Annotated in this window: 60 protein-coding genes and 1 tRNA gene (2 of these 61 only partly in view); 45 read left to right on the forward strand and 16 right to left on the reverse strand. The window is 64.1% G+C overall.

The genetic code is table 11. The features are described 5' to 3' along the window. Both QYC26_RS15020 and QYC26_RS15025 read right to left on the reverse strand, forming a co-directional pair. Window positions 1–71, reverse strand: partial view of a hypothetical protein gene (locus QYC26_RS15020; protein WP_317513029.1) — the 5' portion only. The gene continues 262 nt to the left of window position 1, outside the view; the window shows 71 of its 333 coding nt (coding positions 1–71); the start codon lies at window positions 69–71; its stop codon lies off the left edge, out of view. Between the two features lie 149 nt (window positions 72–220). Next, a complete protein-coding gene (locus tag QYC26_RS15025; RefSeq protein ID WP_317513030.1) occupies window positions 221–661 on the reverse strand; it encodes a hypothetical protein in 441 nt (146 codons plus the stop codon). 295 nt (window positions 662–956) lie between these two features. Between QYC26_RS15025 and QYC26_RS15030 the strand changes: the two genes are divergently transcribed. The 8 genes from QYC26_RS15030 (at window position 957) to QYC26_RS15065 (ending at window position 5,501) form a co-directional block, all read left to right on the forward strand. After that, complete coding sequence (locus tag QYC26_RS15030) at window positions 957–2,108, forward strand: phage portal protein (protein ID WP_317513031.1); 1,152 nt, start codon at window positions 957–959, stop codon at window positions 2,106–2,108. Beyond that, a complete protein-coding gene (locus tag QYC26_RS15035; RefSeq protein ID WP_317513032.1) occupies window positions 2,105–2,413 on the forward strand; it encodes a DUF6127 family protein in 309 nt (102 codons plus the stop codon). Before QYC26_RS15030 ends, QYC26_RS15035 begins: the two co-directional genes overlap by 4 nt. Beyond that, a complete protein-coding gene (locus tag QYC26_RS15040; protein ID WP_317513033.1) occupies window positions 2,410–2,811 on the forward strand; it encodes an HK97 family phage prohead protease in 402 nt (133 codons plus the stop codon). Before QYC26_RS15035 ends, QYC26_RS15040 begins: the two co-directional genes overlap by 4 nt. Beyond that, window positions 2,808–3,974 carry a phage major capsid protein gene (locus QYC26_RS15045; protein ID WP_411197607.1) on the forward strand — a complete coding sequence of 389 codons (1,167 nt, stop codon included), beginning with the start codon at window positions 2,808–2,810 and terminating at the stop codon, window positions 3,972–3,974. Before QYC26_RS15040 ends, QYC26_RS15045 begins: the two co-directional genes overlap by 4 nt. Window positions 3,975–4,058: 84 nt before the next feature. Next, window positions 4,059–4,343 carry a hypothetical protein gene (locus QYC26_RS15050; protein ID WP_317513034.1) on the forward strand — a complete coding sequence of 95 codons (285 nt, stop codon included), beginning with the start codon at window positions 4,059–4,061 and terminating at the stop codon, window positions 4,341–4,343. Beyond that, window positions 4,340–4,885: a hypothetical protein gene (locus QYC26_RS15055; RefSeq protein ID WP_317513035.1), complete on the forward strand. Its 546-nt coding sequence runs from the start codon at window positions 4,340–4,342 to the stop codon at window positions 4,883–4,885. The genes QYC26_RS15050 and QYC26_RS15055 overlap by 4 nt, the downstream gene beginning before the upstream one ends. Before the next feature lie 11 nt (window positions 4,886–4,896). After that, window positions 4,897–5,106, forward strand: a complete 210-nt coding sequence (locus QYC26_RS15060; RefSeq protein WP_317513036.1) for a hypothetical protein — start codon at window positions 4,897–4,899, stop codon at window positions 5,104–5,106. After that, window positions 5,103–5,501, forward strand: a complete 399-nt coding sequence (locus tag QYC26_RS15065) for a DUF3168 domain-containing protein (RefSeq protein ID WP_317513037.1) — start codon at window positions 5,103–5,105, stop codon at window positions 5,499–5,501. The genes QYC26_RS15060 and QYC26_RS15065 overlap by 4 nt, the downstream gene beginning before the upstream one ends. An 18-nt stretch (window positions 5,502–5,519) precedes the next feature. On the opposite strand, the gene QYC26_RS15070 is transcribed toward QYC26_RS15065, so the two are convergent. After that, a complete protein-coding gene (locus QYC26_RS15070; protein WP_317513038.1) occupies window positions 5,520–5,849 on the reverse strand; it encodes a hypothetical protein in 330 nt (109 codons plus the stop codon). 43 nt (window positions 5,850–5,892) lie between these two features. Between QYC26_RS15070 and QYC26_RS15075 the strand changes: the two genes are divergently transcribed. From QYC26_RS15075 to QYC26_RS15115, 9 genes are all read left to right on the forward strand, one after another. Further along, window positions 5,893–6,300, forward strand: coding sequence for a phage major tail protein, TP901-1 family (locus QYC26_RS15075; RefSeq protein WP_317513039.1), 408 nt, complete (start codon window positions 5,893–5,895; stop codon window positions 6,298–6,300). Next, on the forward strand, window positions 6,297–6,605 hold the full coding sequence (locus QYC26_RS15080; RefSeq protein ID WP_317513040.1) for a gene transfer agent family protein: 309 nt from the start codon (window positions 6,297–6,299) through the stop codon (window positions 6,603–6,605). Before QYC26_RS15075 ends, QYC26_RS15080 begins: the two co-directional genes overlap by 4 nt. Next, window positions 6,602–6,808, forward strand: a complete 207-nt coding sequence (locus tag QYC26_RS15085; RefSeq protein WP_317513041.1) for a phage tail assembly chaperone — start codon at window positions 6,602–6,604, stop codon at window positions 6,806–6,808. The genes QYC26_RS15080 and QYC26_RS15085 overlap by 4 nt, the downstream gene beginning before the upstream one ends. Beyond that, window positions 6,801–7,373, forward strand: a complete 573-nt coding sequence (locus tag QYC26_RS15090; RefSeq protein WP_317513042.1) for a tail tape measure protein — start codon at window positions 6,801–6,803, stop codon at window positions 7,371–7,373. Before QYC26_RS15085 ends, QYC26_RS15090 begins: the two co-directional genes overlap by 8 nt. A gap of 3 nt (window positions 7,374–7,376) precedes the next feature. Further along, window positions 7,377–9,707 carry a DUF2460 domain-containing protein gene (locus tag QYC26_RS15095; RefSeq protein WP_317513043.1) on the forward strand — a complete coding sequence of 777 codons (2,331 nt, stop codon included), beginning with the start codon at window positions 7,377–7,379 and terminating at the stop codon, window positions 9,705–9,707. Next, complete coding sequence (locus QYC26_RS15100; RefSeq protein WP_317513044.1) at window positions 9,704–10,516, forward strand: DUF2163 domain-containing protein; 813 nt, start codon at window positions 9,704–9,706, stop codon at window positions 10,514–10,516. Before QYC26_RS15095 ends, QYC26_RS15100 begins: the two co-directional genes overlap by 4 nt. A gap of 371 nt (window positions 10,517–10,887) precedes the next feature. Beyond that, window positions 10,888–13,080 carry a phage tail protein gene (locus QYC26_RS15105; protein ID WP_317513045.1) on the forward strand — a complete coding sequence of 731 codons (2,193 nt, stop codon included), beginning with the start codon at window positions 10,888–10,890 and terminating at the stop codon, window positions 13,078–13,080. A gap of 13 nt (window positions 13,081–13,093) precedes the next feature. After that, window positions 13,094–13,597, forward strand: a complete 504-nt coding sequence (locus tag QYC26_RS15110; protein ID WP_317513046.1) for a DUF2793 domain-containing protein — start codon at window positions 13,094–13,096, stop codon at window positions 13,595–13,597. 173 nt (window positions 13,598–13,770) lie between these two features. Continuing rightward, window positions 13,771–14,847, forward strand: coding sequence for an OmpA family protein (locus QYC26_RS15115; protein WP_317513047.1), 1,077 nt, complete (start codon window positions 13,771–13,773; stop codon window positions 14,845–14,847). 309 nt (window positions 14,848–15,156) lie between these two features. Here QYC26_RS15115 and QYC26_RS15120 read toward each other — a convergent pair whose 3' ends face one another. Beyond that, complete coding sequence (locus tag QYC26_RS15120) at window positions 15,157–15,405, reverse strand: hypothetical protein (RefSeq protein ID WP_317513048.1); 249 nt, start codon at window positions 15,403–15,405, stop codon at window positions 15,157–15,159. A gap of 329 nt (window positions 15,406–15,734) precedes the next feature. Between QYC26_RS15120 and QYC26_RS15125 the strand changes: the two genes are divergently transcribed. Further along, window positions 15,735–16,499 (forward strand): metallophosphoesterase family protein, encoded by a 765-nt coding sequence (locus QYC26_RS15125; protein ID WP_317513049.1) that lies wholly within the window; start codon window positions 15,735–15,737, stop codon window positions 16,497–16,499. A gap of 48 nt (window positions 16,500–16,547) precedes the next feature. On the opposite strand, the gene QYC26_RS15130 is transcribed toward QYC26_RS15125, so the two are convergent. Continuing rightward, entirely contained in the window at window positions 16,548–17,549 is a 1,002-nt protein-coding gene (locus tag QYC26_RS15130; protein ID WP_317513050.1) for a GDP-mannose 4,6-dehydratase, read from the reverse strand. A 117-nt stretch (window positions 17,550–17,666) separates the two neighbouring features. Here QYC26_RS15130 and QYC26_RS15135 point away from each other — a divergent pair, with 117 nt between their 5' ends. Both QYC26_RS15135 and QYC26_RS15140 read left to right on the forward strand, forming a co-directional pair. After that, a complete protein-coding gene (locus QYC26_RS15135) occupies window positions 17,667–18,233 on the forward strand; it encodes a superoxide dismutase family protein (RefSeq protein WP_317513051.1) in 567 nt (188 codons plus the stop codon). 61 nt (window positions 18,234–18,294) lie between these two features. Further along, complete coding sequence (locus QYC26_RS15140; RefSeq protein ID WP_317513052.1) at window positions 18,295–18,768, forward strand: low molecular weight protein-tyrosine-phosphatase; 474 nt, start codon at window positions 18,295–18,297, stop codon at window positions 18,766–18,768. On the opposite strand, the gene thpR is transcribed toward QYC26_RS15140, so the two are convergent. Then, window positions 18,758–19,300 (reverse strand): RNA 2',3'-cyclic phosphodiesterase, encoded by a 543-nt coding sequence (gene thpR, locus QYC26_RS15145; RefSeq protein ID WP_317513053.1) that lies wholly within the window; start codon window positions 19,298–19,300, stop codon window positions 18,758–18,760. The genes QYC26_RS15140 and thpR overlap by 11 nt on opposite strands. A 120-nt stretch (window positions 19,301–19,420) precedes the next feature. Here thpR and QYC26_RS15150 point away from each other — a divergent pair, with 120 nt between their 5' ends. Next, window positions 19,421–20,149, forward strand: a complete 729-nt coding sequence (locus QYC26_RS15150; RefSeq protein WP_317513054.1) for a Bax inhibitor-1/YccA family protein — start codon at window positions 19,421–19,423, stop codon at window positions 20,147–20,149. 81 nt (window positions 20,150–20,230) lie between these two features. Here QYC26_RS15150 and QYC26_RS15155 read toward each other — a convergent pair whose 3' ends face one another. Further along, entirely contained in the window at window positions 20,231–20,869 is a 639-nt protein-coding gene (locus tag QYC26_RS15155) for a glutathione S-transferase family protein (RefSeq protein WP_317513055.1), read from the reverse strand. 42 nt (window positions 20,870–20,911) lie between these two features. Then, the gene (locus QYC26_RS15160; protein WP_317513056.1) at window positions 20,912–21,799 is read right to left on the reverse strand and encodes a dienelactone hydrolase family protein; all 888 of its coding nucleotides are present in this window, start codon (window positions 21,797–21,799) and stop codon (window positions 20,912–20,914) included. Window positions 21,800–22,162: 363 nt separating this feature from the next. On the opposite strand from QYC26_RS15160, the gene QYC26_RS15165 reads away from it, so the two are divergent. Further along, a complete protein-coding gene (locus QYC26_RS15165; protein WP_317513057.1) occupies window positions 22,163–24,937 on the forward strand; it encodes an EAL domain-containing protein in 2,775 nt (924 codons plus the stop codon). A 56-nt stretch (window positions 24,938–24,993) separates the two neighbouring features. Here QYC26_RS15165 and clpA read toward each other — a convergent pair whose 3' ends face one another. Both clpA and QYC26_RS15175 read right to left on the reverse strand, forming a co-directional pair. Further along, window positions 24,994–27,315: an ATP-dependent Clp protease ATP-binding subunit ClpA gene (gene clpA, locus QYC26_RS15170; RefSeq protein WP_317513058.1), complete on the reverse strand. Its 2,322-nt coding sequence runs from the start codon at window positions 27,313–27,315 to the stop codon at window positions 24,994–24,996. Window positions 27,316–27,449: 134 nt separating this feature from the next. After that, window positions 27,450–27,647 carry a DUF1192 domain-containing protein gene (locus tag QYC26_RS15175; RefSeq protein WP_317513059.1) on the reverse strand — a complete coding sequence of 66 codons (198 nt, stop codon included), beginning with the start codon at window positions 27,645–27,647 and terminating at the stop codon, window positions 27,450–27,452. A gap of 77 nt (window positions 27,648–27,724) precedes the next feature. Here QYC26_RS15175 and QYC26_RS15180 point away from each other — a divergent pair, with 77 nt between their 5' ends. Next, window positions 27,725–28,726, forward strand: coding sequence for an NAD(P)H-quinone oxidoreductase (locus QYC26_RS15180; protein ID WP_317513060.1), 1,002 nt, complete (start codon window positions 27,725–27,727; stop codon window positions 28,724–28,726). 37 nt (window positions 28,727–28,763) lie between these two features. On the opposite strand, the gene QYC26_RS15185 is transcribed toward QYC26_RS15180, so the two are convergent. Then, entirely contained in the window at window positions 28,764–29,390 is a 627-nt protein-coding gene (locus QYC26_RS15185) for a TetR/AcrR family transcriptional regulator (RefSeq protein ID WP_317513061.1), read from the reverse strand. 155 nt (window positions 29,391–29,545) lie between these two features. On the opposite strand from QYC26_RS15185, the gene QYC26_RS15190 reads away from it, so the two are divergent. The 7 genes from QYC26_RS15190 (at window position 29,546) to QYC26_RS15220 (ending at window position 38,277) form a co-directional block, all read left to right on the forward strand. Then, window positions 29,546–31,738: a TonB-dependent receptor gene (locus QYC26_RS15190; protein WP_317513062.1), complete on the forward strand. Its 2,193-nt coding sequence runs from the start codon at window positions 29,546–29,548 to the stop codon at window positions 31,736–31,738. Between the two features lie 17 nt (window positions 31,739–31,755). Continuing rightward, a complete protein-coding gene (locus QYC26_RS15195; protein WP_317513063.1) occupies window positions 31,756–32,793 on the forward strand; it encodes a metallophosphoesterase family protein in 1,038 nt (345 codons plus the stop codon). Between the two features lie 79 nt (window positions 32,794–32,872). Then, window positions 32,873–34,021 carry a tyrosine-protein phosphatase gene (locus tag QYC26_RS15200; protein WP_317513064.1) on the forward strand — a complete coding sequence of 383 codons (1,149 nt, stop codon included), beginning with the start codon at window positions 32,873–32,875 and terminating at the stop codon, window positions 34,019–34,021. Window positions 34,022–34,230: 209 nt separating this feature from the next. After that, entirely contained in the window at window positions 34,231–34,623 is a 393-nt protein-coding gene (locus QYC26_RS15205; RefSeq protein WP_317513065.1) for a hypothetical protein, read from the forward strand. Window positions 34,624–34,780: 157 nt separating this feature from the next. Next, entirely contained in the window at window positions 34,781–35,452 is a 672-nt protein-coding gene (locus QYC26_RS15210) for a DUF1013 domain-containing protein (protein WP_317515084.1), read from the forward strand. Further along, a complete protein-coding gene (locus tag QYC26_RS15215; RefSeq protein ID WP_317513066.1) occupies window positions 35,449–36,543 on the forward strand; it encodes an MBL fold metallo-hydrolase in 1,095 nt (364 codons plus the stop codon). Before QYC26_RS15210 ends, QYC26_RS15215 begins: the two co-directional genes overlap by 4 nt. Before the next feature lie 39 nt (window positions 36,544–36,582). Further along, window positions 36,583–38,277, forward strand: coding sequence for a long-chain fatty acid--CoA ligase (locus QYC26_RS15220; RefSeq protein ID WP_317513067.1), 1,695 nt, complete (start codon window positions 36,583–36,585; stop codon window positions 38,275–38,277). Window positions 38,278–38,294: 17 nt separating this feature from the next. On the opposite strand, the gene QYC26_RS15225 is transcribed toward QYC26_RS15220, so the two are convergent. Then, window positions 38,295–39,662: an NAD-dependent succinate-semialdehyde dehydrogenase gene (locus QYC26_RS15225; protein WP_317513068.1), complete on the reverse strand. Its 1,368-nt coding sequence runs from the start codon at window positions 39,660–39,662 to the stop codon at window positions 38,295–38,297. A 126-nt stretch (window positions 39,663–39,788) separates the two neighbouring features. On the opposite strand from QYC26_RS15225, the gene QYC26_RS15230 reads away from it, so the two are divergent. The 6 genes from QYC26_RS15230 (at window position 39,789) to QYC26_RS15255 (ending at window position 43,781) form a co-directional block, all read left to right on the forward strand. Further along, window positions 39,789–40,040 (forward strand): exodeoxyribonuclease VII small subunit, encoded by a 252-nt coding sequence (locus tag QYC26_RS15230; protein ID WP_317513069.1) that lies wholly within the window; start codon window positions 39,789–39,791, stop codon window positions 40,038–40,040. 15 nt (window positions 40,041–40,055) lie between these two features. After that, window positions 40,056–40,943: a polyprenyl synthetase family protein gene (locus tag QYC26_RS15235; protein WP_411197608.1), complete on the forward strand. Its 888-nt coding sequence runs from the start codon at window positions 40,056–40,058 to the stop codon at window positions 40,941–40,943. Then, window positions 40,944–41,450 carry a pantetheine-phosphate adenylyltransferase gene (gene coaD, locus QYC26_RS15240; protein WP_317513071.1) on the forward strand — a complete coding sequence of 169 codons (507 nt, stop codon included), beginning with the start codon at window positions 40,944–40,946 and terminating at the stop codon, window positions 41,448–41,450. 62 nt (window positions 41,451–41,512) lie between these two features. After that, window positions 41,513–42,223 (forward strand): peptidylprolyl isomerase, encoded by a 711-nt coding sequence (locus QYC26_RS15245; RefSeq protein WP_317513072.1) that lies wholly within the window; start codon window positions 41,513–41,515, stop codon window positions 42,221–42,223. Then, a complete protein-coding gene (gene queA, locus QYC26_RS15250; protein ID WP_317513073.1) occupies window positions 42,223–43,263 on the forward strand; it encodes a tRNA preQ1(34) S-adenosylmethionine ribosyltransferase-isomerase QueA in 1,041 nt (346 codons plus the stop codon). The genes QYC26_RS15245 and queA overlap by 1 nt, the downstream gene beginning before the upstream one ends. Beyond that, complete coding sequence (locus QYC26_RS15255; RefSeq protein ID WP_317513074.1) at window positions 43,260–43,781, forward strand: EF-hand domain-containing protein; 522 nt, start codon at window positions 43,260–43,262, stop codon at window positions 43,779–43,781. Before queA ends, QYC26_RS15255 begins: the two co-directional genes overlap by 4 nt. Before the next feature lie 3 nt (window positions 43,782–43,784). Here QYC26_RS15255 and QYC26_RS15260 read toward each other — a convergent pair whose 3' ends face one another. Then, window positions 43,785–44,465, reverse strand: coding sequence for a GNAT family N-acetyltransferase (locus QYC26_RS15260; RefSeq protein ID WP_317513075.1), 681 nt, complete (start codon window positions 44,463–44,465; stop codon window positions 43,785–43,787). 61 nt (window positions 44,466–44,526) lie between these two features. On the opposite strand from QYC26_RS15260, the gene QYC26_RS15265 reads away from it, so the two are divergent. The 3 genes from QYC26_RS15265 to QYC26_RS15275 are packed head-to-tail and all read left to right on the forward strand — an operon-like array spanning window position 44,527 to window position 46,450. Next, complete coding sequence (locus tag QYC26_RS15265; protein WP_317513076.1) at window positions 44,527–44,988, forward strand: MarR family winged helix-turn-helix transcriptional regulator; 462 nt, start codon at window positions 44,527–44,529, stop codon at window positions 44,986–44,988. An 11-nt stretch (window positions 44,989–44,999) separates the two neighbouring features. Then, window positions 45,000–46,130, forward strand: a complete 1,131-nt coding sequence (tgt, locus tag QYC26_RS15270; RefSeq protein WP_317513077.1) for a tRNA guanosine(34) transglycosylase Tgt — start codon at window positions 45,000–45,002, stop codon at window positions 46,128–46,130. Next, complete coding sequence (locus QYC26_RS15275; protein ID WP_317513078.1) at window positions 46,127–46,450, forward strand: GNAT family N-acetyltransferase; 324 nt, start codon at window positions 46,127–46,129, stop codon at window positions 46,448–46,450. The genes tgt and QYC26_RS15275 overlap by 4 nt, the downstream gene beginning before the upstream one ends. A 22-nt stretch (window positions 46,451–46,472) precedes the next feature. Here the strand turns inward: QYC26_RS15275 and QYC26_RS15280 are convergent, their stop codons facing one another. Both QYC26_RS15280 and QYC26_RS15285 read right to left on the reverse strand, forming a co-directional pair. Beyond that, window positions 46,473–47,837: a DEAD/DEAH box helicase gene (locus QYC26_RS15280; protein ID WP_317513079.1), complete on the reverse strand. Its 1,365-nt coding sequence runs from the start codon at window positions 47,835–47,837 to the stop codon at window positions 46,473–46,475. Between the two features lie 80 nt (window positions 47,838–47,917). Continuing rightward, complete coding sequence (locus tag QYC26_RS15285) at window positions 47,918–48,391, reverse strand: hypothetical protein (protein ID WP_317513080.1); 474 nt, start codon at window positions 48,389–48,391, stop codon at window positions 47,918–47,920. A 90-nt stretch (window positions 48,392–48,481) separates the two neighbouring features. Here QYC26_RS15285 and QYC26_RS15290 point away from each other — a divergent pair, with 90 nt between their 5' ends. From QYC26_RS15290 to QYC26_RS15300, 3 genes are all read left to right on the forward strand, one after another. Then, window positions 48,482–49,930 (forward strand): FAD-binding oxidoreductase, encoded by a 1,449-nt coding sequence (locus QYC26_RS15290; RefSeq protein ID WP_317513081.1) that lies wholly within the window; start codon window positions 48,482–48,484, stop codon window positions 49,928–49,930. Between the two features lie 63 nt (window positions 49,931–49,993). Further along, window positions 49,994–50,764, forward strand: coding sequence for a SapC family protein (locus tag QYC26_RS15295; protein ID WP_317513082.1), 771 nt, complete (start codon window positions 49,994–49,996; stop codon window positions 50,762–50,764). 12 nt (window positions 50,765–50,776) lie between these two features. Continuing rightward, window positions 50,777–51,343, forward strand: a complete 567-nt coding sequence (locus QYC26_RS15300; protein ID WP_317513083.1) for a cytochrome b — start codon at window positions 50,777–50,779, stop codon at window positions 51,341–51,343. 215 nt (window positions 51,344–51,558) lie between these two features. Here QYC26_RS15300 and QYC26_RS15305 read toward each other — a convergent pair whose 3' ends face one another. Further along, window positions 51,559–52,410, reverse strand: a complete 852-nt coding sequence (locus QYC26_RS15305) for an N-formylglutamate amidohydrolase (protein ID WP_317513084.1) — start codon at window positions 52,408–52,410, stop codon at window positions 51,559–51,561. A gap of 124 nt (window positions 52,411–52,534) precedes the next feature. Here QYC26_RS15305 and cpdR point away from each other — a divergent pair, with 124 nt between their 5' ends. The 3 genes from cpdR to QYC26_RS15320 form a co-directional block, all read left to right on the forward strand. Continuing rightward, the gene (gene cpdR / locus QYC26_RS15310; RefSeq protein WP_317513085.1) at window positions 52,535–52,912 is read left to right on the forward strand and encodes a cell cycle two-component system response regulator CpdR; all 378 of its coding nucleotides are present in this window, start codon (window positions 52,535–52,537) and stop codon (window positions 52,910–52,912) included. Between the two features lie 65 nt (window positions 52,913–52,977). Continuing rightward, window positions 52,978–53,052: transfer RNA gene (locus QYC26_RS15315), tRNA-Val, on the forward strand. Between the two features lie 256 nt (window positions 53,053–53,308). After that, window positions 53,309–54,223 carry the 5' portion of a mannose-1-phosphate guanylyltransferase/mannose-6-phosphate isomerase gene (locus QYC26_RS15320; protein WP_317513086.1) on the forward strand. The gene runs 519 nt beyond the window's last position, so 915 of the gene's 1,434 nt are visible here — the first part of the coding sequence; the start codon lies at window positions 53,309–53,311; its stop codon lies off the right edge, out of view.

The following is a 54,223-nucleotide window of genomic DNA, read 5'->3' on the forward strand; positions in this document are numbered from 1 at the left end:
GCAATCGGCAGCGCGGCCGGGGAAATGACAAGGGCGGCGAGCAGCATGGCGGCGCGCAGTGTTCTGGACATGGATGACCCCGATGAAAATGCTGTTTCTTATCGATCCGCCATGCGACCGGAGGGCGGAAAAGAACAAGCCGGCGCGCACGGCGGATAGACGAAGCGTCGCTTTCGAGCGGCCAAATGAAAGGCGAATAGTCAGGGTCAGGCCATGGATCTCAGGTGAACGAGCAATGGTAAAAATCACCCCAGAGCGAATGGCAGGATACGAGATCTCCGCCAAAAAGTTTGGTGACCCGTTCGGGCGCATAAAACGCACCCGTGACCGGGTGAAAGCCCTTTGCGGACATAACGATGCCGGTGGGATCGAAGATGATACCTGACCAATTGTCGAGAAGCCCATCGGGGTTGAAGGCAACGCGCACAGGCGGACCGTTATCGACAATGTAGTGGATGCCATTCTCGGAGGTGTGATAGATACCCGGTTCCAGCGTGCCAGTACGGGCTTCGGCAATGATCTGTCGATAGCTGGCCAAGTTGATCAGCAACCGGACATGAGTTCCCAGGACCGATCCGCCGTACAAGGCAGGCCAGGCCAGCATTATGCTGATGGCCAGCAGGACCGGTGTCGTTCCGAATTTGATCAGGCGATCGCGCAACGATTGCTTTGTCAGCCCGATTTCTATGCCCTTGGACGAGCAGGACCAGAGTGCAGGTACCAACGACGAGCAGCATCACGGGGGTTGCGAGAATCATCAGCGGTAATGAGATGGCCATCGACCATGCGCCGATGAAACTGACAAGCGCGATTGTCAGCAGGGCAGCCGCGAACAGTTGCAGATTTCGTCGCAGGTGAAGATCCATAGTTGATGGTCGCACCATCCGACCAAGTTGTTCAATGATTTTGTGACCTTGCCCGGCCAATCGCGCGGGCGGCAGATAAGGACATCGCAGATGAAATGGTTCGGCAGGAAGGCGGTCGGGCGCGGGGGCGCTCGGCCGGGGTTGGCGCGTGGCTGGGGTTTTCCGGGTGGCGTCGGCGGTGAGGTGGGCGGTTGGGCGCGGTCTTATGAGGGGCAGGTGCGCGCGGCCTATCTGGGCAATGCGGTGGCGCAGCGCGCGGTGCGGATGGTGGCCGAAAGCGTGGGCGAGGCGCCGCTTGCGGCATCGGATTCCGAGGTGCGCGCGCTGATTGCCGCGCGGATCGGCGGGCAGACGCTGATGGAGACGGTGGCCGCGCAGGTGCTGCTCCACGGCAATGGCTATATCCAGATCATCGCCGACAGCCTGGGCCGCCCGCGCGAGCTGTTCGCGCTGCGCCCCGAACGGGTGCGCGTGGAGGTGGACGCGCGCGGCTGGCCCACCGCCTATTGCTATAGCGTTGGCGCGGAGACGAGCCGGATGCCCGCGCGCGACGAGGCGGGGCGGACCGCGATCGTCCATGTCAAAAGCTATCACCCCGCCGACGACCATTATGGGCTGGGCTGCCTTGAGGCGGCGTCGGGCGCGGTGGCGATCCACAATGTGGCGACGCGCTGGAACATGGCGCTGCTCGACAATGCGGCGCGGCCTTCGGGGGCGCTGGTGTTCGATCCCGGCGACGGGGCGGCGCTTTCGGGCGAGCAGTTCGACCGGTTGCGCAGCGAAATGGAGGCGCATTTTCAGGGCGCTGCCAATGCCGGGCGGCCGATGCTGCTGGAAGGCGGGCTGAGGTGGCAGGCGATGAGCCTTTCGCCCGCCGAGATGGATTTTGTCGGGTTGAAGGCGGCGGCGGCGCGCGAGATTGCGCTGGCCTTTGGCGTGCCGCCCATGCTGCTCGGCCTGCCGGGCGACAATACCTATGCCAATTACCGCGAGGCGGTGCGCGCTTTGTGGCGGCTGGCGGTGCTGCCGCTTTCTTACCGCATATTGGGCGCGCTGGGCGAGGCGCTGCGCCCCTGGTGGCCCGAACTGACGCTGGGCATCGACCTCGACCGCGTGACCGCGCTGTCCGAGGACCGCGAGCGGCAATGGGCGCAGGTGGCGGCGGCCGATTTCCTGAGCGCGGAGGAAAAACGCGCGGTGCTGGGGCTGGAACCCGCACCGCGCACGGGAGAGGGGCGATGAACGAGGCGATACTGGCCGAGATGATGGCGCAGGCCGAGGCGCGCGGCGCCGACATGGTGACGATCCGCGCGATTGCGGAGGAAGCGAGCGCGCTGGGCGCCGATCGCGCGCTGACGCGGCTGGGGCTGGAGGATGCGGCGGCGCGCGCGGACATCGGCGCGCTGCGCGAGCTGCTGTCGGCCTGGCGCGACGCGAAACGGACGGCAAGGAACGAGGTGGTGGGATGGATGGTGCGGATCGTGCTGGCGCTGCTTTTGTTGGGGCTGGCGGTGCGGCTGGGGCTGGTGGCGCTGATCAGGGCGTGAGGTTTTCGGGCTATGCCGCGGTGTTCGACCGGGTGGACCGGGGCGGCGATGTGGTGCGGCGCGGGGCGTTTTCCAAGGCGCTGGGCAAGCCGGTGCCCTTATTGTGGCAGCACGCGCCCGACCGGGTGATCGGGCGGATCGAGCATCTGGCCGAGGATGCGCACGGGCTGCGCGTGACGGGCCGGATTTCGGCCGCGACGCAGGCGGGGCGCGAGGCCGGGGCGCTGCTGCGCGAGGGCGCGCTGGACGGGCTTTCCTTTGGATATCGGGTGCGCGGGCAGAAGCGGCTGGCAACGGCGCGCGAGCTGACCGCGCTGGAGCTGGTGGAAATCAGCCTGGTGACCTTTCCGATGCAGCCGCTGGCGCGGGTGCATGGGCTGGTGGTGTGCGGCGAATGAGCGGGGAGACGGCGATGTACGAAGTGAAGACCGAGATGGTGGACGGCGATCTGGACGCGGCGCTGGATATGGCGGCGGCCAATGCCGCGATTGCGGATCTGGGTGCGCAGATGGGCGCGCTTGAGGCGAAGCTGGACGCGGCCGTTGTGGCGGGCGGGCGGCCCGCGCTGGCCGGGGTGAAGGGCGCGGGTGAGGAGCCGGCGCGCAAGGCCTTTGTCGATGGCTATTTGCGACAAGGGCATGTGGGCGCCGAGGTGAAGAGCCTGAACGGTGCTGCCGGAACCGAGGGCGGATATGCGGTGCCGCGCGAGATTGACGGGGTGATCGACGCGACGCTGAAAAGCAGTTCGCCGATCCGCACGATCGCCAATGTCGTGCGCGTGGGCAGTGCCGGCTATCGCAAGCTGGTGAGCCATGGCGGAACGCCGTCGGGCTGGGTAGCCGAAGTGGCGGGGCGCCCCGAAACCGATACGCCCGATTTTGCCGAGGTGGCGCCGCCGATGGGCGAGCTTTACGCCAATCCGGCGGCCAGCCAGGCGATGCTGGACGATGCGGCGTTCGACGTCGAGCAATGGCTGGCGGGCGAGATTGTGCAGGAATTCGCACGCGCCGAGGGCGCGGCGTTCGTTTCGGGCAACGGTGTGAACAAGCCCAAGGGCTTTCTGGCGGGCACGGTGACCGACGAACCCGACGGTGCGCGGGCATTCGGCACCATCCAGTATCTGGCGAGCGGGGCGGCGGGCGGCTTTGCCGCGCAGAACCCGGCGGATCGGCTGATCGACCTGATTCAGGCGCTCCGCGCCCCGTATCGGCAGGGGGCGGCGTTCGTCATGAATTCGGCGACGCTGTCGGCGATCCGCAAGTTCAAGGCATCGAACGGCGCGTTCCTGTGGCAGCCGGGGCTGGCCGAGGGGCGGGCGGACACGCTGCTTGGCTATCCGGTGGTGGAGGCCGAGGACATGCCCGACATCGCTGCGAACAGCCTGTCGATCGCGTTCGGCAACTTCAAGGCGGGCTATCTGATCGCTGAACGCATGGCGACGCAGATCCTGCGCGATCCCTATTCGAACAAGCCCTTCGTCCATTTCTACGCCACGCGCCGCGTTGGCGGGGCGGTGACGAACAGCGAGGCGATCAAGCTGATGAAGTTCGCGGCGAGCTGAACCGCGCCTTTGGGCGGGTTGCGCGCAAGGGGCGTCTCCATCGCGGGGGCGCCCCTTTTTTCATGATTTTTGCGGGTGGGGGCGATGGGGCAATATCAGAAGGAGCCGCAGGCGCGGATCGGTTATGCGATCGACTGGAGCCCGCGGCTGGCGCGCGGCGCGACGATTGCGGAAAGCCGGTGGCGGGTAAGCCCCAATGAGCCGGGCGGGATGACCGCGCAGGCGGCCGAGGCCGAACCGGGGCAGACCGCCGCATCGATTTCGGGCGGCCGGGTGGGCCAGACCTATCGCATCGTCAACCGGGTGACCTTCAGCGACGGGCGTGTTGCTGAACGCATGGTGGCGCTGAACACGGGGGCACGCCGATGAGCGCGGTGGCACCCGAAGCGCTGGCGGCGGCCAGGGCCTATCTGCGGATCGAAACAGCCGACGAGGATGCCGCGCTGAGCGAGATGATCGGCGCGGCGATGGCGATGGGCGAGCGCTTTACCGGGCAGGTTTTGCTGACGCGCACGCTGACCGAGATCGTACCCGTGCGGCGTGAATGGACGCGGCTGGCGGCAACCCCGGTGCGCGCGGTGACCGGGGTGGAGGGGCTGCCCGCCGAAGGGGCGGCCTTTGCGTTGCCGGTGGGCGCCTATGCCATCGACATCGACGCGGGCGGTGACGGCTGGGTGCGGGTGCCGCAGCCGGGGGCGGCCGGGCGCGTGCGGGTGACGCTGAGCGCCGGGATGGCGAGCGAGTGGGGCACGCTGCCCGAGCCGATCCGCCACGGGATATTGCGGCTGAGCGCGCATCTGTTCGACGCGCGGGGGCGTGCGGCGCAGAGCGCGAATGATCGGGGCGATGGCGGCGTTCCGGCGGCGGTGACCGCGCTGTGGCGGCCATGGCGGCGGATGCGGCTGGGATGAGGGGAGGGAATATGTTCGAACGGCTCGAAGCGCGCGCGCGCGACATCGCGCTGCGCGGGGCGGAGACGACGCGCAGGCGGCTGGCAGCGGCGGCCCGCCAGGCCTTTCCCGACCTTGAGATCGGCGAGGACACGCGGGGCGTGCGGATTGCGGGCCGGGCGCTCTGGCGCCGGATGCGCGACGACCCGCGCCTGCGCTGGATTGCGGGACTGATCCGATGAACGCGCACGCGGCCGTCGAGGCGGCGGTGATCGATGCGCTCAACGCCCATGCGCCGTTTCGCGAGGGCGTGAACGGCGTGCACCTGATGCGCCCGGTGCGCGCGACGCCGCCCTATGCGCTGATCGGCGAAAGCCTGTCGGGCGACTGGGGCACCAAGGATGCCGACGGGCGCGAGGTGCGGATTGCGCTCAGCGTGCGGGATGCGGCCGATGGCCCGGCGCGGCTCTATCGGTTGATGGCGGCAGCCGAGGAGGCGCTGGCCGGGCTGGGGCGCCAGCTGGACGGATGGCGGGTGGCGAGCATCGCCTTTCTGCGCAGCCGGATTACGCGCGAGGGCGATCGCAGCTGGACCGGGATGATCGAATATCGCGTGCGCGTGCTGGCCAGCGGGTGATGGCCGGCGCGGGGCCGATCAATCGGGCTTGGTGCCGGTTTCGAGATATTGGGCGTACATCGCCTTCACATTGGTTTGCAGATCGCTGATCTCGTCATTGATGTATTTTTCGGCCTCGGGCCGGGCGACCCCGTCCTGCACATCGTAATTGACCGACGCCTGACGCAGCGCGTTTTCGGCAGCCGCACAGGCCGGGGCAAGCCCCTTGTCGAACGACGAGGCCGGCATTTTGGCGTCGAGGCTCTTGCGCACGAACTTGTCCATGCACTGCGAGAATTCCTTGCGGGGCGCGTCGGTGGGGTTGGCGCCGGCAGCCAGCGCGAGGGCGATGAGGACAGCGGAAAACATAGCGAATTCCAATCCTTTTATCCTGATGTTGGGAGAGTGATACATGGCCGCGGAAAAGGGAAGCGCCTTTCTTTTGAAGATTGGGAATGGCGGAAATCCGATCGTCTATGCGACCGTTGCCGGGCTGCGGACGACGCAGATGTCGGTGAACGGCGAGGCGGTTCAGATCACCTCGAAAGACTCAGGCGGGTGGCGCGAGCTTTTGTCGGGCGCGGGGGTGCGTTCGGTTTCGGTATCGGGTGCGGGGATTTTTACTGGATCGGCGGCCGAACAGCGGCTGAAGGCGAACGCGCTGGCCGGGGTGATCGACGATTATGCGCTGAACTTTGAAAGCGGCGAGCAGATGGCGGGGCGCTTTCTGGTGACGCGGCTCGATTATGCCGGGGATTATAATGGCGAGCGCAGCTACACGCTCAGCCTGGAAAGCTCTGGCCCGGTGACGGGCGCATGAGCGCGAACCCGGTACGCGGCGAGGCATCGTTGCGCGTACGCGGCGAGACGCTGGTGCTGCGCCCGAGCTTTGCCGCGCTGGTGGCGGCGGAGGGGGAACTGGGGCCGTTGTTTGCGCTTGTCGAACGCGCGGCGGCGGGCGGGCTTTCGCTGTCCGAAATGGTGGGGCTGTTCTGGCACTGCATCATGGCCCGCCCCGAATGGTTGACCCGTGATATTTTGGGCGAGGCGGTGACGGCGGCGGGGCTGGCGGCGGCAAGCCCCGTTCTGCGTCAGATGCTGCACCAGATATTGCAGGGGCGATGAGCGCGACGCTGGCCGAGAGCGCGGCGCGGCTGGCGGGGCTGGCCGGCGCGTTGCTGGGCTGGCGGCCGGACGAGTTCTGGCGCGCCACGCCCGCCGAACTGGCGGTGGTGCTGGAGGCGCTGGCGGGCGGTGGGGACACGGCGGGGACGCCGCCCGATGCGCAGACGATCACCCAATTGATGGAGATGTTTCCCGATGGATGAGGAAATCGAACGGCTGATCGTCAGCGTGCGCGGCGACACCCAGGGGTTTCAGCGCGACGTGGCGGACATGCGCGCGCAATTGGACGGGCCGCTGGCGCAGGGTGCCGATGCGGCCGGGCAGCGGATCGAAGGCGCGCTGCTCCGTGCGCTGCGCACCGGCAAGCTGGGGTTCGACGATCTGCGCCGGGTGGCGCTGGTGGTGATGAACGACATTGCGGCGGGCGCGATCCGCGGCGGGATCGGCGCGATCCTGGGCGGCGGTGGGCAAAACGGCGGGCTGGCATCGCTTGGCGCATCGATCATCGGCGCGCTGACGGGCGCGCCGGGGCGGGCGACCGGCGGGCCGGTATCGCCGGGACGCGCCTACCGTGTGGGGGAACGCGGGCCTGAGATTTTCGTGCCAACGGCCAGCGGGCGGGTGGAAGCCGGGGTGGGCGGCGCAGCACGCGATGTGCGCGTGGCGATCACCGTCAACGCAGGGAGCGGGGCGGACGCACCGCAGGCGCTGGCGCGATCGGCCCGGCAGGTGGCGCGGGCGGTGCGCGGCGCGCTGATGGAGGCGTGAGCCATGGGATATTGGCTGGCCAACAAGCGTACCGTTCAGGAAAGCGGGTGGATCAAACGGTTCGACCCGCGCTTCTGGACCGTCAACTTCCCCCGCCCGATGATGGCTTCGGTGGTGACCACGGCGCATGATGCACTGCGCGTCGATGCCGTATTTTACCGCAAGAACGATCTGGCGGGGCTGATCTGGGCGGCGGAGGACCGCGAGGACCATCCGCTGCTGGCCTATGAGACGGCGCGCGACTTCAGGGGCTGTACGCTTTCCTTTCGCTGGCGTTCGCACGGGCTGCGCACGCTGGATGCGGTGGGCGGGCCGACGCTGACCATCGAGGGGCGCGATGCGGCGGGGTATCCGCGCGCCTGGTATGTCCGGCTGTGGAACTATGCCGAAGGGGCGCCCGACGATGCGCGGATTACGCTCGACTTCCGGACGCTTGCGGGCGGCTTTGCGCTGCCGGGGGAGGCAGACCCGCTATGGGCGGGCGATATCGACCGGATGTTTATTTCGATCGTGGGGCCCGGCTATGTCGATGCGCTGACTGATGCGCCGCTGGCCGCTGCGCAGACCGGCTGGGTGGAACTGAGCGAGATGCGCTGCGACGGCGCGGGATCGGTGCTGGCGATCGGCGAGGCGATGGTGCCCGAGCATGGCCTGTCGATCGCGACCGGATATGACGACAGCTATCACCTGACGCCCGCGCGGATGCTGCGCAATGCGCTGCATCTGGGGTATCGCGGGGCGATCAACCATTATGTCGGGATGAGCCATTATTTCCGGCTCGAGGCGCTTTATGGCGGCTATTATGTCAGCCTGATGGGCGGCGCGCTGAATGTGCCGTGCGCGGCGTGGCACCGCGACCTTGCGATCCGCGCCAAGGCGCTGGGGTTTGGCCTGATCCTGTCGCTTTCCTATGAGCTGTTCGACGCGCATTGCTGGAACGACTGGAAACAGCGCGCCGAGGATGGAGCCCCCGCGCTGACCGGCTGGGAGCCGCCATCGACCTTGCTGTCGCCTGCACAGGGCGGGGCGATGGGCTATTTGCAGGCGGTGGCGCGCGCCTTTGTCGCGATTGCGCGCTATGCGGGGCAGGCGGTGCGCTTTCAGGTGGGTGAGCCCTGGTGGTGGGTGATGCCCGATGGGCGCATCTGCCTGTACGACGACGCGGCGCGGGCGGCATTCGGCGCGGAACTGGTGTCGATTGGCGATGTGGGCGCGGCCATGAATGCAGCGCAGACGGCGATGCTCGACCGCGCGGGTGCGGTGCTGGCGGCGTCGACCGCCGCGCTGGCGGCGGCGGCGCGCGATGAGGCAGGGCCGGCGGGGGCAGAGACATTGTTGCTCGTCTATCTGCCCAGCGTGCTCGATGCGCGCGCGCCCGAGGTGAAGCGCGCCAATGTGCCTATGGGCTGGGCGCGGCCGGCCTTCGATGTGCTGCAGCTCGAAGATTATGATTGGGTGACCGAGGGCAACCGGGCGGGCACCGCGCGCGGCGTGGCGGTGGCAACGGCGCGGCTGGGCTATCCGATCGCCGAGCAGCATTATTTTTCGGGCTTTGTGCTGCGCGCGGATCAGGCGGCGCAGTGGCGCCATATCGACGCGGCCGCCGATGCCGCACGCAGGCGGGGAACGGCGGAGACCTTCATCTGGGCGCTGCCGCAGGTGATCCGTGACGGATTTACCCATTTCGACGAGGCGGAGCGAGGGGTGCAGCCATTTGACGATGTCGATTTTCCGCTGGCGCTGGGGCGCGAGGCGAGCGTTTCGCCCGGCTTTTCGACCGCGATCGTGACGATGGCGTCGGGCCATGAGCAGCGCAATGCCGATTGGGCAAACGCGCGGATGCAGTTCGATGCGGGGCCGGGCGTGCGATCCGAGGCCGATATGGGCGAACTCATCGTCTTTTTCCGCGCCCGCCGAGGGGCGGCGCGCGGGTTTCGCTTTCGCGATCCGTTCGATTACAGCTCGTCCGGCATGAACGGGGTGCCGGGGCCGCTCGACCAGCGGATCGGCATGGGCGATGGGCGCACCGCCGAATTTCCGCTGGTGAAACATTATGGCGAAGGCGACGAGCCGCAATTGCGCGACATTACCCGGCCGGTGGCGGGCAGCGTGATCGTGGCGGTGGACGGTGCGGTGGCTGCGGGCTGGACTCTGCAGGGCGGGACATTGGTGTTCGATACGCCGCCCGCCGAAGGCGCGCTGGTGACGGCGGGATATCTGTTCGATGTGCCGGTTCGCTTTGCCGAGGACCGGCTGGAGGTGACCCGCGCGACGTTTCTGGCGGGCGAGGTGGTGTCGGTGCCGTTGATCGAGATCCGCGAGGACGGGCGGTGAGCCGCTTTTTCGAAGGGACGGTGACGACATTGGCCTTTTGCTGGCGGCTCGACCGGCGCGACGGAGTGACGCTGGGTTTTACCAGCCATGACCGCGATCTGATGATCGGCGGCATCAGCTACCGCGCGGCGCCGGGCATGCTGCCATCCGCGATCCATCGAAGCGCGGGGTTCGACGCCGACAGCATGGATGTGCGCGGCGCGCTGGCCGATGACGCGATCAGCGAGGCCGATCTATCGGCAGGACGCTGGGACGGAGCGGCGTTGCGGCTGTTCGCGGTCGATTGGACGGCGCCGGACGAGATGGTGCCGCTGGCGCGCGGCGAGCTTGGTACGGTGGAATTGTCGGACGATGCGTTTTCGGCCGAGCTGCGCGGGCCGACCGCGACATTGGAGCGTGCGGTGGTGGAACTGACCGCGCCCGAATGTCGCGCCGAATTGGGCGGGCCTCGGTGTCGGATCGATCTGGCGGGGCGGCGGCGGTTCGCAAGGCTGGTCGCGGCGGAGGAGGAGCGGCTGGTGCTCGATACCGCCGAGCCATCCGCCAATGCCTATGGCGGCGGCGTGTTGCGCTGGGTGCGCGGGCGCAATAGCGGGCTTACGGGCGCGATCATGGCATCGGCGGGGGCTGAGATCTGGTTGCGTGATCCGCCCGCCTTTGCGCCCGCTGCCGGGGACCGGGTGGAGATTGTCGAAGGCTGCGACAAGCGCTTTGCCACCTGCACCGGGCGCTTTGGCAATGGCGTGAATTTTCGCGGCGAGCCGCATCTGCCGGGCAACGACCTGCTGACGCGTTATCCCGGTGGCTGACGTGGCGGCCGCGGCGCGCGCTCTGATCGGCTGTCGTTTCCGATTGCATGGACGTGATCCGGCGACGGGGCTCGATTGTGTGGGGTTGGCGCTGGCGGCGCATGGGCGGCGCGATGGGGCCCCGCACGGCTATGCGATGCGCGGCGGAAGCGCCGGGCATTGGAGCGCCATGCTCACTGGCGCCGGGCTTGCCCCCACGGATTGGCCACGCGCGGGCGATGTGGCGCTGGTGGAGGCGGGGCCGGTGCAATTTCATCTGGCGATCCTGACGGCGACGGGGTTCGTCCATGCCGATGCGGCGCTGCGCCGCGTGGTGGAGCAGCCGGGGATGCTGCCCTGGCCGGTGATCGGCTTTTGGCGGGAGGAGAGAGATGGCAACATTGGTGCTGACCGTGGCGGGCGCGGTGGTGGGCGGCCAGATCGGCGCGGCGGTGGGCGCGATCATCGGCCAGCAGATCGACCAGCGGCTGCTTTTTGCGCCCAAGGGCCGGCAGGGGCCCCGGCTGGGCGATCTGGCGGTGCAGACATCGACCTATGGCACGCCCATTCCGCGCCTGTTCGGAACGATGCGCGTGGCGGGAACGGTGATCTGGGCGACCGATCTGGTCGAACGGCGCGAAACGAGCGGCGGGGGCAAGGGGCGACCCCGGACGACGAGCTATAGCTATTCGACGAGCTTTGCCGTGGCGCTGTCGGCGCGGCGCGTCCGCCGCATTCGTCGGATATGGGCGGACGGCAAGCTGCTGCGCGGCGCGGGGGGCGATTTCAAGACCGAGACAGGCTTTCGTTTTCATGACGGGGACGAGGATCAGGCGCCAGACCCGCTGATCGCGGCGATCGAGGGGGTGGGGCGGACGCCCGCCTATCGCGGTATCGCCTATGCCGTGTTCGAGCATTTCCAGCTCGGCGATTATGGCAACCGCATACCCATGCTGACCTTTGAGGTGGAGGCCGATGAGGGGGCGGTCGGCATCGGAACGATCGCGGATGTACTGAGCGACGGCGATGTGACCGGCGCATCGGGGCGCCTGCTGGGCGGTTATGCGGCTTCGGGCGACAGCGTGCGCGGCGCGGTGGAGATACTTGCGCGCGCCGCACCGTTGGCGCTGGGCGACGATGGCGAACGGCTGGTTCTGGCGGGCAGCGATGCGGAGCCGGTGACTGTGCGGGGTGCAGAATTGGGCGCGACGCGCTGGGCGAGCCGCGATGCCGTGCGCGATATGCGGCTGGCGGCAGCAATGGCCGCGCCGGTGGAGATTGCGCTCAGCTATTATGAGCCCGCGCGCGATTATCAGGCGGGGCTGCACAGCGCGCGGCGCCCGGGGGCGGGCCGGCTGGTCGAGCGGATCGAGCTTCCCGCAGCGCTGAGCGCGGGCGAGGCCAAGGCGATCGCGGAGGACAATCTTTCCCGCGCCTGGTCTGCGCGCGGACGGCGGACGCTGTTCCTGCCCTGGCGCCATATCGGCATTGGGCCTGCGGCTTTGGTGCGGATCGATGGCGAGCTGGGGCTGTGGCGGGTGGAAGAGGTGTTGCTCGAGCAGATGGTGCTCCGTGTCAGCCTGTCGCGCGTGCGGGCGGAGGCGCAGGTTGCTCTGCCTGCCGAACCAGGCCGCGCGGTGGGCGAGGTGGACCGCGTGCATGGGCCGACGGTGATCCACGCCTTTGAATTGCCCGGACTGGGCGACGAACCACTGCGAACGCCGCAATTGTGCGTGGCGGCGGCGGGCGCGTTGCCGGGATGGCGCCGGGCGGCGCTGTCACTGAGCCTTGATGCTGGCATGAGCTGGAACGAACCGGGGATGACCACCGCACCGGCGACGATGGGGGAGACGGTGACGCCGCTGGCGATTGGTACGCCGTTTCTGTTCGATGATCGGAACAGCGCGGATGTGGCGTTGCTGCACGAGGAGATGGCGCTTTTCGATGCCGATGACGGGCAATTGGCGGCGGGCGCCAACCTTGCGTTGATCGGCGATGAGCTGATCCAGTTCGGCCGGGCGGAGGCGTTGGGCAACGGCCGCTACCGCCTCAGTCATTTGCTGCGCGGGCGTCGGGGCAGCGAATGCGCGGTGGCAGACCACGGCGCGGGCGAACGGTTCGTCCGGATCGAGGCCGAGACGATCCGCGCGATCGATGTGCCGGTCTCGGCATTGGGAACATCGGCGCGGGTGCTGGCGAGCGGGGTGGGGGATCATGTCGCCGCAACCGCCGAGGCGCTTGTCACCGGGCAGTCCGTTGCACCGCCCATGCCGGTGGCCATTACCGGCGAGCGACTGGCCAATGACGACATCGCGCTGCGCTGGACCCGGCGGAGCAGGATGGGGTGGCGCTGGGCCGATGGCATCGAGGTGCCATTGGGTGAGGAACGCGAACTTTACCGGATTGTCGTCCGTCGCGACGGGGCTGTGGTGCGCAGCGCCGAGACCGCGACTCCGCAGTGGACGTATCCCCGTGCACTCGAGTTGCAAGACCGCGACGACGAATCGGAGTTGATCGTCGAAGTAATGCAGCTCGGAACATTGGCCGCCTCTCTATCCGCAATTTTTCCGATCCCGGCGATTTAGGAGTAATAGGGTCATGGCATTTCCAACGACTTCTCGACATCATCTGCCTTTGCTTGCGGCGGGGCAGGCGCAGAAGGAGCTTTCGCACAACGAGGCCCTGGCCCGGATCGACTTTCTGCTGGCCCCTGTTGTCGAGGCAATCGGACTCGATGTTCCGCCCGCGAACCCGGAACCGGGGCAGGGGTGGATCATCGGTGCCGCACCGCAGGATGCATGGCAGGGCCATGCCGGCGAGGTTGCGCTTTGGACCGATGGTGGGTGGCGCTTTTTCAAAAACTTTGAAGGGTTTGCAGCATGGAGCCGCGCCGATGGCCATTGGGCGATGCGATATGGTGCGGGCTGGGAACTGGGTTTGCTTCGCGGTGTCGCGTTGCATCTCGATGGCGAACAGGTGGTGGGTGCGCGGCAGGCGGGGATTGCTGATCCGGTGGGCGGGGCGGTTGTCGACGATGTTGCCCGGGCGGGTGTGTCCGCGATCCTCGCGGCCCTTCGGACGCATGGATTAATTTCGCAATGATAACAGAATTTGCGGAACAATATCGACGAAGCCGGGTTTTTTTGGGCGTGCTCAATGAGTGATTAGTGCGGCATTTTGGCAACAGTTACCGGTGTTTGCTGCTTGCGCGCGATCAAGGCTTTGAGTAGGGAATGAAACGCTGTCCTGAGTGACAACCAAGAAAGGGGAATACTATGCGGAAGCTTGCCATAGCGATGGCACTCGCCTCCACGGCTATCGCCTCGCCCGCTCTGGCGCGCGATAATGCGTGGTACGTCGGCGTTGAAGGCGGCGCGATGATTGTTGAGGACATGGACCTCGACATCGACGGCATCAACAACGCTGCAAATGTCGATCACGACTACGGCGCGGATTTCGACGGCATTGTCGGTTACGACTTTGGCGGTTTCCGTGCAGAAGCAGAAGTCGGCTACAAGACGGCCGCGATCGACAGCATCACCGCAGGTGCGCTCGTTGACGAAACCGTCGGCGGCAAGAGCACTGCGCTCAGCTTCATGATCAACGGTCTGCTTGATTTCGGTGACGATGAGGGCCTGCAGGGCTTCGTCGGCGGCGGTGTCGGTGTGGCACGCGTCAAGGCTGACGGCTACGGCCTCACCACCTCGAGCGACTTCCTGAACGATTCCGACACCGGCTTCGCATGGCAGGTGCTCGCAGGCGTTCGCGCTCCGCTGACCGACAACATCGACGTTGGCCTGAAGTATCGCTTCTTCAACGCCGACAATGTTGATCTCGTGAGCCGCGTTGGTGACGACGTAAGCACCCGCTTCCGTTCGCACAGCCTTCTCGGCAGCCTGATCTTCAACTTCGGTGGTAAGGAAGCGGCTCCGCCGCCGCCGCCGCCGCCGCCGCCGCCGCCGCCCCCGCCCCCGCCGCCCCCGCCGCCGCCGCCGGCAGTGTGCACGCCTGGGCCGTACATCGTGTTCTTCGACTGGGATAAGTCGAACATCACGCCGGAAGCAGCGTCGATCCTCGACAACGCGGTTACCGCGTATCAGGATTGCGGCAACGCGCAGGTCATGCTGGCAGGTCACGCCGACAAGTCGGGCGCAGCCCAGTACAACGTCGGTCTGTCGCAGCGTCGTAACGACGCGGTGCGTTCGTACCTTGAATCGAAGGGTATCCCTTCGGGCGTCATCTCGACCGAAGCGTTCGGCGAAAGCCGCCCGCGCGTCGATACCGCCGATGGTGTTCGCGAACTGCAGAACCGTCGCGTGGAAATCACTTACGGTCCCGGCTCGGGCATGTAAGTGGCGTGTGGCCCTTCGGGGCCACACAACGCACGAAATTAGAGGTCGGCCATTTGGTCGGCCTCTTTTTTTGTGCGCGACAGACAGGGTTTTGCGACTGCCGCCATGGTTCAGCGCGGCGCGTTCGATCCGGTCGATTGCGTTTCATGGGAGGGGGGAGCCGTTGGCGGTACCTGGTGGTGCGCCGTCCCGCCCGCGGCGTCGATGCCTTGCCGTCTGGTTCGGCTGTCAGTGGGCTTTCACGTTGGATGGGCAAAAAAAATGGCGGCCCGAAGGCCGCCATTTCTCTTTAGCGAAAAGCGCTACAGCTTAGTTGCTGGAGGGCTTGTCGTCGCCGTCAGCGATGATCACGATACCGGCGATCACAGCTGCTGCTGCGAGAATGCCGAGGATCACGCCGCCGCCAGCAGCTTCGTTCTTGTTGGCTGCCGAAGCGCCGGCGCGAGCCGACTTGGCAACCGAAAGCTTCGAAGCCGACGAAGCGGCCTGAGCGAGGACGGGGGTGCTCGACATGGCGAGCGCGATAGCGGCTGCCATCGAGATTTTACCGAGACGCATATTTAGCTCCTTACAGTTACAGGCTCTTCCAACACTCCCATAAACGATGACACAGTGCAGCATTGCTGACAACCCACGGAAATTGACGTTTTGCGCATTTGACCGTCTTTTTTGGGGTATATGCATCTTTCATTGATGAGATGTGATGAAGTTGCAACGCATGCGGGGTGAATTTCATCCCGATTACATTCCAATGTGTAAGTAAAAATTGCTAATCTAGAGTTAAATTTGGGATGGGTGCTTAGACAGGCTGTCGCGAAACGGGGGTGCGCAATCGCGATTGCGTGGCTATATAGCGCGTCTCATTCAAGCTGTGGTTCACCGCGTATATGGTACTGGCAACATTATCCCGTCTCGTATCCCGCCGCCGCGCGGCCGATCCCGTGCTTCCGCCGGGGCAGCGCGTTTATGCGATTGGGGATATTCATGGGCGGCTGGACCTGTTTGACGAGCTGCTGGCGAAGATCGAAATTGACGATGCGGCGCGCGGGTGTGCGGAAACCCATCTGATTCTGCTCGGGGATCTGGTTGATCGCGGCGAGGATTCGGCGGGGGTTGTGTCGCGCGCGATCGCGCTGAAGGCCAGCGGGCGCAAGTTTCGCTGCTTGCAGGGCAATCATGAGGAGGTTTTCCTCAAGGCCGCGCGGGGGGACGCCAAGGCGACCAAGTTCCTGATCCGCATTGGCGGGCGCAAGACGCTTGCCAGTTACGGCGTGACGGACCGTGAATATGATGAACTGGATTATGAGGAACTCGCCCGCATTTTTGGCGAGCGCGTGCCGGCGGCGCACCTGACCTTTCTGGAAAGTTGCGAAGACATGATCGAAATGGGCGATTATGTCTTTGTTCATGCGGGGGTTCGGCCCGGTGTGGCGCTGAATGACCAGAAGCCATCGGATCTGCGCTGGATACGCGAGGAATTCTTGCGCCATCAGGGGGCGTTTGGCCGGGTGGTGATCCATGGCCACAGCATCACCGATGAAGTGGACCGGCGGAACAATCGGATCGGGATCGATACCGGCGCCTATGCCAGCGGACGGCTGACCGCCATCTGCCTGGAAGGGGCCGAAAGCTGGTTTCTGGCGACGGGCTGAACCCGCCGGACATTTCTGCCCGGCGGAGCGATCCTTGCAGGTGGCGGGTCAGCCGATCTGGTGATAGGCGCGGAACCAGTCGACGAAGCGGGGAAGGCCGATATCGATCGGCGTGGTGGGCGCGTAGCCCAGATCGCGTTCGATTGCGCTGATATCAGCGAAGGTATCCTTCACGTCCCCCGGCTGGATCGGCATCATCTCGGTAATGGCTTTCCTGCCACAGGCCTGCTCGATCACTTCGAGAAAGCGAAGCAATTCTTCCGAACGATTATTGCCGATATTATAGAGGCGGTGCGGTGCCTTGCTGCCACCCGCCTTTTCAAGGCCGTCATCGGGCGGAGGATTGTCTAGGCAGGCGACGATGCCCGCGACGATATCGTCGATAAAGGTGAAGTCGCGCCGCATATCGCCGTGATTGAAGATCTGGATCGTTTCCCCCGCGAAGATCTTTCGCGTGAAGATCCAGGGCGCCATGTCCGGCCGGCCCCAAGGCCCATAGACCGTGAAGAAACGCAGACCGGTCATCGGGATGCGATAAAGATGGGCATAGGTGTCGCTCATCAGTTCATCCGCCTTCTTGGTGGCGGCGTAGAGCGAAATGGGGTGATCGACCCGGTCCTCGACGCGGAAGGGCAGGCTTTCATTGTTGCCATAGACCGACGAGGACGAGGCATAGACGAAGTGCCGGGTGCCGCGCCCGCGCGCGAGTTCCATCATGTTGAGATGGCCGACCAGATTGGACTGGACATAGGCGCGGGGGTTTTCGAGCGAATAGCGCACGCCGGGTTGCGCGCCGAGATGGATGATGCGGTCGAAGGCGGTATTTTCGAGCGCGCGGTCGAGCGCTTCATGGTCGGCAAAATCGGCGCGAACGAATGAAAATGCGCCGTTGTTGATCTGGCCGAGATCGGCGATGCGATCTTCCTTGAGCCGGGGCGTATAGTAATCGTTGATATTGTCGATCCCGATTACCGTTTCGCCGCGATTCATCAGCGCACGGGAAACATGATAGCCGATGAAGCCGGCTGCTCCCGTGACGAGCGTTGCCATATCGTGATTTCCCCTTTGCCGTGTCTTGCAATTTGATCTGTACTGTCCGGATGTTAGGGAGTGTTTTCCGCCATTCCGAACAGGGATGGCATAATTGATGCCGCGAAGGAGCGAAAGATGCCGAAAGAGCTAATCAAACCGTTGATCATCGGGGTGATACTGCCTGCCGCTTTTGGCCTTTCCGCCTGCGCCACCACAAGCGACGCCGGAACCGATACGGCGGCGCCTGTGGGGCCGACAATGGTGCGTACCCAATTGCTGAGCGCGGCCGGTGAGGCGCGCGGCGATGTGGTTGCCGAGGCGACGACGCAAGGGCTGAAGCTGACCGTCAATGGTTCTGGCCTTCCGGCAGGCGCGCACGGCGTTCATATCCACACTACCGGCCGCTGCGATGCGCCCGATTTCGCGAGCGCGGGCGGCCACTGGAACCCGGCTGCCCGCCAGCACGGCACCCAGAACCCGCAAGGCCCGCATGCCGGCGATCTGCCCAATTTGCTGATCGGCACCGATGGCCGCGGATCCTTCACCGTCGATCTGCACGGCGCGAAGCTGGACGGTAACGGCGGCTTGCTGGATGCCGATGGTGCGGCATTCGTGGTCCATGCCGGGCCGGACGATATGATGACCGACCCTGCGGGAAATAGCGGCGGGCGCATCGCCTGCGGCGTATTTACGGCAGGCTGAATTTTTCATTGAGACGAGGTTGCGGCGCGGCCTGAACAGCCGCGCCGTATGCATATCAGGGATGAAGAAGATCGTGACGAAAAGCGTGTTGTTTGTGTGCTTGGGCAATATCTGCCGGTCTCCGCTTGCCGAGGCGGCGTTGCGGGCCGAGGCGGCGCGGCGGGGGCTGGAGATCGAGGTTGATTCCGCCGGAACGAGCGACTGGCATATCGGAAAGGCGCCCGATCCGCGCGCGCAGGCGGTGGCGCTGCGCAACGGCGTGGATATTTCGAGCTATGGCGCGCGCCAGGTATGCGCCGCGGATTTCACCCGCTTCGATCACATCATCGCGCTCGACACGAACAATTATGCCGATCTGGAGGCGCTGCGCCCCGATGATGCGACCGCAGAACTGAGCCTGTTGCTGGACCATGTTCCGGGCCGGGCGGGGCAACCGGTGGCCGACCCTTATTATGGCGACGACGCTGGGTTCGACATCACGTGGGCCGAAGTGACGGAGGGCGCGAAGGGGCTTGCCGAACTGATCAGTCGTTGAGCGGATAGCGCGCAATCGCCTCGTAACGCGCGCCTTCGTGGCTGGTGCGGGATTCGAACAGCGTGAAGTGCGCCATGGTGAAGCGCGGGCTGGAAAGCCCGCCATGCCGTTCGGCAAAGCCGTGGAGATCGATATTGTCGGCATGGCGGCCGAACCGCGCGAGCGTGATATGGGGCAGATAGGCGCGCCCTTCGCGCGGCAGGCCGACGCGGTGGATGGCCTGATCGACCTTTTTGTGCAGCGTGGCCAGTGCGTCATGCGGGGTAAGGCCAGCCCAGAGCGTGTCGATCCTGCCCTTGCGATCGAAGGTGCCGATGCTGTCGAGCGTGCAGTCGATCGGCGGGCCGCCGACCTGGGCGAGCGCGGTGGCGATATCCTCTGCCACCGGGCCCTCGACCTCGCCGATGAAACGCAGCGTAATATGCAGTTGTTCGTCGTCCTGCCAGCGCGCGCCGCGGACGCCGCCCATCAAGTCGAGCAACTGCCTGCGAATGGCCGCAGGAGGACGAAGGGCGACGAAGAGACGGTGCATAGCAACAATTTGTAACAAAAGATTTGGTTGAGTGCTTGTCCGGTTTTCCTTGAAACAACACCGGATTCAACCGATATTCAGGACATTCCGGCTATCGGGCCGGACAAAGGAGAATTTTTAATGGCTAACTGGTCTGATCCCCGGACGACAGCCGCGCCGTACCCGTCACAAGCGGGAACGCGCGATGCCGCATTCGATGCGGGGCTGCGGTCCTATATGCTGTCGGTTTACAACTATATGGCTTCGGGCGTGCTGCTGACGGGTGTCGTCGCGCTGCTCTTCGCCAATTCGGGCCTTGCGGCCCAGGTGCTGACCACCCCGCTGCGCTGGGTGATCATGCTCGCGCCGCTGGGTTTCGTGATGGTGCTGAGCTTTGGCATCAACCGCCTTTCGACTGCGGCTGCGCAGGGCCTGTTCTGGGCGTTCGCAGTGGTGATGGGCCTTTCGATGTCGTCGATCTTCCTCGTCTTCACGGGAACGTCGATCGCGCAGACCTTCTTCGCGACGGCGGCGGCGTTCGTTGGCCTTAGCCTGTTCGGCTACACCACCAAGAAGGACCTGTCGGCTTTCGGCACCTTCCTGATCATGGGTGTGGTTGGCTTGCTTGTGGCGTCGGTTCTCAACATCTTCCTGAAGTCGGGCACGCTGACCCTCGTGATCAGCGCGGTCGGCGTGCTGCTGTTCGCGGGCCTGACCGCCTATGACACGCAGCGCATCAAGAGCATGTATGCCTATGTTGCGGGCACGGACATGGTGGGCAAGACGGTGATTATGGGCGCGCTGTCGCTCTATCTCGATTTCGTCAACATGTTCCAGTTCCTGCTCAGCTTCATGGGCAGCCGCGACTAAGCGCAAGACTGAACAGGTAAAAAATCGGGGCCCGGTGGATCATCCACCGGGCCCCTTTTTTGTGCGCCATCTATTGCCGTGTCACCCGGCGGCGGAGGGGTGAGGCATCGCCTTGCCCGCTTCGTCATCGAGTTCGCTTGCGCGCTGATAGGCAGGGCGGCCTGCGAGCCGGGCAGCATAGGCCTCGAATGCGGGGCGCTTGGGCAAGGTGCCGAACTGGGTGCCCCACATGACGTGCGAGCCGACATAGACGTCGGCGGCGGTGAAGCGATCGCCGGTCACATATTCCCAGCCGTCCACCGCCTTTTCCAGCGTGTCGACCGCCATGTCATAGCTGCCATAGCCCGCCATCATCTGCTTTTCGGCAGGCAGTTCCACGCCGAGTTGGCGATCCATGATCGCGGCTTCGAGCGGGCCGGCGGCAAAGAACAGCCAGCGATAATAGGCGCCGCGATCGTCGCTCGGAGGCGCCAACCCGGCCTTGGGAAAAGCATCGGCCAGATAGGCGCAGATCGCCGCGCATTCGGTGACCACCGTGTCGCCGTGGCGAATGGCGGGCACCTTTCCCATCGGATTGACCGCCAGATAGCCCGGTGACTTCATCTGCTCGCCATAAGCGACGAGTTCGGTGCGATAGGGGGCGCCGGTTTCCTCGAGCATCCAGCGCGCGATGCGGCCGCGCGACATGGGGTTGGTGTAGAAAACAAGATCCTTGGTCACGGGCCTCTCCTTGGTGTCGGTGCAGTGGAGCGGAGATACGCTTTATTCGGCTAGATATTTCTTGAGGAATGCGATCGTGCGGTCCCAGGCGAGATCGGCGGCGGCTTTGTTGTAGCGTGCGGCTGAACTGTCATTGTTGAAGGCATGATCGACGCCCGGATAGGTGTAGGCCTCGGCGGGCTTGCCGGCGCGCTTCAGCGCTTCGGCCCAGGGGGTGGCGGTTGCGTTCACGCGGCTGTCGTTGCCCGCCAAATGCATGAGCAGCGGTGCACGCAGTTTCGGTGCATCCTCCGGCGAGGGGGCCATGCCATAATAGGAAACGCCCGCATCGGCCGGGCTGTCTGGCGCGATCAACACACGGTCGACCAGCGCGCCGCCCCAGCAAAAGCCGATCAGCCCGGCCTTGCCATTGGTGTTGTCGAGCTTTTTCAGGCGGGCGAGCGTTCCGATCGCCTGCGCGACGACATCGGGATAATGAAGCTCGGCAATCAGCGCGCGGGCATGATCCTCATCGGGCGGGGTGCCTCCCTTGATCGACAGGAAGTCGGGTGCGCAGACGAAAAAGCCATCCAGCGCGAGGCGGCGGGCGACATCCTCGATATGCGCGTTCAGCCCGCGATTTTCGTGGATGACCATGACGGCGGGCAGTTTCTTGCCCTTGACCCTGGGGGAGGCGAAATACCCCTTCATCTCGCCATCATGGCCGGGAAGGGCGTAGGGGCCCTTGCGGATCACAAGCCGCTTGTCGTCGGGCGCGGTGAGCGCGGCGCGTGCCGGATCGGCGGCGATGGAGGTGAGCAACGCATTCGCCCCGGCGGCACTGCCGGCGAGGGCGACGAGTTCGGCCATGAAGGCCCTTCGGTCGAGATGCTCATGGGTAAAGCGGTCATAAAGCGCAATCGCGCGGGCACGGATTGTCTGCCTGTTCATCGGCCAATCCCCTGCTGCTGTCTTGTTGGAAGCAATCAAGCGAGGCGTGAGACTGGCACAGAATGATAGAGGCCGAAAGCGGGATTTCGACCAGAGCGTTCCACCGCGCGACGACGTGGCGCACCTGTTGGCGCACTGTCATTATTCAAGTTTATTTGGTTGTTAACCTATCACCCAATAGGGCCCCTAATAACATGTGTGTAGCAGAATTCTGAATGTTCATTGGGCATTGAAACGATGCTGCCGCACCAAAAGCGGGTGCATATCGGTTGTGGGTAAAATGGTTTGTTCAGGCCGCCGTTGGGGGCGCTGCCGCGTAGCTGACGCAAGAAGGCCGCGTCATGGGCCGGAGGGCGCAGCGTGATGACGCTTCATCATATGATCTATCAGCATGACTGGCGCCTGGTTCTTCTTGCCGGACTGATGTGCATCGCGTCGACATTTTCCGCAGTGTTGCTGTTGCGGCAGGCCTGTGCGGCGCGCCCAATGGAACAAGGGCGCTGGGTCATGACTGCTGGTCTGGCGACAGGGGTTGGCGTGTGGGCAACGCATTTTGTGGCGATGCTCGGCTATGATCCCGGTTTCGCGGTCGGTTATACGGTCGACTTTACGATCGCCTCGCTTGCGGTGGCGATCGCGATGATGGCGCTGGGGTTCGGCGTTGCCGTTCGCAAGCGGGCCATGACGGGGGCCGTCATCGGCGCGGTGCTGGTCGGCGGTGGCATTGCCGCGATGCATTATCTGGGGATGATGGCGCTCGGCGCATCCGGCGCGCTGGAGTGGCACGCCGGGCTGGTCGAGGTGTCCATTGTCCTAGCCATTGTGCCAACGATAGCCGGCCTTCGGCTTACGGTGATGTCCAACCGGCGTGGTGCAGGGATTGCCGCAGGTGTGCTGCTGACGCTTGCCGTGCTGATGTTGCATTTCGTGGGGATGGCGAGTGTCGCCTTGATACCGCATGATGCCGAGGGCGCCGATACGCTCCTTCTGTCTTCCCCCGCCTTGGCGGGCGCGATTGCACTGGCGGCGCTTGGTATTACCGCGCTGTGCATGGTGATCACGACGGTTATTCGCCGTGCAGAGGGTGCCATCCGGGAGAGCGAGCGGCAGTTCCGCATTCTGGTGCAGGGGATTACCGACTGTGCGCTGTACATGCTGCATGCCGATGGCACGATCGCGAGCTGGAATGCGGGGGCTGCGCGGTTGAAGGGATATCGCCGGGCGGAAGTCGTCGGGCAGCCGTTGCACCGTTTCTATTGCGAAGCGGACCGCGACGCCGGAGCCCCGGAACGCGCACTGGCAACCGCACTGGAGCAGGGAAAATTCGTCGCCGAAGGCTGGCGCGTGCGCAAGGACGGCAGCCGGTTCTGGGCGCATGTGACGATCGAGAAGGTCGTCGATGAGTTCGGTGATTTTTGCGGTTTTGCCAAGATCACGCGCGACATGAGCCGGGAGAAGGAGGCGCAGGATGAACTGGCGGCGCTGACCGCGAAGCTGGATGCCGCGCTTTCGAACATGCATCAGGGGCTCTGCATGTTCGATGCCGAGCAACGTCTGGTCCTCGCCAATTCGCGCTTCGGCGAGCTTTGGGGGCTGCCCGAAGGAATATGCGCGCCGGGCATTGGCATGAAGGAATTGACCACGGCCGCCTTGAAGGCGCGGAGTGGCAAGGATGCGGCGCCCGAGCGGATCGAGACGATGCTGAGTGAGATCGACTGGAGCGTGGCTTCTGCCAGTTGCCCGCCCGTCGTTCTCGAATTCGAGGATCTGATGATTTCCATCACAAGCCGTCCGATGCCGGGCGGCGGCTGGGTTTCGACTTCGGAGGACATCACCGAAAGGCAGCGGGCGGAAGCGCGTATCAAGCATATGGCGATGCATGATGGGCTGACCGGCCTGCCCAACCGCATCCATTTCAACGAACGGCTGGGCGACGAGCTGGACCGCGCTGCGCTGGGCGCGCGCAAGGTGGGCGTGATTGCGATCGATCTGGACCGGTTCAAGGAGATCAACGACACGCGCGGCCATGCGGTGGGGGACGAGGTGCTCCAGCAACTGGCGGCACGGATGTGCGAACGACAGGCCGATGGTGAAATGCTCGCGCGGCTGGGTGGCGACGAATTTGCCGGGTTCAAGCAATGTGCCGACATGGCCGAGCTGGAGGAATTCGTCTTCCGCATGGAGGCATGCCTGACCGAAGCGCTCGATCTGAGCGATGGCGGGCTGGCGCCGGGGGCGAGCATCGGCGTTGCCATTTACCCTGCCGACGGCGACTCCGCCGAGCAGGTGCTCAACAACGCCGATCTTGCAATGTACCGGGCCAAGAACATGGTGGGGCACCAGGTGTGCTTTTACGAAAAGGGCATGGACGAAAGCGCGCGCGCGCGGCGCCAATTGGCGCATGATCTGCGCGATGCCATTTCGGGCGACCAGCTGGCGCTGGCCTATCAGGTGCAGAAGTCGATCCGCACCGGCGAGGTAATCGGGTATGAAGCGCTGCTGCGCTGGACCCACCCGGAGCGCGGGGCGATTGCCCCCGCCGACTTCATTCCGATTGCTGAGGAAACCGGCGAGATCCTGAAGATCGGCGAATGGGTCTTACGGACAGCCTGTGCGGATGCCGCGCAGTGGTGCCCGCCGCGCAAGGTGGCGGTCAACCTGTCCCCGGTGCAACTGATGCATGGCGATATCGTCGGCATCGTTGCGCGCACGCTTGCCGAAACCGGGCTCTCGGCCGACCGACTGGAGCTGGAAATCACCGAAACCGCGATCGTGAGCGACAAGGAGCGCGCGTTGCATCTGTTGCGCGAAATCAAGGCGCTGGGTGTCAGCATCGCGATCGATGATTTTGGCACCGGCTATTCGTCGCTCGACACGCTCAATTCCTTCCCGTTCGACAAGATCAAGATCGACAAGTCGTTCCTGCTGGATTCGGACACGAACCATCAGGCCCGGGCGATCATTCGCGCGGTGCTGGCGCTGGGGCGGAGCCTTGATATGCCGGTGCTGGCCGAAGGGCTCGAATCCGAGGAGCAACTCAGGCTATTGCAATCCGAAGGATGCGACGAGGCGCAGGGCTATCTGTTCGGGCGCCCCGCACCGCTGGCCGACGCAAAGACGAACGAGCGGGCGGCGTAGCGCAGACAAAAAAACGGGGAGCAAAAAGCTCCCCGTTCTGCTTGGGTTCGGTTGGATCAGGCCTTGGCGGCCGGAACGATCTTTTTGTCGCCGCCCTTTTTGGGCTTTTTGGGCGCGGCGGGCGTCACCTCGAAGGCCATCGCATCGTCCTTCATATGGACGCGGACCTCGCCGCCATGGACGAGCTTGCCGAAGAGCAGTTCCTCGGCGAGCGGCTGCTTGATCTTTTCCTGGATCAGGCGGCCCATCGGGCGGGCACCGTAGAGCTTGTCATAGCCCTTGTCGGTGAGCCATTTCTTGGCATCGTCGTCGAGCGTGATGTGGACGCCGCGATCCGCCAACTGCAGTTCGAGCTGAAGGATGAACTTTTCGACCACGCGGCTGACGACTTCGGGCGGCAGATAGCCGAAGGGCACGATCGCATCGAGACGGTTGCGGAATTCGGGGGTGAACATCCGCTTCACCGCTTCTTCGCTGGCGTCTTCCTTCGAGATATTGCCGAAGCCGATGCCCTCGCTCGCCATGTCCGACGCGCCGGCATTGGTCGTCATGATCAGCACGACGTTGCGGAAATCGACCGTCTTGCCGTGGTGGTCGGTGAGCTTGCCGTTGTCCATCACCTGCAACAGGATGTTGAACAGATCGGGGTGCGCCTTTTCGATTTCGTCGAGGAGCAGGACGCAGTGCGGCTGCTGATCGACCGCATCGGTGAGCAGGCCGCCCTGATCATAGCCGACATAGCCCGGAGGCGCGCCAATCAGCCGCGAAACGCTGTGGCGTTCCATATATTCGGACATGTCGAAGCGCTGGAGCGGAATGCCCATGATCGACGCAAGCTGGCGCGCAACCTCGGTCTTGCCGACGCCGGTGGGGCCGGAGAAGAGATAGTTGCCGATCGGCTTGTCGGGATCGCGGAGGCCCGCGCGGCTGAGCTTGATCGCCGAGGAGAGCACTTCGATCGCCTTGTTCTGGCCGAACACGACGCGCTTGAGATCGGTGTCGAGGCTGGCCAGCGTCGCCTTGTCGTCGGTCGAAACCGATTTGGGCGGGATGCGCGCGATCGTTGCCACCACGGCCTCGATTTCCTTGGGGGTGATCGTTTTCTTGCGCTTCGACGGGGGCACGAGCATCTGCATCGCGCCGACCTCGTCGATCACGTCGATTGCCTTGTCGGGCAGCTTGCGATCGTTGATGTAGCGCGCCGAAAGCTCGACCGCCGATTTGATCGCATCGGGCGTGTATTTGACGTGGTGATGTTCCTCGAACGCGGTCCGCAGCCCCGTGAGGATCTTGATCGTATCCTCGATCGTGGGTTCGTTCACGTCGATCTTCTGGAAGCGGCGCAGCAGCGCGCGATCCTTTTCGAAATGGTTGCGGAATTCCTTGTAGGTGGTTGAGCCGATGCAGCGGATCGTGCCGCCCGACAGCGCGGGTTTCAGCAGGTTCGAGGCATCCATGGCACCGCCCGAGGTGGCGCCCGCGCCGATCACCGTGTGGATTTCGTCGATGAAGAGGATCGCATGCGGGAGCTTTTCAAGCTCGGTCACGACCTGCTTCAGCCGCTCCTCGAAATCGCCGCGATAGCGCGTGCCCGCGAGGAGCGCGCCCATGTCGAGCGAATAGATGACGGCAGGCTTCAGCACATCGGGCACATCGCCTTCGATGATCTTGCGCGCGAGCCCTTCGGCGATCGCGGTCTTGCCCACGCCCGGATCACCCACATAGAGCGGGTTGTTCTTGGAGCGGCGGCAGAGGATCTGGACGGTGCGGTCGACCTCTGCATTGCGGCCGATCAGCGGATCGACCTTGCCCGCGCGGGCCTTTTCATTGAGATCGACCGTGAACTGCTTGAGCGCGCTTTCGCCCTTTTGCTTGGGGTCGCTCTTCTGGTTCTTGTCGTCATCGGCGCCGCGGACTTCGCGGGGCTCGGGCGCGGTGCTGCCCTTGCCGACGCCGTGGCTGATATAGCTGACGGCATCGAGCCGGCTCATATCCTGCTGCTGCAGGAAATAGACCGCATAGCTTTCGCGCTCGGAGAACAGCGCGACGAGGACATTGGCGCCGGTCACCTCGTCACGGCCCGAAGACTGGACATGCAGGATCGCGCGCTGCACGACGCGCTGGAAGCCGCTGGTGGGGGAGGGATCGCTTTCGCCCTCAACCTTGAGCGCATCAAGCTCATTGTCGAGATAGGTCGTTACCGCCCCGCGCAGATCGCCGAGGTCGACACCACACGCCACCATGACCTGCCGCGCATGTTCGTCGTCGATCAACGCGAGCAGGAGGTGCTCGAGCGTTGCATATTCATGACGACGGACGGACGCGGCCTCGAGTGCCTTGTGCAGGGTTTTTTCGAGCGCGCTGGCAAATGATGGCATTTCGATTCACTCCATGTCCGAAACGGACGAAAGCCGTTTCGGTTGCCTATATGTCGGAAGCATAGGCGCTCCGATCAAGGATCGCCTCCGATTGTGCCGCAACGGATTTATCCGGTGGGACGATCGGGGCGCTTTCATTTGCGGAAAAGGGCTTCCGCGCTGGCCCGGTGCGCATTGGCTGCGCCTATCCGCGCCTCGGCCCGTGCGATTTCCGCACGCAGCGCCTCTATCCGGAGGGTGAGTTCCTCCACGGAAAGCGGATCGAGATCCTGCTTGACGAGCAGGGTGAGAGGGTCATTCGGTTTTTTCGAAAAAAGTTCGTCGAGGTCCATGCCCGAAGCGTTGACCGAAACAGCCTGACTGTCAATAAACCGCGCGGGCAGATAGTGCCGCCGGGGGACCGAATTAAATGACCAGACTGCCTGAGGTGATGATTGCGATCGATCCGGCCGAAACCGGCGGGCCGGAGGTGTTGCAGCCCGTCGAGCGCCCGGTGCCGCAGCCGGGCCGGGGCGAGGTGCTGATCCGCGTTGCCGCCGCAGGGGTGAACCGGCCCGATATCGTCCAGCGCGTGGGCCATTATCCGCCGCCGCCGGGCGCGCCCACGATTCCGGGGCTTGAGATTGCCGGGCAGATTGTCGCGATCGGCGAGGATGTCGCCACCGAAATGCTGGGTCAGCGGGTCTGCGCGCTGCTGTCGGGCGGTGGCTATGCCCAATATGCCGTGGCCCCCGCCGGACAGTGCCTTTCCGTTCCGCCCGCGCTTTCCATGGAAGAGGCGGCAGCACTGCCCGAGACGCTGTTCACCGTGTGGACCAACCTGTTCGACCGCGCCTTCGTGGCCGATGGGGACACGGTGCTGGTGCATGGTGGCACGAGCGGGATCGGCACGATGGCGATCATGTTGGGCAAGATTTTCGGGCTGACCGTGATCGTCACCTGCGGATCGGACGAGAAATGCGCGGCCGCGCGCGCACTGGGTGCCGATCTTGCGATCAATTACCGGACCGAGGATTTTGTCGAGGCGGTGAAGGGCTTCACCGGCGGCAAGGGTTGTCAGGCGGTGCTCGACATGGTCGGCGGCGATTATGTGCCGCGCAACCTCAAATGCCTGGCCCTCGATGGCCGCCACGTCACCATCGCGATCCAGCGCGGCGCGACCGCCGAGATCAATATCGGGCTGGTGATGGTGAAGCGCCTCGTGCTCACCGGATCGACGCTGCGGTCCCGCTCGGTCGAATTCAAGACGCTTGTGGCCGACGAACTGTCTCGCAGCGTCTGGCCACTGGTTGCCGAAGGGCAACTGAAGCCGATCATCGATTCAACCTTCCCGTTGGCGCAGGCGGCCGACGCGCATCGCCGGATGGAATCGAGCGCGCATGTCGGCAAGATCGTGCTGACGGTCAATTGAGTGTCGTGGGCCGTATGCGGCCCATAGGCTCACCCGTCTAGGTTGTTGGCGAAACCGCAGTCTTTGCCATGAGGTGGAGGAGCGCGCGGAACTCGGCCAGCCGCGCGGGTTCGGCCGGTTCGTAGAGCCGGTCGACGCCAAACTGGCTGCTGTTGCAGACATAGAAGAGCGCGCTGCTGGCAACGGCATTGACGAGGTGCATCGCAGGGAGCGGGCGGAAGGCCCCGGCCTTGATCCCGTCGGCGATCACCCTTTCCATGTCGCTGATCGCCGAATGCGAGAATTGCGTGGGGTTGCCATGCCGCGGCGTGCTGTCTGCGACGAGGCGCAGGATGATCCGCGAGGCAGTAGGGCGCGCTATCTGGAAATCGAGCCAGGCATCAAGCAGGGCCAGCAGGCGGGCGAGGGGGGCGCTTGCCGCCGCCATTTTTTCGTCCGCCATGTGGTGCATCGCTTCGAAAATGTCTGATTCGACCGCGTCGTACAGATCCTGCTTGGTCGGAAAATAATAGATGATCGACGGGCGCTTGATCCCCACCGCCAAGGCGACATCCTCCAGCCGCGCGGCATCGAAGCCGACATTGGCGAAGATCTGCTCCGCCGCCTCGAGAATGGCCTGACGCGTGGCTTCGCCGCGCATTTGCCTGATGGCGCGTAATTCCATTTCACCTCTTCCTCGGTCGGCACGAACGGCCGGATTTGTCCGTACCCTATGCCCAAAATTATCGTGCTTGCAATCTATCTAACCGCTGGTAGGTTTTCTTCCGTCATGAAGGTAGGGGTGCCGTGAGCGCTCTGCCCGTAACGGAGGGGAAATCGATGTTGCCTATTCGCGTTTTTGCGTCGCCCGTTTTGCGTGCCCTGCTGGGAGGCGTTGCAAGTGCAGCGCTGCTGGGTGGACCAGCGCTTGCGCAGGAGGCGGACGCAGGCACCGCGAATGTCGGTCTCGACGACATTGTGGTGACCGCGCAGAAACGCCAGGAATCGTTGCAGGATACGCCGATCTCGATCGCGGCCTTCACTGCGGCCGATCTTGAGACGAAGGGTATCAACGGGCTGGCCGATCTGCGCGCCAATGTCCCCAATCTTCAACTCACCCCGCATCCGAACAGCGCCGGGACCACGCAGATATTCATGCGCGGGGTCGGTCTGAATGACGATCAGATCACGCAGGACGGCGGTGTCGCGGTTTATATGGACGGCGTCTATGTTGCGCGCAGCCAGGGGCAGGCGCTTGAGGTTGCCGAACTGGAGCGCGTTGAGGTGCTTCGTGGCCCGCAGGGCACGCTTTACGGGCGTAACGCTACCGGTGGTGCGATCAATTTCATCACGAAGAAGCCCGAATTGGGCGAGTTCGGCTTCAAGGGGCAGGTAACGCTCGGCAACTACGATAACCGCCGTTTCAAGGCTGCGATCAATGTGCCGTTGGGGAATACGCTGGCTGCGCGCCTGTCCTACGCCAATATTCAGCAGAACGGTTTCGTGAAAAATCCCGGTACGGGCGTGAAGCGCTGGGGCGACAAGGATCGCCAGGCCGCGCGCGCGGATGTATTCTGGGAACCGAGCAATAGCTTCAATCTGCGCTATAGCTATGACCGTTCGGAGATCGACGATACGCCGGTCTATGTCGCGTTCTCGCCGCTCCATCCGCTTACTGCCGATCGTCCGAAAGAGGGCAGCGCATTCGTCCGCGATCTTTTGCCCAATGCGATCACGTCACAAGGGCACAGCCTGATCGGTGAGTGGGACGTTGCGGATGCGCTCACCATTCGCTCGATCACCGGGTATCGCAAGCTCGATAACTTCCAGAATCAGGATTATCTGAGTGGTGCCACCGGGCCTGATCCGCTGCAAAAGAACAGCAGCCGTGCCAAGCAGGACCAGTGGAGCCAGGAGATCCAGTTTGTAGGTGACGCGCTCGCGTCTCAGATTCAATATGTCGCCGGACTGTATTACTTCTCTGAGGACGGCAGCAATTTCTCCAATAGCTATACCCCGAGGACGCGTACCCGCAGCTTCACCACGGCAACGATTGCGAACGAAAGCTGGGCTCTTTTTGGCCAGGCAACCTATTCGCCGGAATGGATGGATCGCCGTCTGCATTTGACGGTCGGTCTGCGGCAGAGCTGGGATCAGCGCGCGGCCACGCTTGACCGCAAGAACCAGATCAACGACGGCGCGATCGTCCAGGTGCCGGGATTTGGCGATGGCGACCGCAAGTTCAAGGATTTCAGCCCCAGCTTTGTGATCGGCTATGACGCGGCTGAAAATGTGAACGTCTATGCCAAGGCGGTGAAGGGCTATAAATCGGGCGGCTATAACGTCCGCGCCAGCTCCATTCAGCGTTTCGACGAAGGTTTCGACTCGGAAACGCTCTGGTCGTACGAACTGGGTATGAAAAGCCAGTGGCTTGATAACAGCCTGCGCCTGAACGTTGCGGCGGTCCAGTCCAAATACAAGGACATCCAAATCAACGTTCAATCGGATCCGAACAATATTCGTATCACGGACGTGCTCAATGCGGGCAAAGCAACCGTCAAGGGCGTTGAAGTGGATATGACGCTGGCACCGACGCGCGACCTGCGTCTTTCCGTGAACTATGGCTATCTCGATGCGCAATACGACGAAATTATCGATGCCAGCGGCGCCGATATTTCGGCTGGATATCGCTTCGTGAATGCGCCCAAACATTCGCTGGCGCTTGATTTCAATTATGACCTGCCGGCACTGCCGATCGGCAAGCTGTCGACCAACGTCAATTACACGATGCAGAGCGACAAATATGTCAGCGCGACGATCTCTGGCGGTAAATATATCGTCGGCGATTACGGCCTGCTCAACGCGCGCTTGACGCTGGCTGAAATTCCTGGCGTTGACGGCGTGCGCGTCGGCCTGTGGGGGCGCAACCTCACCGACAAGGAATATTACATCATGCAGTTCAACATCGGCCGCCCCGGCGCGCTGTTCGGTGAGCCGCGCACTTATGGTATCGATCTGACGGCGGAGTTCTGATCGCGATGCGATGGGGGATGGTCCGTCCGCTTTCCGGGATCGGCGCGCTGGCGCTGTGCCTTGCCTCTCCGGCGGCCGCCCGGCCGGATCCTTCCCCCTATCGCGGCGTACTCGATGCGGCGCGGACGCAAAAGGAATTCGCCGGTACGTCCGGCGAATTTCGTTTCGTTGTGGTCGGCGACCGGACGGGCAAGCATCGCCCCGGCGTGTTCGAAGCGGCGCTGGATCGGGTCGATCAACTCCGGCCCGATTTCGTCATCAACATCGGCGACCTGATCGAAGGCAATACCGAGGATCAGGCACAGCTTGACCGTGAATGGCGCGAGATCGAGGCCGCCACCGGCCGGCTGAGCGTGCCGTTCTTCTATGTGCCCGGCAATCACGATCTGACCAACGCGGTCCAGCTCGCGGATTGGCGCAAGCGGCTGGGCGCGGATTACTATCATTTCCGGTACAAGGACGTGCTGTTCCTCGTGCTCAATACCGAGGACCCACCGCAACCGAAGATCGCCCGGTCAAAGCTGTTCCAGGAATATGGCGGGGACGCGATGAAGCGCGTGTTTGAGGTGCTTCAGGGCGATCCTGCGGAGGCCAGGGCGCTGTTCGCGCGCGAGCCCAAGCTGGGCGAGCTTGCGGGGAAGATCCAGTCGTCTGAAAATGTGGCGTTCAGCGCGGCGCAGATCGGCATGGTGCGCGAGGCGCTGGCCAACAATCGGGACGCGCGATGGACCTTCGTCCTGATGCACCGTCCGGCCTGGAAGGTCGATTCCCCGGCATTTCGCGAAATTGAAGGGCTGTTGAAGGGGCGGCCGCATACGGTGCTCGCCGGTCATTATCACAAATATGCCTATGAGCGTCGGGCAGGGCAGGATTATATCCAGCTTGGCACGACCGGCGGGATGCCTGGCGGGACGACGGATGATCCCAATGTCGTCGATCATGTGATGTGGGTGGCCATGGGCGAGCATGGCCCCAGCATCAGCAATATCCGCGTTGACGGATTGTTCGGCAAGGAAGGCCCGGTGCCTGCCGTATCGGCGCCTTTGCCCCGATGATCCTGACAATGTGGGGCTTGCTCCTGGCACGACAATCGTGGTCAACAGTCCGGAAAATAATGGGAAAGAGGAGAGTGAGATGAAATATCTGCCGGCGCGCTTGCGCGTGGCTGCCATGTGCCTTGGCGTTCTGCCGCTTGCGAGCGGTTGCGCCACGGCAACCGCCGATCAGGCGCCGGTTGCGGCCGCCCGGCAGGAAAGTGCGATCCCCTTTGTCGAAGCCGGTGTCAGCCCGGTTGCCGGCGCGAACCGGATGACGGTGCGATGGTCGGCGCCCGGCGCGGGCCGCGTTCTTGTTTATGCGGGCGAGGGGAGCGATCCCGTTACGCAGGGAACGCCGATCGGCAGCGGTGCCGAAAACGGGGCGGTCGAGGTGGACGCTGCAGCCGATGGGTCGCGCCGTTTCTTCACGCTGGTGCCCGAAAAGGGTGCGCCGCTGGTTGTCGCCGATCGCAGCCTGCACCTGCCGACCAGCCCCAATCTGCGCGATGTCGGCGGCTATCGCACCGCCGATGGCCGCTGGGTGAAGATGGGGCGGATCTTCCGCTCGGACCAGCTGGATCGCCTGACCGAGCGCGATCGCGGGCTGCTGGGTGCGGCCGGTGTCCGCCTTGTCGCTGATCTGCGCACGGTTAGCGAGCGCGAGAGTGAACCCGATCGCGTGCCCGATGGGGCCGAGCATATCGTGCTCGACGTCGCGGCGGACAGCAAAGGCAGCCTTGGCGGCGATATGAAACAGGCCTTCGCGAAGATCGCGACAGGCAAGGGCGCCGAAATGCTCACCGAGGCCAATCGCGATTTCGTGGCGCTCGACAGCGCGCGCGCATCGTACCAGACGCTGCTGAACAGGCTGGCTGCACCTAGCGCGGTGCCGACGCTCTATCACTGCACGGCGGGCAAGGACCGTACCGGCTGGGCGAGCGCGGTGATCCTCACCATATTGGGCGTGCCGCGCGAGACGGTGATGGCCGATTATCTCGCCAGCAATGCTTATCTGGAACAGAAGAACGCCGCGTCAGTGGCGGCACTGGCGCGTTCCTCGACGCCCGTCCCGGCGGCCTATCTCGAACCTGTGCTCACCGTGCGCGCGAGCTATATCGAGGCGGCGTTCGACGAGGTGAACCGGCGTTATGGTTCGTTCGACGCCTATGTCCGCGACGGGCTGGGGATCGACGATGCCACGGTTGCGGCGCTGCGCGCCCATTATCTGGTGGGAACGCCGCAATAGCTGCGCGGCTTTTCAGCGCGGCGCACTAGGGAGTTTCCCTAGGGAGGCAACGCGGTGCGCCGACGTTAGACGGGTTGCGAAGCAGTCACTGCGGGTTGGGCGCGGTGGCTGCTTCACGCCAGACGCGGCAATCGTGCCGCGCAGGCGTAGGTGCAGCATGTCGGACCAGAAGGCAGTTGCAGTTCATATTGCAGAGTGCTTCGGGTCCCATGCTTCCAGACGAACAAACGCTTTCCGCCCTTTTGTCCCATCATGGCAATATCGGCCGGGCGGAGATTTTCTACACCATTGCCGGCCAGTACCGTTTTCTTGTGACGGCGGCGCCCTCGGGCTGTAGCAGCTATGTTTACGGCTTTTTCGCGCTCGATTTTCTCGGGCGGCCCGATCGGGGCAATTTCTTCGATCATGCGAGCGACCTGTTGCGCTTTGCCGATGCGCGGATCGCGCGTTTCGAAACCAGCGCCGAATGCCTGATGCTGCTTGAACGCGCGCGAAAAGGCGATGCGCTCGGCTGGGAAGTCGACCTGTCCGGCGAGGTGGTGCCCATGGGGCGTCCGTCCGGCGCGCTTGTGGCAGCGCCCATCGGCGCGACGCTCCACTGACCCTATATCCTTACAACTTCAACGCCGTTTCCCTTCCATAAGCGCACAGAAACCTTGCTCTTGGCTGTGCGGAGAGTTAGATCGGATGAAATGTTCGGCCGCTCCGCGAGGGGCGGCCCTTATTTTATCTGGAGAAACCACCGTGGTTCAGCCGCTTATGCCCCATGCGACCGCTTCATGGCTGGTCGACAATACAGCGCTCAGCTTTGAACAGATTGCGGACTTCTGCGGCCTGCACATTCTCGAGGTTCAGGCGATTGCGGACGATACCGCCGCCACCAAGCTGGCAGGGCGCGATCCGGTGCGCGCGCACGAACTGACGATGGAAGAGATCGAGCGCGGTCAGGCTGATCCCGAATATCGCCTCAAGATGCAGAAGGGCCCCGAACAGGTCCGCCGCACCAAGGGCCCGCGCTACACCCCGGTTTCCAAGCGCCAGGACAAGCCCGATGGCATCGCGTGGATCATCCGCAACCATCCCGAGATTTCGGATGGCGCCATCGGCAAGCTGATCGGCACCACGCGCACCACCATTCAGGCGATCCGCGAGCGCAGCCACTGGAACATCGCGAACATCGTTCCCAAGGATCCCGTGACGCTCGGCCTTTGCTCGCAGCGTGAACTGGATGCGCTGGTTTCGAAGGCCGCGAAGAAGGCCGGCATCGAAGCGCCGACCGACAGCAAGATCGAAGGCGATCGCGCCGCACTGATCGAGGAACTGCGCGCCAAGCGTGAAGCGGCCAGCCGCGATGCCGATGCCGCGCTCGACGCCGAGGAAAATGGCCCGCGCCCGTCCGAGCCGACTGCGGAAACGCTTTTCAAGAAGTGACATCCGGTTCGCGATCGCCTGATGCGTCGCTGACGCAGGATCAAAGCTTCGTCGCGACGAGCGATAAGGGACTGCGCTATCCGCTGGGGCATTTCGCCCCGGCGGCAGGCACCCTCCACCGGCTGGAGGGCGGTGTGCGCTGGGCGCGCATCCGGATGCCGGGATCGCTTGGCCATATCAATTGCTGGCTGATCGACGATGATGGCGGGGTTGCGGTGGTCGACACCGGCATGAACCTGGCCATGTGCCGCGAGGATTGGGACGCGATCCTGTCCGGCGACCTTGCCGATACGCGTATCACGCGGGTGTTCGGTACCCATTTTCATCCCGATCATATTGGCCTGGCGGGCATGCTCGCCAAGCGGTTCGACGCGCCTGTCTGGATGACGCGCGGCGAATGGCTGACCATCCAGCTCGCCCGCCTCGACGCGCGCGACGATATGCCGGAAGAGGTGCTGACGCTGCGCCGCGCCGCCGGCTGGAGCGAGCACGAGATCGAAGCCGGCAAGGCCGAGGGCTGGGGCCGGTTGCGCGACATCATCGCGCCGCTTCCGCTTGGCTATCACCGCATCCGCGATGGCGACGCACTGTCCTTTGACGGCGCGCCCTGGCGCGTGGTCGTCGGTTCGGGGCATAGCCCCGAACATGCCTGCCTGCTGAACGAGGCGGCGGGTGTCATGATCGCGGGCGATCAGGTGTTGCCGCGCATCAGTTCCAACGTCTCGCTCGGCATTACCGAGCCTGATGCCGATCCGCTGGGCGAGTGGTTCGCCTCGATCGAAAAGCTGAAAGGCCTGCCGGCAGACCTGCTGATCCTGCCCGCGCATGGGGACCCGTTTCACGGGCTTCATCCCCGCCTCGATGCGCTGCGCGATGAGCACCGCGAGCGGCTCGATGCGCTTGAGGCATTGATCGCCGAGGCACCGCGCCGGGCGGTCGACTGTTTCGAGGTGCTGTTCCGCCGCAAGATCGACGGCAAGGTGCGCGGCCTCGCGACCGGCGAGGCGCTGGCGCATCTGCGGCGGCTGGAAGTCGAGGGGCGGGCGGTGCGCGAAGTGCGCGACGGGTGCTGGTGGTATCACCCCGCCTGAGCCGCTTGACGCAAAGGGTGGCGTGCCTAGAGTTGAGGCATGACTTCCTCGCAGACCATCTGGAACACGCACTATCAGCATCCCAATGCATGGGAACAGGAATTTCCGCCGCTCGCGCTGCACGAGATGCTCGAACGCAGCGCAGCGCGCAATGGTGAGGCGCCGCTCCTCGATTTCATGGGGCGCCATTACAGCTATGCTGAATCGCTGAACGGCGCGCGGCGCGTTGCCTGCGGGCTGAAGGCGCTGGGCATCGGCAAGGGGGACAGGGTTGGCCTGTTCCTGCCCAATGTGCCTCACTATGTCGCCGCCTATTACGGCGCGCTGATGATGGGGGCGACGGTCGTCAACTTCTCGCCGCTCTACAGTGTCGAGGAATTGGCGCATCAGGTGGCGGATTCGGGGACGCGCATCCTCTTCACATTATCGGCCAGCGCCTTGCTGCCGACTGCGCTCAATGTGCTCGAACAGAGCGGGCTGGAACGGCTGGTTGTCGGCTCGGTCGCGGGCGCGCTTCCGGCCACCAAGTCGATCCTCTACCGATTGTTCCGCCGATCCGAGGTTGCCGAGCGGCCGCACGATCCCCGGATCATGAGCTTTTCGCAACTGATCGCGAACAAGGGCGATTGCGCGCCTGTGGCAATCGATCCGCTCAACGATATCGCGCTGATCCAATATACCGGCGGCACCACGGGCACGCCCAAAGGGGCGATGCTCACGCACCAGAACCTTTCAGCCAATGCGCGGCAGGTGGCGCTGCTCGATCCCGAGCCCGATGCGCCCGACCGTATCCTTGGCGTGCTGCCTTTCTTCCATGTCTTTGCGAACACCTGCGTGCTCAATCGCACCGTGTTGAACGGCGGGATGATCGCGATGCTGCCGCGGTTCGATGCTACCCAGGCGCTCGCCACGCTCCAGCGGGTGAAGGCGACGGCGCTCCCCGGCGTGCCGACCATGTATCAGGCGCTGCTCGATCACCCGCATATCGACCGCACCGATTTTTCCAGCCTGCGCATCTGCATTTCGGGCGGCGCACCGCTGCCCGCCGAGGTGAAGGCGAAGTTCGAGGCACGGACCGGGGCCAAGGTGGTCGAAGGCTATGGCCTCACCGAAAGCTCGGGCGTGGTGTCGAGCAACCCTTATGAGGGCGTGAACAAGACGGGCACGATCGGTCAACCAATCCCCGGCACGCTGGTGAAGCTGGTCGACAAGGAGGATCCCACCCGTCCGCCGCCCGAGGGCGAGCCGGGTGAACTGGTGTTCGCCGGGCCGCAGGTGATGAAGGGCTATTGGCAGCGCCCCGACGCCGATGCCGATATGTTTGTGGGCGAGTTCCTGCGTACCGGCGATGTCGCGGTGATCGATGAGGACGGTTATATCCGCATCGTCGACCGGCTGAAGGACATGATCGCGGTTGGCGGGTTCAAGGTGTTCCCGAGCGTGATCGAGACCGTCCTGTACCGCAACCCGGCGGTGAAGGAGGCGTTGGTGATCGGCGTGGCCGATGCTTATCACGGCGAAATGCCCAAGGCCTTCGTCACGCTGAACGACGGCGCGCAGGGCGATGGCGAGGCGCTGAAGGCCTGGCTCAACCCGCTGCTCGGCAAGCATGAGCGCGTGGTTGCTGTCGAGGTACGCGAAAGCCTGCCCAAGACGATGGTCGGCAAGCTCAGCCGCAAGGAATTGGTGGCCGAGGAACGCGCGCGCGCAGCCGGGGCCAGCCAGGCGGCCTGAACCGCCCGGCGCGCCGATCAGCCTGCCACCATCACCGTCTTCAGGTTCATGAACTCGTGCAGCCCGTGGCGGCCGAGTTCACGGCCATGGCCCGAGCGTTTGATCCCGCCAAAGGGGGCGTGCGGATCGGATGCCAGCATCTCGTTGACGGCCACCATCCCTGCCTCGATATCGCGCACCAGCCGGGCGCGCTCGGCCGGATCATTGGTCCAGATGCTCGATCCGAGGCCAAAGGGCACGTCATTGGCGATCTCGATCGCATGGTCGATGTCGTTCGCCTTGAAGATCATCGCGACCGGGCCGAAAAATTCCTCGCGCGCTACGGCCGCGCCGCGCGGAATATCAGTGAGAATTGCGGGCAGCATATAGGCGCCGGGGCCGGCGGGCGTTTCGCCGCCGAACAACAAGGTGGCGCCGGCTGCGACCGCGCGTTTCAGCTGCTCCGTCATCTCGTCTCGTGCCTTGTGGCTTGAAAGCGGGCCCATATCGGTCTCGGGGGCCAGCGGATCGCCCGTCTTCACCGCCTGCATCCCCTTCACGAAGCGTTCCATGAAGGCGTCGTGGACATCGGCATGGACGATCATGCGCTTGGCGCAGATGCAGCTCTGCCCGCTATTCTGGATACGCGCCTTCACCGCCGTTGCTGCCGCCTTGTCGAGATCGGCGCTGGGCATGACGATGAACGGATCTGACCCGCCCAGTTCCAGCACCACCTTTTTCAGTGCCTGCCCGGCCTGTTCCGCCACCTTCATCCCGGCGCCTTCACTTCCCGTCAGCGTCACCGCGACGATGCGGTCATCGGCGATGAGGCCGGCGACCGCGTCCGACTTGATGTGCAAATTCTGGAACAGCCCTTCCGGTGCGCCCACTTGCGTGACCATATCCTCGATCAACTGCGCGCAGCCGGGGACGTTGCTGGCATGTTTGAGCAGCCCGACATTGCCCGCCATGATCGTGGGCGCGAGAAAGCGGACAACCTGCCAGAACGGGAAGTTCCACGGCATGACCGCGAGTACCGCACCTTGCGGGCTCCACCGGGCGATCGCCTTGCGGCCGCCACCCAGGTCGGTTTCGACATCCGCCAGCATCGCCGCGCCCTTTTCGGCATAGAAGCGAAATGCGTTCGCGCATTTATCCACCTCAGCCAGCGCGGAATTGAGCGTCTTGCCCATTTCGAACGTGGCCATGCGCGCCAGCTTTTCCCGATTTTCGGTGTAACGATCGGCAATGCGCGTCAAAAGTGCGGCGCGTTCCTCAAGCGGGCTCACGCGCCATGCGGCATAGGCGCGGGCCGCCTTTTGCAGCCGGGCCTCGATCGCGGCGGCATCAAGCTCGGCATAGCTCTCACCAGTTTCGCCGGTGGCGGGATTGCGGCTCGTGAACATGGTGGCGGGTCCTTGGCGTAAGGGGAGGGGGGATGGCCTGTTTCTATAGCTGTTTCAGGCGCCGATCCAGCGGCCGAGGCGCGCACGCGCTTGACCGCGCCATGCCCGCTCGCCCATAGCGAAACCATGACTGAGACCACCGACGCCGAACTCGCCGAACTGTCCTTCGAAGACGCGCTGAAGCGGCTCGAAACCATTGTTTCCCGCCTCGAAAGCGGGGAAGCCTCGCTCGACGAGTCGATCAGCCTCTATGCCGAGGGCGATCGCCTGCGCCAGCAATGCGAGGCGCGGCTTGCGGCCGCACAGGCGCGGATCGAAAAGATCAGCCTCGGCCAGGATGGCCGCCCGTCCGGAACCCAGCCGTTCGACGCGGCCTGAGGCTGGATGGAAAGCATGTCGATACTCGATGTCGCGCTTGAGCGGGTTGCCGAAGATATCGACCGGCAATTCGATCTGTTGCTGCGTGCGCCCGACGATGCGCGCGCGCCGCTATACCTTGCAATGCGCCACGCGGCGATCGGCGGCGGCAAGCGGCTACGTCCGCTGCTGACGCTGGCCACGGCCGAACTGTTCAACGTCGATCGCCAGCGCGCGCTGCGCGCGGCAACCGCGATTGAATGCGTCCATGTCTATTCGTTGGTGCATGACGATCTGCCCGCGATGGATGACGACGATATGCGCCGTGGCAAGCCGACGGTGCACAAGGCGTTCGATGAAGCGGCTGCCATTCTGGCTGGTGATGCGCTGCAGGCACTGGCCTTTGAAATCCTTGCGGACGATGCGACGAGCCCCGATCCGTTCGTGCGTGCAGAACTGGTGCTCACCGTCGCGCGCGCGGCGGGGGCGGCCGGCATGGTCGGCGGCCAGACGATGGACTTGTCCGCCGAGCGCAACGGCTTCGATCTCGGCACGATCACCCGATTGCAGCAGCTGAAGACAGGTGCGCTCATCGCCGCCAGCGTCGAGATCGGCGCCATTCTGGGCCATATTCCGCCCGAAGGCCGCATGGGGCTGCGCGGCTATGCCCGCGACATCGGCCTGGCCTTCCAGATCTGCGACGACCTTCTCGACGTAGAGGGCGACGAAGCGGTTGCCGGCAAGGCGCTGAACAAGGATGCCGCCGCCGGCAAGGCGACCTTCCTGACGCTGATGGGCGCGGAGCGCGCCCGCGCGCAGGCCGAACTGCTCGTCGATCAGGCGATCGAGCATCTCAAGACATTTGGAGAGGAAGCGGATCTGCTGCGCGCGGTTGCCCGCTTCGTGATTGAAAGGGATCGCTGAATGGCGCAGCGCATTGGGGTTTATCCGGGGACGTTCGATCCGATCACGCTCGGCCATATGGATATCATCCGGCGCGGGGCGAAGCTCGTCGACCGGCTGGTGATCGGGGTCACCACCAATCCGTCGAAATCGCCGATGTTCACGGTCGAGGAACGCATGGACATGGTCCGCCGCGAAGTGGCGACCATTGGCGGCGATATCCAGGTCGTCTCGTTCAACTCGCTGCTCATGGACTTTGCCGAACGACAGGGCGCATCGATGATCGTGCGTGGCCTGCGCGCCGTCGCCGATTTCGAATATGAATATCAGATGGCGGGGATGAACCAGCAGTTGAACGACCAGATCGAAACGGTCTTCCTGATGGCCGATGTCTCGCTTCAGCCCATTGCCTCGCGTCTGGTGAAGGAAATCGCCATTTACGGCGGCAATATTTCGCGCTTCGTCTCGGCGGCGGTGGAGGCTGAGGTGGTCGACCGCGTCAACACGATCGGGCGCAAGGGCGACTGATCGTTCAGCCGCCGCTCAGGCAGTGGCGATAGAAAAACGGTAAAACTGGGAATCGGAAACTTATGCGTCTGAAAATCATCGTGCCTGCACTGGCTGGCCTGTTCCTGAGCCAGGCCGCCATGGCGCAGGATGCTCCGGCTGAAACCCCGGGGCATGCCGAGCAGGTGCTGGCAACGCAGCCGTCCAAGGCCAGCGCCACGCCGCCCGTGATGCCGATTCCCAAGCCCGCGCCCGATCCAGCGACCGATCAGGCGAATATTCTCAATCTCGACCTGTCGACCGGTGGCCGGGTTTCGATCCAGCTGCGCCCCGACGTTGCGCCGCTGCATGTCGAACGCATCAAGTCGCTCGTCGCCAAGGGGTTCTATAACGGCGTGGTGTTCCACCGCGTGATCGATGGCTTCATGGCGCAGACGGGCGACCCGACGGGTACCGGCCAGGGTGGTTCGGACCTTCCCGACCTGACCGCCGAATTCAACCTGCTGCCGCATCTGCGCGGCACCGTCTCGATGGCGCGCACCAATGATCCGAACTCGGCGAACAGCCAGTTCTTCATCATGTTCCTGCCGCGCATGTCGCTCGACAAGCGCTACACCGTTTTCGGGCGCGTGATTTCGGGCATGCAATATGTCGACGCCATCGAACGCGGCGAGCCGCCCGCGAGCCCGAGCACGATCGTCCGCGCCGCGATGGCCGATGCGGGGGCCGCAACACCCGTTGCCGCGCCGGTTGAGCCGGCGCCGGCCGATGCGGCGCCCGCGCCCAAGAAATAATGCGCGTAGACCTTTTCGATTTCGATCTGCCGGCGGAAAATATCGCGCTCCGCCCGGCCTCGCCGCGCGATAGCGCCCGTATGTTGGTGCTCGATGGCGCCGATCGGCGCGACGCGATCGTCAGCGATCTGCCTTCGGTGCTGCGCCCCGGCGACATGCTGGTGTTCAACGACACGCGCGTCATCCCCGCCCAGCTTGAAGGGCTGCGCGGGGAAGCGCGGATCGGCGCGACGCTCCACAAGCGCGAAGGGCTGCGCCAGTGGCGTGCCTTTATCCGCAATGCCAAGCGCCTGAAGGATGGCGACCGGATCGATTTCGGCGCGGGCGTTTTTGCCGTCGCGCATGACCGCGCCGAAGATGGCAGCTTCGCGCTCTCGTTCGAAGGCGACGAGCCCGTCGAGCTGCTTCTGGAACGCGCGGGCACGATGCCGTTGCCGCCCTATATCGCGGGCAAGCGCCCGACCGACGAACGCGATCTGGAGGATTACCAGACGATGTTCGCGCGCGAGGCCGGCGCGGTTGCCGCACCCACCGCCGCGCTCCATTTCACCCCCGGCCTGATGGCCGCCCTCGCCGAACGCGGGATCGAAAGTGCAACCCTGACCTTGCATGTCGGCGCGGGCACCTTTCTGCCGGTCAAGGCCGACGATACCGTTGATCACAAGATGCACGCCGAATGGGGCCGGATCGACGCCGCCACGGCGGATAGGCTGAACGCGGTGCGCGCACGCGGAGGCCGGTTGATCGCGGTGGGCACCACCTCGCTTCGCCTCATCGAAAGCGCGGCGGGGGAGGATAATGTCATTCGCCCGTTCGAGGGGGATACCGCGATCTTCATCACCCCCGGATACCGTTTCCGCGGCATCGACGGGCTGATGACCAATTTCCATCTGCCGCGTTCGACGCTGTTCATGCTGGTCAGCGCCTTGATGGGCCGCGAACGCATGCAGGCGGCCTATGCCCATGCCATCGCCAGCGGATATCGGTTCTATTCTTACGGCGATGCCAGCCTGTTGTTGCCCGAAGGACATGTCGCATGAAATATGCGTTGCTGCTTCCCGTCCTCGCGGCGTTCGCCGCGCCGGCCACCGCCGATGCGCGCAAGAAACCGCAGTTCGATCCGGCGGTGCTCAGCCGCCCCACCATCTCGGCAACGCCCGTCGCCGTGATGATCTCTGGCTTCGACAGCGACGGCGACGGCATTGTCACCCACGCCGAATATGATGCGGGCCTCGATCGCTCGTTCCGTCAGGGCGATGCGGACGGCGACGGCGCGATCTCGCTGATTGAGCTTGGCCATTGGGCGCAGCATTGGCTGGGCGATCGCGGCGCCATTCCGGGCCAATATGATTTCGACCGCGACGGCGACGACCGGGTATCGCGGCAGGAATATCAAACCGAATTCGGCCGCCGCTTCCTTGAGCTGGACCGCGACCGCGACGGCAAGCTGGTGCGCGCCGAACTGATCCTGCTCAGCACCCCGCGCGTGGCGCCGGGCGCGGAACAGGGGCCTCCGGGCGGCCCCCCGGCACCCGGCGGCAAACCGCCCCAGCGCTGATCCTCAGCGCGTCAGGATCGTCACGCCGATCGCGGCGCGCTGGTGAAAGCCCAGGCTTTCGTAAAGCGCGATGGCCCCTTCATTGTCGGCATAGCTGTGGAGGAAGGGCTTGTTGCCGCGTTCAAGGATGCGCGCGGCAACCACGCGGATGAGCGCACCGGCATAGCCCTGGCCCCGGTGATCGGGATGGGTGCACACGCCGCTTACCTCGCTGAACCCATCGACCTGCATTCGCTCGCCCGCCATGGCGACGATCTTTCCGTCGATCCTTACCCCGATGAAATCGCCCAGTGCATGCGTGCGCGCTGCAAAGGGGCCGGGGCGGGTCAATTCGGCCAGGCCCTGCATCTCGGGCGCATCGCGATCGTCCAGCGGTTCGAAGGCGACCGCCCGGCCGCCCGGCGCGATCGCATCCGCCATCATCTGCGTCAGACGTGCCTCGCGCACAATCCGGCTGCCTGACGGGCACGTCACCGGCCCTGCCTCCACCAGCCACAATTCCCCTGCGGGCGGCACCAGTTCCTGAAGCGCGGCGACGCTTTCGGGGGACTGGTCATGCGCGGCGCCGAACGGGCCGAAAGCGGGGGACAGCCGCAACGCGCGGCTGTCCCCCTCGGCATAGGCGGACCAGCCGGAATTGAGCGCGGACCAGACCGGCCGGTCGAGGGGGTGGGCATTGGACATGAAAAGCACCTGCACGAGTCGAAATAGTTGACTTAGGCAACTAATATGCCACCATCGCTACATGTCCGCCAGAACCGATGATGCCGTTTTCGCCCTGCGCGCATTCAACCGCTTTCACACCCATCTGGTCGGGGCGCTCGAGCCGTCGTTTCTGGGCAGCGGATTTTCGCTGATCGAGGCGCGCATTCTTTACGAGATCGCGGTGCGTGAACCCGCGCTGGCGTCCGATATCCGCGCCGCGCTGGGGCTCGATGCCGGTTATCTGAGCCGCATCATCGCCCGGATGGAGCGCGGTGGGCTGATCGCGCGGGGGCGGGGGGAGGATGCCCGCCAGCGCCCGATCCGTTTTACTGCGGAGGGGCGGGCCTTGTTCGAACGCGTCGATGGTGATGCCCGGGCGCGCGCCACGGGCGCTGTCGCGCATCTGGATGCAGGTGAATGCACCGCGTTGGTCGCGGCGCTCGGCACGATCACCGCGCTTCTCTCCAAAGCCAGTGTTTCCAAGCGGGATCGGGACGGCTAAGGACGCGCGTCATGAGCTCTACCCGTTTTTCCTTCACCATTTCCGCCACCGACGGCAAGGCACGCACCGGCACCATCCAGATGCAGCGCGGTGAGATCCGCACGCCCGCCTTCATGCCCGTCGGCACCGCCGCCACCGTCAAGGCGATGAAGCCCGCCGATGTGCGCGCCATCGGGGCCGATATCATTCTCGGCAACACCTATCACCTGATGCTGCGTCCCGGGGCCGAGCGGATGGAACGGCTGGGGGGATTGCACGGTTTCATGGGCTGGGATCGCCCGATCCTTACCGACAGCGGCGGTTATCAGGTGATGAGCCTGTCCGATCTCACCAAGATCACCGAGGAAGGCGTCGCCTTCAAAAGCCATCTCGATGGCTCGCGCCACATGTTGTCGCCCGAACGCTCGATGGAAATCCAGCGTCTGCTGGGTTCGGATATCGTCATGGCATTCGACGAATGCACCAAGAACGGCGCCACGCATGACGAAGCCGCCAAGTCGATGGAACGATCGATGCGCTGGGCGCAGCGTTCGCGCGACGGTTTCGACAGCGGCGTCGACCATGCTTCGCGCGCGGCGCTGTTCGGTATCCAGCAAGGCTCGCTCGACGAAGGCCTGCGCAAGATTTCGGCTGACAAGCTCATCGATATCGGGTTCGACGGTTATGCCGTGGGCGGCCTTGCCGTGGGCGAGGGGCAGGAAGCGATGTTCAGCGTGCTCGATTTCGCGCCCGGCCAGCTTCCGGCGGACAAGCCCCGCTACCTGATGGGCGTGGGCAAGCCCGACGACATCGTCGGCGCGGTCGAACGCGGGATCGACATGTTCGATTGCGTGCTGCCCACGCGCAGCGGGCGCACGGGGCAAGCCTTCACCTGGGATGGCCCGATCAACATCCGCAATGCGAAACATGCCGAGGATCTGCGCCCCATCGATCCGGAATCGCCGATCGCCAACTGGTCGCGCGCCTATCTGCACCATCTTGTCCGGTCGGGCGAAATCCTCGGTGCCATGCTGATGACCGAGCATAACCTCTGGTTCTATCAGCGCCTGATGCAGGAATTGCGTGCCGCGATCGCCGAGGGCCGGCTCAAGGCCTTTGCGGATTCGTTCCGCGCGCGATATTCCGCACGGCAGCAGGATTGAACCGGAGCGTCCAGACCCCCGCAATCACGCTGCTGACGAATGCGGCGGCGCTGGCGCGCACCGATCCGGACGCCATCACCGCGCTTGTCGCGCGATCGACCCGCTCAACCCATGGGCCCGCTCATCAGGGCAGGGGCATTGCCGGCCTGTTGATGAATACCGCGCTGGACTGGCTGGGGCGCGACAAGCCGATCTGGCTTAACGTCGTCGCGCATAATGGCCGGGCACAGGCTTTTTACCGGCGTTTCGGATTCGCGGTCGATCCCAACGCCTCTCGACCGTATCGTGCCGCAGATGATCATGCGGCGTCCGGCCGATAGGGCCTGAACGCCGCAACCGCGATCAGTTGCTGCAGCTGAAGCGCAGGAAGTTCGGAACCGGGCCGTTCCAGCCCGCTTCGCTATTGCCAACGGGAACCATCGGCTCATTGTCACGCGGGGCGTGATCGCGGGGCGTATAATCGCGCGGTGCCTGCTCGCGCGGGGCGCGGCGCTCTTCCTGCGCCTCCGCCCGGCGGCGATCCGGCTTGCGGCCTTCGTCGCGGCGCTCGGCCTTGGGTTCCTCGCGGCGGCGTTCGGGCTCGGCAGCCTTTATGGGTGCGGGGATGCGCTCGATTTTCTGGCCGATCAGCTTTTCGATATTCTCGATCGCCTCGGCGTCTTCCTTGGTGACGAAGGTATAGGCGACGCCCGTCGCCCCCGCGCGGCCCGTACGGCCGATACGGTGGACATAATCGTCCGGGTGCCAGGGCGCGTCGAAGTTGAAGACGTGGCTCACGCCCTTCACGTCAAGCCCGCGTGCGGCGACGTCGGATGCAACCAGCAGGTTGATGTCGCCGTTCTTGAACAGCTCCAGTTCGGCCAGACGGGCTGGCTGGTCCATGTCGCCGTGGATCTCGCCCGCGCGGAAGCCGTGGCGCTTCAGGCTCTTGGCCAGTTCGCGCACCGTCGTCTTGCGGTTGCAGAAGATGATGCCGGTGTTCACCTCGTCCTGCACCAGCAGGCTGCGCAGGCATTCGCGCTTCTTGCGCGTGTCGACCTCAACCAGCTTCTGGGTGATCGACGCGTTCGCCGTCGCGGGGCGGGCAACCTCGATATGCTTGGGGTTGGTCAGGAACTTGTCCGCCAGCTTCTTGATCGGCGGCGGCATCGTTGCCGAAAACAAGAGCGTCTGACGGTTGGCGGGCAGCTTGGTGCAGATTTCCTCGATATCGGGGATGAACCCCATGTCGAGCATCCGGTCCGCCTCGTCGATCACGAGCAGGCTGCAGCCCGTGAGCAGGATATTGCCGCGCTGGAACAGATCCATCAGGCGGCCCGGCGTCGCGATCAGCACGTCGACGCCCTTTTCCAGCGCCTTGATCTGATCGCCCATCGAAACGCCGCCGATCAGCAGCGCCATCGATAGCTTGTGATATTTGCCGTATTTCTCGAAATTCTCGGCCACCTGTGCGGCGAGTTCGCGGGTCGGCTCCAGAATCAGCGAACGCGGCATGCGCGCCCGGCTGCGACCATGCGCCAGGATGTCGATCATCGGCAGCACGAAGCTGGCGGTTTTTCCTGTGCCCGTCTGGGCGATGCCGATGAGATCCTTCATCATCAGCACGGGCGGAATGGCCTGCTGCTGGATGGGCGTGGGCTCGTTATAGCCCGATTCGCTCACCGCGCGCAGAAGTTCGTCTGAAAGGCCGAGATCGGCAAAGTTCATAGTCTGTCCGGAAAAACCAGCACGGGCCAACCCCGCGAATGGGGCAGCGCGTGGCGCAAAACCCCCTGAATGTCAAGATTTCAGCGTTCGGGAACCAGCGTCCGGAAACGGGAAATTTCGCACTGGGCGCCCGAACGCGAGTGAATGCTGTCCCGATCGGCGCACATTTTTCCGTCGTTCGTCGGCTTGAAGTAAAAACCCTGGTAGAAATCGAGCGCGGGGCAGTCGTCTTCCAGCTTGGCGCGGATCCGCGTTCCGCCGCGCAGGACAAGGTCGATACTGTCGGAGGCGATGTTCGAAATGCCTGCGAGCGACTGGAGCGGAAGGCAGCGCGGCGCCTTTTTCTCGCGGAAGCTGACCTTCGAACCCGGCGCCCGCAATGGATGAGGGGCCGAACGCGGGGCTTTCAGGGTCTGGACACGAATGATCACCTGTTCGCGCATCGTTACCTGCGCAAATTCCCTGCCCGAAAATTGCTGGAATCCGGGAGCGCCCGCAGCCGCACCGGCCACGCTTCCTGCCATCAGCAATGTGGCCAGACCCAGTCCTGTCACCGCTTGATACCCATCAGGCGATAAATGCCTCGTTACGCTTGAACATGTGATGAATTCCCTTCACCGCCTTTTTCCCGTAAACGCAAGATAATGTCCGTCATCTCGCCCGCTGCGCTGGAAAATCTTTACAACCTTTTGGGAAGCAAGGGGTTTACCGCCGATCGTCAGGCGATTGAACCCTGGCTCACCGATTGGCGGGGGCGTTTTCATGGTGACAGTGTTGCGCTTTTGTCACCATCGAGCGCCGAAGAGGTGGCTGCGGTGATGCGGCTGGCGGGTGAATTTCGCATCCCTATCGTGCCGCAGGGGGGTAATACCTCGATGGTCGGCGGAGCAACGCCGCCTGCCGATGGATCGGCGCTGATCTTGTCGTTGCGCCGGATGAACCGCATCCGCAGTCTTTCGCACGAAGATGGCGTGGCAGTGGCGGAAGCGGGTGTGATCCTTGCGCATCTCCATGATGCCGCCGCAGAGATCGGCATGCGCTTTCCACTGACGCTGGGGGGGAAGGGATCGGCCACCGTCGGCGGGCTTGTTTCCACCAATGCGGGCGGCACGCAGGTGCTGCGTTTCGGCACAATGCGCGCGCTGACGCTTGGGATCGAGGCGGTTCTTCCTGACGGATCGATCTTCAACGGGCTCGATCCGCTCAAAAAGGACAATCGCGGCTATGACCTCCGCCATCTCCTGATCGGTGCCGAGGGAACGCTGGGCGTGGTGACTGCGGCCAGTCTTCATCTCGTTCCCGCGATCCTCGACCGTGCGGTGGGCTGGGTGGGGCTTGAGAGCCCGCACAAGGCGCTCGAACTGCTGCGCCTCATCGAAAAACGCGCAGGCACCGCGATCGAGGGGTTCGAGGTCGTGCCCGCCGATTCGCTCGGGCGGGTGCTGCGCCACATTCCCGGCACGCGTGCGCCGCTTTCAGGCACGCACCGCTGGCACGCGCTTGTTGAACTGGATCGCAGTGATCCGCAGGCGGCAGATCCTGTCACGCTGCTCGAAGCGTTGCTCGCCGATGGCATTGCGCAGGGGCTTGTTGCCGATGCGATTGTCGCGCGCAGTGAGGCGCAGGCCGATTCCTTCTGGAAATTGCGCGATTCCATTTCGGAGGCGGAACGGGCCAGCGGACCTGCGCTGCAGCACGATATTTCGGTGCCCGTGGCGCGGATGCCCGATTTCATGATTTCCGCCGCGGCGGATGTCGAGCGCGCATTTCCAGGCGTTCAGGCCAGTGCCTTTGGGCATCTGGGCGATGGCAATGTCCATTTCCATGTGCGTGCGCCCGAAGGGGCGGGGGGCGACTGGCCGATGGCGTGCGGCGGGCCGATCAGCGCGCATGTCCATGATCTGGTCGTGGCGACCGGTGGATCGATCTCGGCCGAGCATGGTATCGGTCAGATGAAGCGCGCCGAAAATGCGCGGCTTGCCGATCCGGCCCGGCTGCTGGCGCTGCGTGCGATCAAGGCCGCGCTCGATCCCGCCGGGCTGCTCAATCCCGGCAAGCTGGTCCCGCTTGCCATGGACGAGGCCGCACCATAAACGATGATCCACAAATCCGCCCGGTCCCCGGGCGCAGATGTGGGATCTTTCAGGAGAATTTTGATGGCGAGCGCCCCGCAGGCGAATAATCTTCCGGTGATGTTCAAGGATCTGGTTCCGCTTTCGAGCAATGACCACAAGGACTGGAAGGCCCGTCAGGTCGACCGCGCGCCCTGGCTCGTCAATCAGCATGCCGTGCCGATCACGATCGACGAATTCGTGCTCGCCCAGCGTTATTATCCGATCATCTTCACGACCGGTGAAAACCCCGTTCCGCTCGCGCTGATGGGCCTTAACGAAGGCGTGAACATGTTCGTCGACGACGAGGGCAAGCTCGTTGGTGCGCCCTATGTTCCGGCCTATATTCGCCGCTATCCCTTCATGCTCGCACGTCTGCGTCCGGATTCGGAAGAACTGTCGCTCTGCTTCGATCCGAGCGCCGATGTCATCGGTGCATTCGAAGACGGTCAGCCGCTGTTCGAAGACGGCCAGCCCAGCGACGCCGTCAAGTCGGTTCTCGGCTTCTGCGAACAATGGGAACAGAGCTGGCAGCGCACCCAGGCGTTCATGGACGAAGTGGTGAAGGCCAAGATTTTGATCGACGGCGAAGTCTCGATCCAGCCCGACGGTGCCGCACAGCCCTTCATCTATCGCGGTTTCCAGATGGTTGCCGAAGACAAACTGCGCGAACTGCGCGGTGATTCCGTCCGCAAGCTGGTTGGCAACGGCATCCTGCCGCTGCTCTACGCGCACCTCTTCTCGCTGTCGCAGATGACCGAATTGTTCTCGAAGCAGATGGCAGCAGGCAAGGTACCGGCACAACCCAATGCATAAGTGAGGCCTCGAATGACCGATCGGACGGAAAGCGCTTTTCTCAGCTATTCGCGCGGAGCCATCTGGCTTCACTGGACGATCGGTCTACTGGTCATATTGAATATCGCCCTCGTCTTTGTGTCCGAGGGCATATCCGAACCTTATGGGCGGACGGTGATGGGCCTGCACAAGGCGATCGGCATCACCGTCCTCTTCCTCAGTATCGCGCGCCTCGGCTGGCGGATCACGCATCGCCCGCCGCCCATGCCGGCCACCGTTGCCATGTGGGAAAAGGGGCTGGCGCATATCGTCCACTGGCTGTTCTACGCGCTCATCATCCTCATCCCGTTGAGTGGCTGGCTGTGGATGTCGTCGTCGTTGACCCCGCGCCCGATCAGCTTTTTCGGGCTGTTCGACGTTCCTTTCCTTCCCGTTTCTCCCAGCAAGGCACGCGGCGATTTCCTGCATGAGGTCCATGAAATCATGGGTCTTGCGATGATCGGACTCATCGTTCTGCACGTGGCGGGCGCGCTCAAACATCATGTGTTGGAAGGCAATGCTTTTCTCGGGCGGATGATCCCGGCGTTCCGGCCGCGTTGAATCCTGCGCTAACTCTTTGATTTATCGAAGAGAGAATATGACATGGATGGGTATTCGCAACGCTCTTGAAAGCTGGCTTTACGGATCCTATCTTGGTGTCGATGCGGTGACCGTGCTCCCCCTTTCACGGTCCCACATTAACACGCCTCTGGCGTGTTCCTCCCTGAACCTTGGCCACCTCGTGCCTTTGTGCGAGGTGGTTTTTTTTGTGCGTCCTATTCCGCCGCCTGCGGAAGCCGCAGATCGGTGGCGCGATCTGCGAGACGCTGCGCGATATTCGCAATGAACCGGTCCATCCCGCCCAGATCGGGGCGCGGCGTGCGCAGGTCTTCCTTCAGATAGAGCGTACGGTCGATCTCGATCTGAATGCCGTGCATCTCGCGCTTCGGATCGGCATGCGCGGTCAGGATATGACCGCCGGCATAAGGGGCGTTGTCCGCCCAGCGCAGTCCATCGGCCTGCGCGGCTTCGCGAACCACGGCGGGCAGCGTGCTCGCGGCGCTTCGGCCGAACAGGTTACCGATCACGATCTGCGCCGTATCGATCGGGGGCATCGAATGCACATCGAGCAACACGGCGATTCCGAACCGGGCCCGTGCCGCTCGCATCAGGCTGCGGAGCGCCTCATGATAGGGGCGATAATCTTCGGCGATGCGGCGTTGCAGGTTTTCTGCCGCGATGCGGTACAGCCACAGGTCGCCGTCGTCGCGCAGGCGCCTTGGGATCAGGCCCAGCCCGCCGGTCACCTTGGCGGATCGGATCAGCCCGTCCCCGCGCAGGCGCGGCTCGATCATGTCGGGATCGACCTCGCGTTCATGGCGGTTGAGATCGATCCAGGCGCGCGGCCGCTGCGCGACGATGGCGGTGAAGCCCTGGGCCACCGCTGCCCCGATCAGTGCATCGGCGTAGCGGTCCTCAAGCGATACCAGCCGGTCGACGGGAACGCGGCTCATCGCCAGCAATGCGGGCGGATAGGCCCTGCCGGCATGCGGCACAGAGAGGATAACGGGCGTTTCAGGGCTGGCGGGACCGTGAATCGAATAGGAGTAAGAGGGTGCGTTGCCCATCAAGGCACGCTAGTCGAGTGGCCATGGCGGTGCAAACGCTCCGAGTCGTCCGAATGGGCCATGAAATGGAAATTTCGTTCGGGGCGGGGGGCACCGGACTGTCGAGAATGCCGAGGGTTGGGGAATGATGCGAATTTTGCTTGCCGAAGACGATGACGCGATGCGCGAATATCTGGCGCGGGCGTTGGAAAAAGCAGGCTATGGCGTCACTGCGGTCGATCGCGGAACCGCCGCGATCCCGTTTCTGGAAACCGAGAGCTTCGATCTCCTGCTGACCGATATCGTCATGCCCGAGATGGATGGAATCGAACTCGCGCAAAAAGCAGGCATCATCGCGCCTGCCATGCGGATCATGTTCATCACCGGCTTCGCCGCCGTCACGCTGAAGGCCGGCAAGGCCGTGCCCCATGCCAAGGTGCTGTCAAAGCCGTTCCACCTGCGCGAACTGGTCAGCGAAGTGGAGCGCATGTTCGCGTCGGACGACGCGAACGAAGGAAATTGAAAGTTTTTTGTAAAATCAGCTTGCGCGAGTCAGGCACCCCCGTTAAAGGCCGCTTCACACCGAGTGGGCGTGTAGCTCAGTGGTAGAGCACTGTGTTGACATCGCAGGGGTCGCAAGTTCAATCCTTGCCACGCCCACCATTAAAAACCCCGTAAGTCTAACGACTTGCGGGGTTTTTATGTTTTGGCGTCGCCACAATATTCTCTGAAAGTTGGGTGAATTTTGGCGGGGTGGCCGAACCCGAAATCGTCTGCCCAAAGCTGTTTTGACATCCCCTGATCCGGTCGCGCCCCCATCCTATATGGCCACTATCGGGAGGGCCCTTTTGGGGAGACGCATTGTCGGCCCGGCGTGCAGCGCTTATTCCTTTGCGCTGGACGATGGTGGGGCCGTCTGATGCAGATTTACCCGGTGATCCTTTCTGGCGGTTCTGGAACTCGGCTGTGGCCGGTTTCCCGGCCGCAATACCCCAAACAGCTTCTGTCGATCGCGTCCGACCTGACCATGCTGCAGGCAACCGTTGCGCGCACCGCCTTGCCCGGATTCGCGCCGCCGATGGTGGTGACGGGGGAAGGGCACCGTTTTTACGTTTCCGATCAGTTGAAGGCGCTTGGTGCGGCGTCGGGGTGCATCCTGCTTGAGCCCGAACCGCGCAATACCGCAGCTGCGATCGCGCTCGCGGCGCTGACGGTCGCGGATGAGGACGACGATGCGCTGATGCTCGTCATGCCGTCCGATCATGTCATCGCCCATGTCGCGGCGTTCCATGACGCGGTGAAAAAGGGCGTTCCGGCGGGGGAAGCCGGGCATATCGTCACCTTCGGAATCATCCCCGAGCGCGCCGAAACGGGCTATGGCTATATCGAGGCGCAGGGCGCTCTTGCCGGGCATGAGGGCGTGCGCGCCATTCACCGCTTCACCGAGAAACCGGACGGCGCAACCGCCGAGGTCTGGCTGCATGGCAAGCGTCATTTCTGGAACAGCGGAATCTTCCTCATGTCCGCGCGTACCTGTCTGGCGGAACTGGAACGCCATGCCCCCGACCTGATGGCCGCCTGCCGCGCGGCGATGGCCGATGCGCGATCGGACGGCATCTTCCTGCGTCCCGATCGCGACGCATTCGTGCAGGCGCCGTCCATTTCCTTCGATCATGCGGTGATGGAGCATAGCGGGCTGGGCGCGGTTGTTCCGGTCGATATGGGCTGGTCCGATCTGGGGTCGTGGCAGGCGGTGTGGGAGGTTGGTCAGCGCGACGAGAACGGCAACATCATCAAGGGTGATGTCGTCGCGCTCGAAAGCCACAACAGCCTG

This window comes from Sphingomonas sp. C3-2 (assembly GCF_033025475.1).
Lineage (GTDB): Bacteria > Pseudomonadota > Alphaproteobacteria > Sphingomonadales > Sphingomonadaceae > Sphingobium_A.

Excerpts from the sequence above, each read along its gene's own strand:
- QYC26_RS15210 (WP_317515084.1), top strand. The coding sequence starts at position 34,781 with ATGCCCCATGCGACCGCTTCATGGCTGGTCGACAATACAGCGCTCAGC.
- QYC26_RS15190 (WP_317513062.1), top strand. The coding sequence starts at position 29,546 with ATGTTGCCTATTCGCGTTTTTGCGTCGCCCGTTTTGCGTGCCCTGCTG.
- QYC26_RS15165 (WP_317513057.1), top strand. The coding sequence starts at position 22,163 with ATGACGCTTCATCATATGATCTATCAGCATGACTGGCGCCTGGTTCTT.
- QYC26_RS15080 (WP_317513040.1), top strand. The coding sequence starts at position 6,297 with ATGAGCGCGAACCCGGTACGCGGCGAGGCATCGTTGCGCGTACGCGGC.
- QYC26_RS15075 (WP_317513039.1), top strand. The coding sequence starts at position 5,893 with ATGGCCGCGGAAAAGGGAAGCGCCTTTCTTTTGAAGATTGGGAATGGC.
- QYC26_RS15225 (WP_317513068.1), bottom strand. The coding sequence starts at position 39,662 with ATGTTCACGAGCCGCAATCCCGCCACCGGCGAAACTGGTGAGAGCTAT.
- QYC26_RS15205 (WP_317513065.1), top strand. The coding sequence starts at position 34,231 with ATGCTTCCAGACGAACAAACGCTTTCCGCCCTTTTGTCCCATCATGGC.
- QYC26_RS15245 (WP_317513072.1), top strand. The coding sequence starts at position 41,513 with ATGCGTCTGAAAATCATCGTGCCTGCACTGGCTGGCCTGTTCCTGAGC.
- QYC26_RS15135 (WP_317513051.1), top strand. The coding sequence starts at position 17,667 with ATGCCGAAAGAGCTAATCAAACCGTTGATCATCGGGGTGATACTGCCT.
- QYC26_RS15220 (WP_317513067.1), top strand. The coding sequence starts at position 36,583 with ATGACTTCCTCGCAGACCATCTGGAACACGCACTATCAGCATCCCAAT.
- tgt (WP_317513077.1), top strand. The coding sequence starts at position 45,000 with ATGAGCTCTACCCGTTTTTCCTTCACCATTTCCGCCACCGACGGCAAG.
- QYC26_RS15160 (WP_317513056.1), bottom strand. The coding sequence starts at position 21,799 with ATGAACAGGCAGACAATCCGTGCCCGCGCGATTGCGCTTTATGACCGC.
- QYC26_RS15030 (WP_317513031.1), top strand. The coding sequence starts at position 957 with ATGAAATGGTTCGGCAGGAAGGCGGTCGGGCGCGGGGGCGCTCGGCCG.
- QYC26_RS15065 (WP_317513037.1), top strand. The coding sequence starts at position 5,103 with ATGAACGCGCACGCGGCCGTCGAGGCGGCGGTGATCGATGCGCTCAAC.
- QYC26_RS15045 (WP_411197607.1), top strand. The coding sequence starts at position 2,808 with ATGAGCGGGGAGACGGCGATGTACGAAGTGAAGACCGAGATGGTGGAC.
- QYC26_RS15195 (WP_317513063.1), top strand. The coding sequence starts at position 31,756 with ATGGTCCGTCCGCTTTCCGGGATCGGCGCGCTGGCGCTGTGCCTTGCC.
- thpR (WP_317513053.1), bottom strand. The coding sequence starts at position 19,300 with ATGCACCGTCTCTTCGTCGCCCTTCGTCCTCCTGCGGCCATTCGCAGG.
- queA (WP_317513073.1), top strand. The coding sequence starts at position 42,223 with ATGCGCGTAGACCTTTTCGATTTCGATCTGCCGGCGGAAAATATCGCG.
- QYC26_RS15305 (WP_317513084.1), bottom strand. The coding sequence starts at position 52,410 with ATGGGCAACGCACCCTCTTACTCCTATTCGATTCACGGTCCCGCCAGC.
- QYC26_RS15070 (WP_317513038.1), bottom strand. The coding sequence starts at position 5,849 with ATGTTTTCCGCTGTCCTCATCGCCCTCGCGCTGGCTGCCGGCGCCAAC.
- QYC26_RS15255 (WP_317513074.1), top strand. The coding sequence starts at position 43,260 with ATGAAATATGCGTTGCTGCTTCCCGTCCTCGCGGCGTTCGCCGCGCCG.
- QYC26_RS15105 (WP_317513045.1), top strand. The coding sequence starts at position 10,888 with ATGGCAACATTGGTGCTGACCGTGGCGGGCGCGGTGGTGGGCGGCCAG.
- QYC26_RS15230 (WP_317513069.1), top strand. The coding sequence starts at position 39,789 with ATGACTGAGACCACCGACGCCGAACTCGCCGAACTGTCCTTCGAAGAC.
- QYC26_RS15260 (WP_317513075.1), bottom strand. The coding sequence starts at position 44,465 with ATGTCCAATGCCCACCCCCTCGACCGGCCGGTCTGGTCCGCGCTCAAT.
- QYC26_RS15120 (WP_317513048.1), bottom strand. The coding sequence starts at position 15,405 with ATGCGTCTCGGTAAAATCTCGATGGCAGCCGCTATCGCGCTCGCCATG.
- clpA (WP_317513058.1), bottom strand. The coding sequence starts at position 27,315 with ATGCCATCATTTGCCAGCGCGCTCGAAAAAACCCTGCACAAGGCACTC.
- QYC26_RS15090 (WP_317513042.1), top strand. The coding sequence starts at position 6,801 with ATGGATGAGGAAATCGAACGGCTGATCGTCAGCGTGCGCGGCGACACC.
- QYC26_RS15095 (WP_317513043.1), top strand. The coding sequence starts at position 7,377 with ATGGGATATTGGCTGGCCAACAAGCGTACCGTTCAGGAAAGCGGGTGG.
- coaD (WP_317513071.1), top strand. The coding sequence starts at position 40,944 with ATGGCGCAGCGCATTGGGGTTTATCCGGGGACGTTCGATCCGATCACG.
- QYC26_RS15290 (WP_317513081.1), top strand. The coding sequence starts at position 48,482 with ATGTCCGTCATCTCGCCCGCTGCGCTGGAAAATCTTTACAACCTTTTG.
- QYC26_RS15280 (WP_317513079.1), bottom strand. The coding sequence starts at position 47,837 with ATGAACTTTGCCGATCTCGGCCTTTCAGACGAACTTCTGCGCGCGGTG.
- QYC26_RS15235 (WP_411197608.1), top strand. The coding sequence starts at position 40,056 with ATGTCGATACTCGATGTCGCGCTTGAGCGGGTTGCCGAAGATATCGAC.
- QYC26_RS15140 (WP_317513052.1), top strand. The coding sequence starts at position 18,295 with ATGAAGAAGATCGTGACGAAAAGCGTGTTGTTTGTGTGCTTGGGCAAT.
- QYC26_RS15115 (WP_317513047.1), top strand. The coding sequence starts at position 13,771 with ATGCGGAAGCTTGCCATAGCGATGGCACTCGCCTCCACGGCTATCGCC.
- QYC26_RS15110 (WP_317513046.1), top strand. The coding sequence starts at position 13,094 with ATGGCATTTCCAACGACTTCTCGACATCATCTGCCTTTGCTTGCGGCG.
- QYC26_RS15055 (WP_317513035.1), top strand. The coding sequence starts at position 4,340 with ATGAGCGCGGTGGCACCCGAAGCGCTGGCGGCGGCCAGGGCCTATCTG.
- cpdR (WP_317513085.1), top strand. The coding sequence starts at position 52,535 with ATGATGCGAATTTTGCTTGCCGAAGACGATGACGCGATGCGCGAATAT.
- QYC26_RS15060 (WP_317513036.1), top strand. The coding sequence starts at position 4,897 with ATGTTCGAACGGCTCGAAGCGCGCGCGCGCGACATCGCGCTGCGCGGG.
- QYC26_RS15050 (WP_317513034.1), top strand. The coding sequence starts at position 4,059 with ATGGGGCAATATCAGAAGGAGCCGCAGGCGCGGATCGGTTATGCGATC.
- QYC26_RS15130 (WP_317513050.1), bottom strand. The coding sequence starts at position 17,549 with ATGGCAACGCTCGTCACGGGAGCAGCCGGCTTCATCGGCTATCATGTT.
- QYC26_RS15265 (WP_317513076.1), top strand. The coding sequence starts at position 44,527 with ATGTCCGCCAGAACCGATGATGCCGTTTTCGCCCTGCGCGCATTCAAC.
- QYC26_RS15185 (WP_317513061.1), bottom strand. The coding sequence starts at position 29,390 with ATGGAATTACGCGCCATCAGGCAAATGCGCGGCGAAGCCACGCGTCAG.
- QYC26_RS15035 (WP_317513032.1), top strand. The coding sequence starts at position 2,105 with ATGAACGAGGCGATACTGGCCGAGATGATGGCGCAGGCCGAGGCGCGC.
- QYC26_RS15175 (WP_317513059.1), bottom strand. The coding sequence starts at position 27,647 with ATGGACCTCGACGAACTTTTTTCGAAAAAACCGAATGACCCTCTCACC.
- QYC26_RS15150 (WP_317513054.1), top strand. The coding sequence starts at position 19,421 with ATGGCTAACTGGTCTGATCCCCGGACGACAGCCGCGCCGTACCCGTCA.
- QYC26_RS15125 (WP_317513049.1), top strand. The coding sequence starts at position 15,735 with ATGGTACTGGCAACATTATCCCGTCTCGTATCCCGCCGCCGCGCGGCC.
- QYC26_RS15295 (WP_317513082.1), top strand. The coding sequence starts at position 49,994 with ATGGCGAGCGCCCCGCAGGCGAATAATCTTCCGGTGATGTTCAAGGAT.
- QYC26_RS15085 (WP_317513041.1), top strand. The coding sequence starts at position 6,602 with ATGAGCGCGACGCTGGCCGAGAGCGCGGCGCGGCTGGCGGGGCTGGCC.
- QYC26_RS15180 (WP_317513060.1), top strand. The coding sequence starts at position 27,725 with ATGACCAGACTGCCTGAGGTGATGATTGCGATCGATCCGGCCGAAACC.
- QYC26_RS15200 (WP_317513064.1), top strand. The coding sequence starts at position 32,873 with ATGAAATATCTGCCGGCGCGCTTGCGCGTGGCTGCCATGTGCCTTGGC.
- QYC26_RS15300 (WP_317513083.1), top strand. The coding sequence starts at position 50,777 with ATGACCGATCGGACGGAAAGCGCTTTTCTCAGCTATTCGCGCGGAGCC.